The sequence below is a fragment of the Flavobacterium sp. GW823-FHT06G12 genome (genome assembly GCF_058794775.1).
The window spans coordinates 1-57,671 of the sequence record NZ_JBXAHE010000001.1 but is presented as its reverse complement, the minus strand read 5'-3'; the positions used below and the strand labels follow the sequence as shown (position 1 = coordinate 57,671).

Below are 57,671 nucleotides of genomic sequence, written 5' to 3'. Positions count from 1 at the left end.
TTTGTTGATGGAATGCTCTGTTTTGCTTATTTCGATGCAGAAACATTAGAATTACTTTACATACATAAAAAAGCAGGTTATATAGAAGCTGATGGGGCTTATTAACCAAACATTATCGCACCTCTTAATCATAAACCCGTTTTTCAGTTTTAGAAATACGGGTTATTTTTTTATAATGTCAATCCATAAAGCAACTTCCAAAAAACACTCTTCCATCTACTGAAACTACTGTCTAACAGAGCCATAATATTTTCAAAACACTTTATTTAGGTGTATTTTTACAGTCTAAATAAAACCACATTTTAATCTCAAAATGAGATATAGAAAAGAGTTTTTTTCAATTCTAAAAAACTCAAAAACACAAAAAATCTTACCGCCAATTTAATACCGTGATTGTTTTTCAGACAATCGGGAAAGGCTTTTATTCTTAAATCATTAACAAACATAAACATGGATCAAACAACAAAAAAACACATTGATTTGCTTCATCCTTCAGTACGAGAAGAAGTTACCAAAATTATCGAAGAATGTGATTTGGCTTTAACTGGAAGGGCAAAAGTACGCATTACTCAAGGACTTAGAACTTTTCAGGAACAGGAAGATCTCTATGCTTTTGGTCGAACCAAACCAGGAAAAAAAGTAACCAATGCAAAAGGCGGACAATCGATTCACAATTACGGTTTTGCAGTAGATATCTGTTTAATCATAGATGGAAAAACTGCTTCATGGGACACGGCAAAAGATTGGGATGATGACCAAGTTTCAGACTGGCAGGAATGCGTTGATATATTCAAAAAACATGGCTGGAACTGGGGCGGAGATTGGAAAACTTTTAAAGATCTTCCGCACTTTGACAAAAAAGGATATGACGATTGGAAATTGCTCAGCAGACTAAAACGTGACCGAAAAAATTATGTAATTCTATACAAATAATCATATGAAACATTTAAAACTAATTGCTTTTTTAATTGCTCTCTCTTTCATTACAACTTCTTGTGATTCAACCAGAACTGCTTTATTCGATCCTTATTCGTATCAAAAAACAACGGAAATTAAAGTGGAAGCAATTAAAATTTTGGATAAAGCCTTTACGCCTTATCAAAATCACAAACAAGAAATTGAAGCCCTTTTTCTAGAAATAGAAAAGCTGCAAGAATATGAAAAGAACAAACCTAATAACGAAATTACCTTTGCGATGTGGCAAGTTCTTAGTAATAAGGAAAAAAATCTATTAGCAGGATTCTTTAAACGTTGGGAAAATAAAGAAGTTTTATCTCCTCTCTTTATTGATGAATCTAAAAAACAAATTTTAAGCGCTCTCGATCTGCTTATTCAGTACGAAATTAACAAAGACAAAGAATCAAAAGAACAGCTTTTAGAACTAATCAATCTTAACTCTTAGAAAATGAACACCAATAATTTAATACAAGAAATAAAAGAAAAAGTGAGGCTTCTTATAGCTGAAAGCTATAAAGATTTTAAACCTGGACTGGAAAAGGATTTAAAAACTTTTTTAGAAACATCTGCCGAAAAACTGGAACGCTGGACTATTCTTTATGCCAATGAAGGAATTAATGAAGAAGAACTAGAATGGCTCTTAAAAAGTCAGGTAGATTTAATTTCACTTCAAGCATTACAAACTGCCGGAATATCAAAAATTAAATTAAATGCTTTTAAAAACAATATCCTAAAATTGATTTTTGAAATCATTATCAGCTTAGTTGTAAAACGCTCTTAACCCACTGAAATACAACAAAAACATCTTACTGAAACTACAGAATCTGAAGCTCAAAAATCTTGATTAAGGCAGAAGCATGATGTATTTTTACAGTATCAAATCCGATGAAGATGGCGCGCAAATTCAAAGGAAAATCCACACACATTTTTAATAAACAATCCCTTAAACAGTAACAAAATATGAAAGATTTTATCATAGATGAAGATCTACTAATTCAAGGCGGAGACTTCGCTATTAAAGATTCAGATCAGCAAAACATAGAACATTTACTGCTAAGCCAAAAAGGAAGTTATAAAGAATTTCCAATTCTTGGTGTAGGAATTAAAAAATACATCAACAGTCCGGATGCAACTTCTAGACTACGACTAGAAAACGAAATAGATAAACAATTATCGTATGACAAATTTCATGTAAAAACATTAGATGTCAACGATTTACAAAACATTAAAATCGATGGAAACTATTAAACCACAAGAAAATCAAAACATTTTTGACATTTCTCTACAAGAATATGGAAGCATAGAGAAAGTATTTGACATTTTAGAAGACAATGACCAATTTGATCTTACAGAAGATCTTTCTGTTTACAAAGATTTAAAAACAGGTAGAGATGCTTTTAAAAAAGACATTGTTGAATATTATAATTCAAGAAATCTAAATCCCGCAACTGCTATTACAGACGAAGAACAATATCTGCTGGATAACTTCTCAGGAATTGATTACATGATTATTGAAGATGATTTTATCATTTACTAAAATCTATAAATTTTAATTCTTAGAATTACATTGTTTCAAATCCTCTCTTTTAGGAATCTCTAAAACGAAAACTACAACCCTGTAGTTGAAAACCAAAAAATTATAAACAATTATCTATAAGCATATTTACATGTCTTACAGGCTAAACTATATCTAAAAATAAAATATGGCACGTACAATTGCTGAAATTCAGAACGAAATTCTGATTGAAAAAAAGAAGCAAAGTTCCCTCAACGGCTTAAATAGCGACTCAAAAACAAGTATCTGGGGACTTTGGACAAATATCGTAGCGACGGCTATTTGGGTACATGAAAAAATAGTAGAAAAAAATGCCTTAATATCAAGACCTCATACTTTAAACTGGTACCGAGAACAGGCTTTAAATTTTCATTACGGTTCTCCATTAGACCCAAACTCCAATGAAATGTCCTTGATTTGGAAAGATGGTTCGTATCAATTTGATACTACAGGTCTTTCTGAAGCTCAAATTGAAGAATCTAAAATTATAAAATACTGTGCTGTAAGCGAAGTTGATCTTGAGACAATCCTGAATCCTAAAAAAGATAATGTAGAAGAAATCTTTTCAGACTATTTTCATAATAAAGTTGGCGTAGTCTTTATCAAAGTAGCAACTCAAAAAGGAGATGCTATTTCTAGAATTGATGTTCCTAATGAACTTTTTGCTTTCAAGGAATATATTGCTAAAATTAAGGATGCAGGAAATCAGGTCTATATTACTTCAGACGATGGTGATATCTTAAAACTAAACCTAAATGTTTATGTAGATCCTTTGAGTATCTATATTAATCCAAAAGATGTAGAATATTACAAACTAAAAAGTTTACAAAAACCAACTAAAGAAGAACTAGCTAAATTGGCAGAATATGAATTGGCTTTAGAAAGCAGTCCGCTAGATTCTGCTAACGGTTCTTTAATTTTAGACACAAACATATTTCCTGTTTTAGATTCGATAAAAGATCATCTTAAAAATATCGAATTCAACGGCGCATTTGTCAAAACGTACTTAATTGATTCTATTCAAAAAGCTGAAGGCATTAAAATCCCAATCTTGAGTAAGGTTGAGACTTCTATTGCGAAAAATCCTAATGACACTGAAAATCCGGATTTAGTTGATGTTACTCCAATCGAATATTTCATCCCGAAAGCTGGATATTTTGATTTGGATGCTCTTCAGGTTGAAGTGAACTACATTCCTTATACGTTTTACAGAGATAAACAATAGTCAAATACTTTTACAATGAACAAATACACCGTTTTAAAGTGGGAAAAACTTCTTTTGTGGCTCATCCCTCCTATTCTTAGAAAAAAAACACATGTTTACTGGCTTGATGTTTTGCTTACTCCGCTTCATTCCTTATATGAAGATATTCTCTATAAAATGCAGCATACTGGACAGGTTATTTATTTGGAAAAAGTACTGAATGAAACTTTTAATATCACAAAAAATTACAATCCAAATTTTAGCATCGAAGAAAAACGACAAGAAGGATTAATTTATATAGATGAATCTGTCAGACCTTCCTTGCAATATCTGTACCTCCATAAGGAGTATTACAATCCAGATAAAATTTCACCAGATGGAAAGAAAGTTCAAGGAGATATAAGAATTCCGTTATTTCAGATTTTTAGAAATTACGAGTATGAAAACAAAGACCACAAACCAATTTATTTAGCGCATCGGGAAGATTACACCAAAATTTCTTACGCTAATTTTAGAGTTTTTATTCCTGCTGCTTTAATCAAAAATAAAACCATAGCAGCTGAAACAAATGAAGATTCTCCTATTCAAACTGAAGCAATCAATATCATTTCTGCAGAATATCACAATCTTCTTAACTTCTACAAATTGGCTGGAAAAAGCTATGAAAGTTATGGCTACACACATAAAACCAATTCGTTAAACAAACAATAACACATCTTATAAATAGTAAAAATGAAACAAGTAAATTTTAGTCATCCTGGAGGTTTTCCTCTTGAGCAGGAAACTTTAGAGAGACTTCAAACAGCATATAGATCTGAATTATATGAAGCTATAAAAAGACATTTAAGTATTTTACCAGATACAAATTATCTTATAGCACATGCTCAAAGCGGTAAACAAGGTTGGGCTGTTGTTCATCAAGATGGGGAGGGAATCTTATATCCTATTACTTTTCCTATTACTGGTGGCGTAACTAATTATTTAAAAACAATTAGAACAACCACAAATTTAATATATGGTGACGGAAACTCGCAAAAAGCCTATACTGATTATCAAGCGGAATATGTAAGTGCTAAAGGAACTCCAACAACAAATGATACAGAAACTGTAAACTATTATGATTTAGGTACTTTTAAAACTGTAAAAAGTATTCAGGCAATTGAAGAAATAATTGCAGGAATAGATGGCAGAATTAAAACTATTGAAGCTACTATTCCGGTAATAGACAATAGAGTTAAAACTATTGAAACTGCTATTCCAGTAATAGACAATAGAGTTAAAACTATTGAAACGACTTTACCTACAATAGATACCAGAATTAATACAATTAAAAATGATCTTGAGTCCTATCTTCCTTTAGATGGTTCCAAAGCCATGAAAGGAGATTTGAATCTTGGTACGCATCAATTATATTTAAATAATACAAATGCAAGTCCTAATGGTTCATTATTAGTATTAGATAATTCAAATAAAGTTGTTAAAAGCAACACGATGATTGAAAAGTTAATTGAGCGTGTCGAAATTTTAGAACAACAAAAACCTACAGCTGTGCCAATTGGAATGATTGCGATATGGGGTAAACCAGCTCCATTTCCTGAAGGCTGGGAAGAATATGTACCTTCAAGAGGGAGAATGCCTATTGGTTTAGATACAAATGACTCTTCATTTAACTCTTTACAGAATTATGGTGGTAGTAAAACTAAAAAACTTGAGATTAGTGAAATTCCACCGCATACGCATACTTATGATAAAGCTATTGAGGGCAGAGGATATCAAACTAAAGCTGATAAATATCCTTATGGGGATAGCACTTCTGAAGTTTCTGGGTCGACTGGAGAAGGATTACCTTTTTCTATAATGAACCCATACAAAGTTGTCCACTTCATAGAATATACAGGACGTTCCCTTACTACGACCGCATTGACAACACCTCCAAATTTAATAGCCCAAAAAATAGGTGCCACATTTGTCGATTTGTCATGGATCCCCACATACACTAATGCAGGTATTACTAATTATCTCATTTACAAAGACAGTATTTTATTTGCAAGAACAAATAATGTATCTTTTTTTACTGTTAATGGGTTATCTAGAAGCTCCTCATATAATTTTTGCATAAGAGCACAAGATGCCTCAGGAGATATGTCAGGTGAAAGCAATACTTTACGAATAAAAACTAACTTACTTTAAGGCATCCAATTAATAATGATCTTTTTGGGGTTAAAAACCCCAAAAAGATCTCCTATCTAAACCCCAAATAAATTTCTAAAAACAAAATACTCATGCAAAAAATTTCAGAATATGCAGACCAACTAAAACTACTGCTTTATATAATTTTTATGTACTTAGAAATAGATACAGGAATTGTCAAAGTTTTATTCTATTTAATGATAATGGATACTTTTTTAGGTGTTACTAAAACTATTGTCCTAAATAATCATTTTACTTTTAAAAAATTAGCTGTTGGATTCGTGTCTAAATTGGCTGTTTTACTAATTCCAACCGCCTTAGCGCTTATGAGTAAAGGACTTAATTATAACTTTAATTGGTTTGTTACTGTCGTAATGGATTTACTTATCGTTAGTGATGGAATCTCCATAATAAGTAATATCATTGCGATAAAGACTAAAAAAGAAGTCGAAAATTTTGACGCCATGACATTGATTCTTAAATCAATTCGTAATCGTTTAATAATGCTTTTTAAAAAACTTCTAATCACAATTGATCCAAAATTTCATGTGGAAAAATAAACCCCCAAAATCAAATTGATTTTGGAGGTTTTCTAAATATCTTTTTAAAAACATTTACTTCTTAAACTTCCCAATTCCACTCTGCAACCATCCATAATACTCCTCAATATTCGGATTATAAGCTGACGGCTCTGTCAAGTTCACACTATTATGATCTACAATTACATAAAACGGCTGCGCATTTGCTTTGTAAGTTTTAATCTGTAAATCACTCCATTTATTTCCAATGGTTTTGATTTTCTTTCCTGTTGTTTCAGAAATGTATTGTTCGGTTTCTGGAAGCTCTTTTTTATCATCAACATACAATGAAATCAGAACAACATCATTATTTAAAACCCCTAAAACTTTTGGATCTGACCAAACCAATTCTTCCATTTTTCGGCAGTTTACACAAGCATAACCTGTGAAATCTAATAAAACTGGTTTCCCGACTTTTTTAGCATATTCCATTCCTTTATTATAATCATGAAATGTAATAATATTTTGCGGGCCGTGCTCTGCTCCTTCTGGCAACGAACCTGTAGTTTTTAACTCGGAATTGCCCAAAACTCCCAATCCGTTTGGAGATTCGCTGTATTGCATTGGTGGAGGAAATCCGCTAATTAATTTTAATGGAGCGCCCCAAAGTCCTGGAATCAGATAAATCGTAAAACTTAAAACAATCAATCCAAAACCTAATCTTCCAACTGAAATATGATTTAGCGGTGAATCATGTGGCAACGTAATTTTTCCAAATAGATAAAAAGCCAGCATTCCGAAAACAGCAATCCAAATGGCAAGGAAAACTTCTCTTTCCAACCAATGTAATTGCAAAACCAAATCGGCATTTGATAAAAATTTAAAAGCCAAAGCCAGTTCCAGAAATCCTAAAACCACTTTTACCGTATTCAGCCACCCGCCCGATTTTGGCAAAGCGTTTAACCAACCTGGAAAAGCAGCAAATAATGAAAACGGAAGCGCAATGGCAATCGAGAATCCTAACATTCCAACAATTGGTGCAATTCCGCCTTTGGATGCCGCTTCAACTAATAAAGTTCCAACAATTGGTCCTGTGCACGAAAATGATACAATCGCTAAAGCTAAAGCCATAAAGAAAATCCCAATCAGTCCTCCTCTATCGGCTTGCGAATCTACTTTGTTGGCTAATGAACTTGGCAGTACAATTTCGAAAGCTCCCAAAAAAGAACAAGCAAAAACAACCAATAAAATAAAGAAAATCAGATTGAACCAAACATTGGTTGAAAGTGCATTCAATGAATCGGCACCAAAAACTGCTGTTACGATTGAACCCAATAAAACATAAATAATTACAATTGAAATTCCGTAAATCAGGGCATTTTTAATTCCTGCCGCTTTGCTTTTACTTTGTTTTGTAAAAAAACTTACCGTCATCGGAATCATTGGAAAAACACAAGGCGTCAACAATGCGGCAAATCCAGATAAAAATGCTAAAATAAAAATCGTCAGCAATCCTCTAGATTCGGTTTTCTTTGATGAGCTGGTAATTTCTTGTTTTGATTTTTTTTCTTCTGTCTGAGAAACAGATTTTTCTTCTTTAGTTACAGAATCATTTTTTACGACTGCAGTTTCTTCGGCTGACGCCAATTTCTTTTCTTTCGGAATTTTAAAAGTTAATTCTTCTGTAGAAGGTGGCAAGCAATTACTATCATCGCAAACCATAAAATCGACTTCGGCAGCAACATCTGAAATATCGTCTGAAATGAATTTGATTTTTTGCGTGAAAAGTGCTTTATCTTCAAAATATTTAATTTTCATATCGAAGATTTTATCAACTGTTTCGTGTCCTTTATCTTCGGTTGTTTTTCCGATTAATTCGAATTTTTTAGGCTGATTTTTAAAAGTAAAAGCCGTTGGCGAAGGCCCGCCTTCTTCGATATATTGTCCGTATAAATGCCAGCCAGATTGTATTTTCGCCTGAGCTTTTAAAATATATTCTTTATCTGAAATTTTTTCTACAGTTGTCGTCCATTTTACTGGATTATACATTTGTCCGAACATGGAAAACGAGATCAATAACAGAAATGCAATTATGGTATTTTTCATTTGTTTTTGGTTTAATTTTTTGAAAAAAAAGAGCTGTCGGCAAAACAGCTCTTTTGGTCTTTCACCGAAAATGGCTTACTAATTCAGATTCTAAAATGAAATAATGAAAGACGACTATTAAAAATTGTTGATTTTAGATTGCAGATTTTAGATTTTAGATTTTAGATTTTAGATTTAGCGGCAAACTTTGTCAAAGTTTAAAACTTTGACAAAGTTGAATTATCGAAACTGAATACTAAAAACTACTTTAACGGATTCCCATCTTTAGCTAGAGAACCCGATTTGATAATGATCATTTTATCCAACTGAATGTATTTCTTAATGGCATCGTTTACTTGCTGTAAAGTTGCTTTTTCGATATCTTTTGGATATTGATCGATATAATTTGGCTCTAAACCTCTTTCGATAAAACTTAAAATCGTTCTTGCCATTCCGCTTGTGGTTGCCATTCCTACTTTAAAGCTTCCTATCAAATTGGTTTTCTTGTTTTGTAACTCGTCTGCTGTGATTCCGTTTTTTATCCATTTATCAACTTGAACCATTGTTGCATCTAGACCTTTTTGAAATAAATTCGGGTTGAAAGAAGCGTTGACAAACCAGTAGCCTCCAGTTTCTATATTTCCACCCAAACCAGAAGAAATGTTATAAGTTAAACCGTCATTATCGCGAACTGTCTGCATTAAACGGCCTGCAAAACCTGCACCTAAAGTATAATTTCCGATATAAAACGGAATATAATCGGCATCGGCTCTTTTTAAACCTGTAAATTGTCCTATGAATAATTCTGCACTTGGTTTTTCTGGAATGGTTACTACTTCTGTTTTTGATGCTGCTTTTGTAGCTTCTTCAAATTTTAATTTTTCTGTAACTCCTCCATTCCAATTTTTGAATGATTTTTGTAATGAAGCTTTTAAGTTTGCACCATCGGTGTCTCCCACAATTACAAGTCTCATAGAAGCTGTGCCGAAATATTTTTTGTGGAAAGCTTTTACTTCGTCCAAAGTCGCGTTTTTGATATTCGCAATATTGTCCTCTACACTTAAACTGTAATTTGGATTTCCTTTTGGATAAATTGCTTGCGATAAAGCAATACTTCCTCTTTCGCCTGGATCATTCAGATCTTGCTGTGTATTTCCAATAAACTGCTGTTTCAAATTCTCGAATTCTTTTGCATCAAACAACGGATTTCTCAGTTCTTCTGCCAATAAAGTAATTACTTGATCTAAGTCTTTTTTCAAACATTTAAATCCGATATTGATTTTGAAAGTCGAAGCATTTACATTTAATGAAACTCCTAGTTTTTGCAGTTTTTCTGAAAACTTAAATTTGTCATTCAGCGTTGTTCCTTTTGATAACATTGAAGCTGTTAGCGCTGGAATAACATCATTTTTAGTTTCGCTGGCATAATTTCCTAACGAAATACTTGCGGCAACCGTAACAAAATCTTTTGCTGAAGTTTTTACTGAAACCACATCAATTCCAGATACTTTTTCTCTTTTAAAAGCTGAAGCCGATTTTTCGATTAAACTTGATTCAGAAATTAATTCTTCTGCTGTATTTTTTACTAAAGCTGGAGCAGATGAAGACTCTTCATGAATATGTCCTTCATCTGAATGTCTGTAATAAAACGGACCATTTTCTGGCATATAATTGTTGGCTTTCGCCGAATCATTATTTTGAGCACCAGCTTGTTTCGGAATAAAATATCCTGTTGTACTTTGATCTTCAACCAAATATTTATTTGCCACACGCACAACATCAGCTGGAGTTACTTTTTTCAATCGGTCAACTCCTGTAATGTAAGCTGTCCAGTCGCCAGAAGCGATTGCTTCGTTTAATGCTGATGCAATTACGCCAGAACCATCGCGCGCTAAAATAGTCTGCGCGCTAATTTTTGCTACAACTCTATTTACTTCATCCTGAGTAACGCCTTCCTTTTGAATTTTAGCCACGACTTCACTAATTTTAGTATCGATATCTTCATGTTTTGAAGTTGTCGGAAAACCAACACCAATCGTAAAAAGTCCAACTTCTTTAAAATTAGTTGCAGTTGCATAAGTATAAATTCCTAAACGAGTGTCAACAAAAGTTTTGTTTAAAATTGCTGATGGCCCAACACCAATAATCTGAGCCAAAATATTCAACGCAGGAAGGTCTTCATGCAAAGCTCCAGGAATTTTATAAGCTTTGTTTACAACGCCTAATTCTCCAGGTTTTCTAACGATAATTTTACGTGCGCCATATTGTTGAGGTTCTTCTGTATAAGGCTGTGGCATAGCGTTTGGCGCTTTTGTAATTTTGCCGAAATACTTTTCGATCAATTCAAAAACATTCTCTTTTTTGAAATCTCCAATAATGGTTAAAGTCGCATTATCTGGCCAATAATAGGTATTATAGAAATTTTTCAATACTTCAATCGGAGCTTTTTCAATATCCGATTTCCAACCAATTGTCGAATGATGGTATGGGTGTGCAATATACGCCGAAGCCCAAATTTCTTTATCCAATAAACTGTTCGGATCATTTTCGCCACGCTCAAATTCGTTACGAACCACCGTCATTTCTGCTTCTTTATCTTCTTTTAATAATAAAGAATTACGCATTCTGTCGGCTTCGATTTGAATTGCCAGTTCTATTTTATCACTTGGCAATGTTTCAAAATAATTGGTTCGGTCGTACCAAGTTGTAGCATTTAACTGTGCTCCTGTATTTTGAAGCACATCTGTAATTGTATTTCCGTTCTTCTTATTGAAAGTCGGAGTTCCTTTAAACATTAAATGTTCTAAAAGGTGCGTTGATCCTGTATTTCCTAAAACTTCGTGTTTAGATCCAACACGATATACAATTTGTACCGTTGCAACTGGCGAAGCATTGTCTTGCAAAAGCAAAACATTCATTCCGTTTGGCTGATATAAATATTCTTCAATTCCGCCTAACTCTTTTATTTTCTTAAAGTTAACCGATTTACTTTGCGCTGAAACAAGCGCGCAGAAAGCTAATGAGCAATAGCCCAGAAAGATGTGTTTTTTCATTTTTTGTTGATTGAGATATTTAGCTTGAAGTAACTTTGTCAAAGTTTTAAACTTTGACAAAGTTGATATTGCATTTTTAAAAAGCTTAAGATTTACTGAAAATTTCTTTTAGTTTAGATTGCAATTCAGCTTCTCTAAGATTCTTGGCAACGATTTTTCCGTCGGGTCCAATTAAGTAGTTGGTTGGAACCATTTTTACTCCGTATAAAACGGCTGCTTCATTTTGCCATCCTTTTAAATCAGAAACATGTGTCCAGGTTAAACCGTCTTTTTCGATTGCTTTTTCCCAAAGTTTCTTTTTATCATCTAGAGAAACTCCCAAAACATCAAATCCTTTATCGTGATAGGTTTTGTAAGCCACAACTACATTAGGATTTTCTTTTCGGCATGGACCACACCAGCTTGCCCAAAAATCTACTAGAACATATTTACCTTTGTAATCTGATAATTTTACTACTTTTCCGTTAATATCAGTTTGAGAAAATTCAGGAGCTGCAACGCCAACTGCTGTTTTTTCGTTAAGATCAATTGAAGCTTTTAACTTTTTTCCGTAAAATGATTTTTGAATTTCTGGAGATAACACTGCATAATATTCTTTTACTTTTTCTGGAGTTCCGTAAGATACAATTCGATCTTCAATTACTAATGCTCCACCTAAATTGTCTTTATTTTTTCTGATGAATTTATCTGTTAAATCATCCGCGAAAGCGCCAAGATCTTTCCATTTTTTATCCATCATGGTTTGCTGTTCTGGAGTCAATTTTACTTTTCCGCCTTGTGTCAGCGAATCAGATAATTTGTAAATCGGACCAGCAACTGCTTGTATTTTTTTGAATTCGTTATCGTAATACGATTTATAAAGTCCGTTTTGAGTGGCTCCAGATACTTTGGCTTTAAAAACAGAATCTTTTTTGGCTTCAATCGTAATATCTTCATTGTCTAAAAGAAAATAAGCTCCGTATTCCTGTCCTTTAATTTTAAGCGTATGAAATAAAGGTTCTCCCGTTTTTCCTGTAAAAGAAAATGCACCTTCTTTTACCTCAGCCGAATCAATGATTTTTTTCTCTCCTTTTTCGTCGGCATATTCCAGATAAACCGTTCCTTTATCTAATCCGGCAATTTTCCCGTTTATTGTATATCCTTCTTTCTTTGTGCAAGAAGTAAATGCCGTAAGCGCCAATGCCAAAAACGACGATTTTAAGATTGTACTTTTCATGTTGATATTTTTTGTTTGTTATTTTTTTAATTTTTATTCAGGGCAATTCAACTTTGTCAAAGTTTAAAAACTGAGACTTAATTAAGATTTCATAAGTTCTTTCAACTTAGCTTCTAATTCTGCACCTCTCAAATTTTCTCCGATAATTACACCTTTACCGTCTACTAAATAGGTTGCTGGAATTGCTTTTACGTTAAATGATTTACTCACTTTATCGTCGTCTAGAAGATTGTGCCATTGCATATTTTCCTGTCCAAGGGCTTTTTGCCAAGCTTTTTCGTCTTTATCAATTGAAACGCTTAAAATTTCAAATCCTTTGTTTGAATATTCAGCATAAGCTGTTTTTAAATTCGGAATTTCTTTTCGGCATGGACCGCACCAAGATGCCCAAAAATCTACCAAAATATACTTTTTACCTGTTACGATATCTTTTGCATTAAATGTTTTTCCATCTTTATCTTTTAATCCGAAATTGGCAATGCTTGTTCCTACTAAAGATTTCGGATTCAAATCTTTGTCTAGAATCTGACCGTAGTAGCTTTTCTTTGCCACATCAGAAAATTGCTCGTAAATTGGCTTTTGTTCTGGAGTAAAATAACTGTATGAAGTCATCATAAAAAATGGTCCCCACCAATTTGCTTTATGTTTCGCAATAAGAGCCAATGTTGTTTTTTCGACATTTGTAAAAAAAGCTTTTTCATCTGCTTCAAATTTTTTCCAAACTGGAAGATTCTGAAGTGAATCTACCGCTTTTGTATTTTTATCGCGTCTTGCCACACCGATTAATTTGCTCAATTCATCTGAATCTTTGGTGTGATACGCTTTATAGTCTTTATCAAGCTGATCTTTATAAGCAATTTCTTTTGCATAAAAATCATGTGATTTAGAGCCCGTAATAACTACATCTTTAAAAGTTATCCACTCTCCTTCTTTATCTGAAACCGTACCAGCTGCCGATATTTTTATTTTTGCATTTTCGACCATTACAGAAATATTTCCTTTGTTTTTACCAAAGACAACATAGAAAAAACGTGGCTCATTTAATTTTCCTGAAAAAGTAAATTTACCGTCTTTAAGCGTTGTTTCAGCAACTGGCAGTTCAGAAGTATGTGTTCCCCCTGGTATTAATTTTACAGCTGTTCCATCGATTAACCCTGTAACATTTCCTTCAATAGAATAAGACGTTGCTGCAGGAGAAGCTGTTTTTTTCTTTTGTGCCTGACCATTGTTTGAAATCATAAACAAACAGATGCACAATCCTAATATTTTATATTTAATTGTATTCATTTTTGATTGATATTTTAAGAAAAGCTTCCTTTTCGGAGTTCCTAATCAGGAAGCTTTACAGTTATTATTTGTCTACGTTTTGCGTTATTGTTCCGTTTCCTGGATTGTTTATTGCTCCTTGTGGGAACGGAGATGTCCATAAATGAGAATCTGAAGACAGTGTATATGTTTTACCACCAGCCACTTTTGTGAAACTAACTTTGTAAACTCCTTCTGCATTTAAACGGCGTGCGTCTGCATATGGAATAAGCGTCATGATTAGTTCGTTGTTTTTCGTTCTGTAAATGGCATTCAGAGCTGTTGTTTTATCAGTAGTTGAAATATCTTGATAAGAAGCTGGAAGAATACGTGTTTTACGAACCGTATTTAAAACAATTAATGCATCTGCAATTTGTCCTGCACGTGCTAGACATTCTGCTTTTATTAAATATACTTCTACTGTTGTGATTCCTCCAAAATTGAAAGCTCCGGTTAAAGTTCTTCTGTATGAAGTCTCAGCACCTACTGTTCTGATTTTCCATCGAGAAATAAATCTTGCATCGCCCGTTTCAAAACGCTGTGCACGTTCTACCGGAATGTCAAATTCTGCTCCTAAATTTGAAGAACTTCCGTGACGAAATGTGTAATTTTCTACATAATTGAATCCCATTGGAGACGGAGTTGTAGTGTACGAATTCGGAACATCGATCACTGCTTTATTGGCATTGTAATATCCAATCCAATCGTATAATTTATTGTTTTCTGCTAATGCTAAATCGGCATTTTTTAAAGCTTCTGTATAATTATTCATCTGCAGATTTACTCTTGCATTGAAAGCATAACCAGCACCTAAATTTGGGTGCAGCGCCGTCTGAGAAACTTTTGGCAGATAAGGCAGCGCATCTTTAATATCATTTAAAATAAAATCATATAATTCCTGAATGGTTACCTGTTTGCTTGGCGCATTAATGTTGGCACTCGTAATTAACGGAACTGATAATTTTGTCGATGCTGTTGAAGCCACATACGTATCTGCGTAAAAATTTACCAGATTAAAATAATTCATGGCACGCAACAATTTTGCTTGAGCCCAAACAACTCTTTGCTCCTGTTCTGTTGCTTTTGTTGCTGTTAAAGCATTTTCGATTATTAAATTAAAAGTCGAAATTCCTTGATAGCCTCCATAGTAAGTTCCTTCATCTGATGGTTTCAATTCGATACGATTTGCATTTTCATCCCACATATAATTTGCATTATACAATCTATTGCTCGATAAAGTTGCTGCGTTTACAAACTGGTCGTTTAATACGTGTAAAGCAGGTAAAACATCTACTCTTTGGTTGGTGTATTCGTCTCTTAAAAAAGCTTCAAAATCTGCCAAAGTGGTTGGTGTTTTTGATCCTTTTGGAATATCGTCCAAATAATTTTCGCAAGATGCCAAAGTCAATCCTAAAGCCAATAGGCACACTGCCTTTTTATATATATTTTTCATCGTCTAGTCTTTAAAAATTAAAAGTTAACATTTACACCAAAAACAAAACTTGGAGATTGGAAACCATTCAATAAGAATTTGGCATCTCTGCTTTTTGCTGCAGTAAACACATTTTCGGCATTTAGATTAAAACGCACTCCGTCTAATTTTACTCTCTTCATCAATTCTTTTGGCATTTGATAAGCCAATGAAACGTTGCTTAATCTAATGTTTGAAGCGTCTAGAATGTTAATGTCTGCGTATGAATAAATAGTTTGTGAATCTGAACTAAAATCGGGTTCATACTCATAAACAACTCTTGGAACATTTGTAAATGCTTCGTCTCCTGGCTGCTGCCAACGATCTCTAATATGATTGTTTACAACCGTAATATCTGTTACATAACCACCCATTGCGCCATTGTAGTTGTTGTTGAGCATTGGCAAGAATGTATTTTTAATTTTATGGCCTAACTCATATACAAAAAGTGCCGAAAGCGAGAAGTTTTTGTAATTGGCAGAAGTATGAAACGAACCGCTGTGAATTGGTACTGTTGAGCCAAAATCTTTAATAGCATCGACCTGACCCGGATTGTATTTTACAGCTGTTCCGTTTGCGTCATAAACCTGTGGCAATCCTGTGCTGCTTAGTCCTGCCCATTGGTAACCATAAATTGAGTTAAAACTTGTTCCTACTCTCGGAAAAGCTTGTGCTTGATCTAACTGTAAATAATAAACCGGTGCTTTTACGTTTATAAAATCTACTTTATTTTTATTATTAGCATACAAAATAGCAGCATCCCATGAGAATGAAGGTGTTTTTACGATTGTTCCTCTCAAAGTTACCTCGATTCCTTTATTTGTCATTCCTCCGTTGTTGATGGTATAAGTAGAATAGCCCCATCCTTCTGTTGGAATTCCTTGGCTGCTTGCTAATAAATCTTCTCCTTTTTTGTTATAAAGGTCTAAGCTTCCGTTTAATCTGCTTTTGAACAATGAAAAATCCAAACCAATGTTGGTTGTTGTTGTTTTTTCCCAAGATAATTCTGGATTTGGTCTCGATCTTACTGTTCCTTGAGTTCCTCCAACATTTGAATTAGAATTATAATACGCTGTTAAATAAGGTGCTGTATCTTTAGCAACATTTCCTAAAATACCATAAGAAGCACGTACTTTAAGCGCATCTACCCACGAAACTTTAAAGAAAGATTCTTTATCAATATTCCATCCCGCACCTGCAGACCAAGTTGGTTTATTTTGATATTTACTATCTGTTCCCCAAAGATTAGAACGATCCATACGTATACTTCCAGAAACGGTGTATCTTCCATCATACGTATATCCGCCTGTTGAGTAAACAGATACAAAACGGTTTAGCATTTCTTTTTCTAATGAAAAATCGTCTTGAATCATGTAGCCTCCAAAAACTCCTCCGTATACTTTAAGCAAATCTGCCTGATTTATTGGAGCAAAACCTAAAGTCTGCGAGTCATAACCATAACGTGTATTATTGCTAAATTCTAATTTTGTATGACGAATTTCCATACCAGCAATGGCAGAAAAATCATGTTTTTCATTAAAAGTCTGATTGAAATTTAACTGCTGACGGAAATTGTAAGCGTTTGTAAACTGATTGGTTTCTTTTATAATATCGCCATAAGGCAAATTGTAAACTGCTTTATTGTTTACAATAGTAACTAATTCGTTTACTCTCTTTCTTACGTAATAAGAATCCTTTTCATTAAGCTGTTCTGCACGATCTGAACCATATTCGTATTGGAACATCGCATTGTACGTAAAGGCTTTGCTGAATTTAACGTTAAACTTTGCGTACGTTCTGTTTAGGAAGTTTTTATTTTCAACCAGATTTCTTCCAAATTCATCCATTGGCGTAATATCCATATTATACAATCCGTAATTCTGCATAGACTGAAGCGTAAAATTATTGTAGCGAGATGCAGCAGTCGAAACAAAATTAGTTCCATCGTTATTTACCAGTTGATTGTACGGCTGAAATTTAAACCCAGGCAATGATGCAAGATAACTTTGTGTATCGCCAGTTCCGTAGTTTAAATAAGTTCCTAAATCTAAAGACAGCCAGCTGTTAATTTGAGTAGAGTTTTTCAAATTGATTCCCACTGACTGGTTTTCAGAATATCGATCTTCAAGCTGATTGTCTTTGTAAGTAATCGATGCATTAAAAGTATTGTTTTCTGTAGCTTTACCTAAACTAAGATTGTGCTGCATAAAATACTGATCTCGTTTTGCATATTTTGCAATATCATCATAATACTTATATCCTTGTGCACCAAGTGTATTCAAACGGTTATTCATTTCTGTCATAGAAATTTTGCCTGCGTAACCATTTAATAAAGTATTCATTCCTAAACTTGTAAATGCAGCATTATTTAATAATGATTGCGCATAAGTTCCAGCATTTGCACTTTGTAAATTTGGGTTTCCTGCCGCCCAACCTTTTTCTAAACCAATAATATCAGCAGAATCGGTAAGGTTTCCAGTATAATTTCTATAAGGTGTAACGGTTAAATTGCTTGAAAACGAGATATTTGTTTTTCCAGCTTTTGCTTTTTTCGTTGTAATAACGACAACTCCATTTGCTGCACGAGAACCATAAATAGAAGCCGCCGCTGCATCTTTTAAAACTGTAATTGTTTCAATATCTTCTAAATTCAGATTCGGCACATTTTCTTCTATAGTGGCATAAGGCGTTAGTTTTGTGCTTTCTACAGGAAATCCGTCAATAACATACAAAGGATAAACGACACCTCTCATAGTTGTTGTACCACGAATTTTACCATCCTGATATCCAACAATACGTCCTTCCAAGATTTTATCCATACTGCTCAAACGCTGCTCCTGAAACTCTTTTGCTTTTAAATTGGAGAAAGAACCTGTTATTTTTTCAGCAGAAATATTCTGATATCCAGTCGTTAAAACCAAACCTTCTAATTCCTGCACGTCTTCTTTTAAAACAACATTGATAACGCTTCTTCCTTCAACTTTTATTTCTTGTCTTACATATCCTAAATAAGAATAAGCCAAAGTAGTTTCGCTGCTTACTGCAATAATTTGATATTCTCCATTAAAATCGGTATTTACACCTCTTCCCGAACCATTATCTGCAACTGCTGCACCTACCAAAGGCATTCCTTTTGCATCTGTTACTCTACCCTTTACGATAAAATCTGCAACAGGTTTTTTCTCCTCGGTTTTTTCGGGAGCGATTTTTCTAGGCGTCAAGACAATATGGTTTCCAGACACTTTAAAATCGGTACTTGTATTATTAAAAATTTTATTTAATATAACTTCGATTGAAGCTTCGTATGCATTTACGTCGATTACTCTGTTTAAATCTACAGATCTTACATTGTAAACAAATCTGTAATCTGTAGTATATTCAAGTCTTTCAATTACTTTGGCAACGGTCATGTTGCTGGCATTAAAAGAAATCTTGCTTTTTTGAGAATAAGTGGTTCCGGCGTGCATTACTGTTAAGGCAGTTAGCAGAAATAATGTGGTCAATTTCATTTTCAAATCAAATTTCAAAAAAGGCTTATCAAACCTGATTCTGTTCAAGAGTTTTTTCATACTTTTAAAATGTTTTTTAATGTTGGTTGGTTAATTAACTGACCGCATATACTCTACCGGGAAATGTTGGCGCATTTTCCGGTTTTTTTATAACGATCCTTTTCATTTTGGATTTTTGTTACATAGGCCTCTTTATTTTAGATTCTTGATTTTAGATTTCTCAATCTTGCTTCTTATATTTTTTGTCTTTCTTCTTTGATCTTTTTTCTTTTTCTCCCACTCTATTTAATCGTTATTTTGTCTTGGTCAATGTTGTAATCAATCGCATAACTGTCGCTGAAATATTTCAAGACCACCTCAATTGGCTCATTATCAAAACGGGCATTGAAAATTTCTCTTCCGAGTGTTTTATTTTTATTGATGAAAGTCACGTTATATTGACGTTCTAACTTTTTGATAATATCATCAAAAGATGCATTTTTAAAAACCAGACTCCCTTTTACCCAATCAGTATAATAGTCTGTATTAACCTGTTCGATATTTATTACCTTCTGTCCTTTTTGAGTTGATCCTTTAAAACCTGGCGTTAAATAAACCTGATTTTGACTTGTTTTTTGATCTTTATAAAGTGAAACTTTGCCTTCGACCAATACAACATTTGTGCTGCTATTATTGCTATATGAGTCTACATTGAACTTAGTTCCTAAAACCTCAACATTGACTTCTTGTGCACTTACCGTAAACGGATGGCTTTTGTCTTTGCTAACTTCAAAATACGCTTCGCCGGTTAAATACACTTGTCTGTTTTTATTTTTGACAAATTGAACTGGATATTTAAATGAAGTTCCTGAATTTAAATGCACCAAAGTTCCGTCTGATAATTGTACATCGAATTTTTTTCCGTACGGGATTTTCAGAGTGTTGTAAACCAACTCTCCATTAGCGAAAGCTTTATTATAAACCAGTTTGTTTTTCTCTTGTTTTCCAATAATATTTCCATCTTTATCCGTAACATTTTTCTCTTCTGAAGTATCAATGTTTTCAGATACTCCGTTACCAAATTGTAAAACAATTTCGTCAACTCTCGGTACAATAACATTTTGTTTAACTTGTTCTGAGCTAGAATTTTTATAAAAATAAAATCCTCCCAAAGCCACAATTAAAACTGCTGCATATTTATAATATGATGAAAATCTTCGTTTATAAAAAACATTATTTTCCTTATTGATTCGTTCCGAAAGCTGTTTTCTAACTTCAGTCGAATCAAAAGTGTTCAAAGCAGTATCAATTGCATAATTGGTTTGCACAAAATCCTTAAATACAATTTGATTCTCTTCTTCTTTTAACCACTCTGTGAGCTGCTCAATCTCTTCTTGAGAAGCTTGATTTGTGATAAATTTAACAATTAGTCTCTCTGACTTTTTTACTGTCATTTTAGTCGTTTTTAATATTATTACGAAGCCAAAAAACAAAACCCTAACAATTTGATAAAGTTTTTTTCATTTTACTGATTTTTTTATTTTTCACAAGTCTTTTCTCTCAATAAAACTCGATTAATTTGATAGATTTTATAAGGTAAAAGATTTATATTTGCATTTTTATTCCTTTTTTATTTGTAATAATTTTCGAATAGAAAGGCAAAAAAGAGGGCGTTTTGAGCAAATTCAATTCACTTTTTGACCTCAAAAACTATTAATTTATATATTTGTTTTTATGAAGATGGATGATTACAGCGATAATACTATTCTAATTGAGTCTCTACAAAATGGAGATGAAAGCGCTTACACGTATCTTATCGACACTTATCATCATAAACTTTGTGTATATGCTAACAGCTTGGTTAAGAATGTTTACAGCGCAGAAGATATTGTGCAAAATGTTTTTATTAAAGTTTGGGAACAGCGTACAAGATTAAAAGTAGACCATTCTTTAAAAAGCTTTCTTTATAAACTGGTTTATAATGAGTTTATCGATTTATACCGAAAAAACCAGTCTTTATTTTCTTTAGAAAAATCGTATTATGATGCCTTAAACGGAATTGTTCAGGAAGAAGATTTGGAATCTTTTCAAAGGGTTTTGAATGCTGTGAATAAAGAAATTCAAAACTTACCGCCAAAATGTAAAGAAGTTTTTATTTTAAGCAAAAAAGAAGGTTTGACCAATATAGAAATTGCAGAACATTTGGATGTTTCCATCAAAACGGTTGAAGCGCAGATTACCAAAGCATTCTCAATTCTGCGTACTTCTTTGGAAGAAAAAGTAAAAAGTGTTTTGTTTCTTCTATTTTCTGCTAAAAAAAAATTCAGACTAAATAATTTAATCTGAATTTTCCTTTTATTGTTTTAAAGCTGAAATTGATTGTAAAGCTTTAGGATACGTATTTCATTTTTTCTTCGATAAATTCTAGAATTGGCTCTTTCATATCGTGATAAAAAAGCACTTTCCAGTTTTCATCTTTTGCTTGCTGTTCCCATTTTTTACGAGATTCTCTAGCGCGTTTTCCGTCAAAATCAGTTTTATAGGCAACATGCATTGACCAATATATTTTTTGCGGTAAATCGTCGGCTCCATAAAAAACAATTTCGTCATCGGCTTTGATCCAAAAAACTTGATGAAATTGGGTATGCCCAGCCGAAACTTCATAGAAAATTTCGTCGGTAATTTGTCCGCTGTCAGCATTTAATAATTCCACATTTGGAAGTTTTTCGAGCTGATTCAATATTTCAGGAACATAAGACGGATTATTGATTTGTTCTAAAGCAAAATCTATTTCGCGTTTTTGAATATAAATCGTTGCATTTGGAAAATTCTGAATCAGATTTCCATTTTCAAAATAACCAATTCCTTCAATATGATCTTTATGCAAATGCGAAACCAAAACTTTTGTTATCTGTTGAGGTTCGATATTGTTTTTTCGTAAAATTTCATAAATAAAAGGAATGCCATTATTTACAAATCCTAATCCGAAATCTAATAAAATAACATCATTATCGGTGATAACAACAAAAGGCTGAATGGCCATTTTTAAACCTGGATCGTTTGATTCGTCTGACAAAAGTTTAAATTCTTTTTTAGAATTGGCAACATAATTTCCTTCTTGTAATGCTATAATTTCCATTTTGTTTCTGCTTTAATTTTGCAACATGACAAAGTTCTTAAGAATTTCTATATTTGTAAAACCTTATTTTTCGATAAAATCAATCGATAAAACCGATTTAGAAATGGAACTTCGCCAGCTTAAATATTTTCTGAAAGCAAAAGAATTACTGAATTTTACTGAAGCTGCTTCGGCACTTTTCATCAGTCAAAGTACATTATCGCAACAAATAAAACAGTTGGAAGATGAATTACAGGTTCCGCTTTTTAACCGAATCGGAAAGCGAATAACTTTGACAGAAGCTGGAGATTTGTTTGCCGTTTACGCACAACAATCGGTCAATAAAGCTTCTGACGGATTGGAATTATTAAAAGATTTAAATAATCTGGAAACGGGGAAAGTAGCAATTGGCGTAACGTATGCGCTGCGTCATGTGGTTACAAAAGCACTGATTTTATTTAGTTCTGAATATCCAAAAATACAATTCGAAATAATCTTTGGAACTTCGCAAGAACTCATTCAAAAACTAAATCATTTTCAGCTTGATGTTATTCTGACTTTTGAAGAAATTGCTTCTGAAGCACATTTTAAATATCTGGAATTGTTTACCTCGCCAATGGCTTTGGTTACAGCATCAGAGACGCCTTTGACCCATAAAAAAAGTATTTCTCTAGATGAGGTAAGTTCCTTGCCGCTTGCACTTCCGTCGAGTGGTTTCAGCACGACGCAATTTATCAATAAAGCTTTTGAAAAAAGTAGTTTACACCCAAAAGTTACGATTGAAATAAATGATATTCCAACTTTGCTCGAACTGATTAAAACGGGAAAATGGCATACTATTTTGACCAAAACCACTATTGAAGACGAGAAAGATTTGTACGCAATTCCTATACAAGGCAAAAATATGACACGAACTGCGATGCTTATTTCTTTGAAAGAAGTATATGAGAAAAAAGCGGTTACGGCGTTTTTGAAAATGCTCGTAGAAAATTTGAAGTAATTTTTAAACATCAATATTTTACCGCAAGTCCCAGCGGGACGAAATATTTATAGAAATAATTATGTCGCTCCTATGGAGCTTTTGCCAACTGTGGATCAATTAATCTATAAATATTTCATTCCTCCGGAATTTGTCCTGAGAAAAAATTGTTTACGGCAAACTTTGTCAAAGTTTAAAACTTTGACAAAGTTCTCGTATCTATAGTTTATTTCAACTCTGCTTCAAAAGGCGAAGCTGGCAAGTCTTCTTTATTGTATAAATTAGCTTCAGAAGGATTATCTGCCCAAGCATAACGAACTTTTACAGGATTTGCAACCGAATCATTCCAAACTACGATTTTATCACCTTCAATAATTGCTTTTGCCCAAACAAACTTTCCGTCTGTTCCTGAAATGGCAAATTCCTTTAAATCGTTTCCTTTTTTAATCATAAAGCCTGTTCCAATATCTGAGAAGCTTAAAATCAGTTTATTCCCATTTTGCTTCATAGATTGAAAAATCGGACCTGAGGCAGTTAAGTTTTTTTCTCCGTAAACCAATTTTCTAGCTTGCAATGACAATCTTTTTCCAACATCATATTTGTCTAAAGGATGAATATCGTTCCATTCGCCTAAATCTATTGTTATGGCCAATCCTGTAGTTGGAACTTTTAGCGTATTTAATTGCTGTTGTCTTAAAGCAGCCCAACTGCTTTCTGTTGGTTCTGTTTTTGGCTCCATAAAATTTGGAAGCTGCACCAATAAAAATGGCAATTTTTCCTGTTTCCATTGCGTACGCCAATTTGCAATTAAGGTTTCCATTAAAGCTCCATATTCCAAAGACTTTTTGGTATTAGCTTCTCCTTGATACCATAAAACGCCTTTTATTGGGTAATTTTTCAAAGGTGCAATCATCGCATTGTAAAGCCCGACTGGTTTCCAGCGAACGAAAGTCTGTCCAGGAAGTGGTTCCATTTTTGAGCCTAATTTGTATTTCCAAGTTCCTTTTAGATCAATAGTTTTATCTCCAACAATCAGCTCATATGGTTTATCGGTTACAAAACCTCCTCTCCCTGAATTATTGATAACGCGAACTGTAATTTCATTTTTTCCTTCTTTTAAAATAGCAGCATTAAAAGAATAAATTCTTGGCGGATATTGGTACGAAGTTGTTCCAACGAAACGTCCGTTTACAAAAACGGAATCGGCATCTACAATTCGTCCTAAAATTAATTTTGCCTGATTTTCATTTACTTTTTCTAGTATAAACTCTTTCTTAAACCAAACTGAACCGTTTGTTTTTCCGAGTTCTCCGTCAGCCCAATAACCAGGAATTTGCATTTCGTTCCAATCTGAAGTATCTTCAGAATTTGCCCATTTATTTTTAACACCAATGTCGGTATTGTTTAATAATTTGTACCATTCTGAACTGACTTTACGATCGTTTTCATCTATTTGTTTTTCGAGTTTTCCGTCTTTGAATTTTAAATATTCTTGATAATATTCGGGAAACTTTTTAATGCCTTCTTCGCTAATCCATGATTCGGCAGGAGAACCGCCCAAAGCGCTATTGATTAATCCAATTGGAATTTTATACTTTTCGTATATTTCTGAAGCAAAGAAATATCCAACTCCTGTAAACTGTAAAACATTAATTGGATTTGCTTCAACCCAAGAACCAGATGAAAAATCGTTTCTTTCTTTTTCGAAATAATATTCATCGGGAACTAAAAACTGACGAATATTAGTATTGGCAGATTTTGCAATTTCTTCTTTGTATTTGTCTTTCAAACGATCCATTGGAAGTTCCATATTTGATTGTCCAGAGCACAGCCAAACATCTCCAAAAAGAATGTTTTTTAAAACAATTGTATTGGATGCTTTTAAAGTCATTTCATACGGTCCGCCTGCTTTTTGAGAAGGAATCTGAATGGTCCATTTTCCGTCTTGAGCTGTTGTGGCTTTGTATGTTTTACGATTAAATTCGAGTTCGACTTTTTCGTTTGGCGACGCCCAGCCCCAAATATTGACTTTTGTATCGCGCTGCAATATCATTCCGTCACTTATCAATCGCGGAAGTTTTATTTGCGCATTAATTGCAAAACTTAAAAGGACTGCTAGTAATGTTATTTTGCTTTTCATTTGATATCTTTTTTTTTTGCCACAGATTAAAAAGATTAACACAGATTAATTAAAAAAAAATCCTTTTAATCCTTTTAATCTGTGGCTAATATAATTAGTGGAAATTCGTGAAATTCGCGGCGAAAAAAACCTATTCGTAGCTATATAATTTTATTTTTTGAATTTCGTAATCTCCAACTGAGATTCTTAAATGTCTTCCTTGATGCGTTTGATCTCCGTTGAAATGTCTTATGGTTCTCCAAACTTCATTTTCGAATTTCCCAAAATCTGTTTTTAGAATTCCAGCATTTACATTTTCTTTTAAAGGCTTAAAAGTTACCACAACTCCTGAACCTGAAATATAAAATTCATCTTTAGAGATTTCTATAATAATAGCGCTTGACATTGGCCATGTTTCAGCTTTTGCTCCATCAGACCAATTTAAGGTATAATCATGTTTAAAAGTGAATTCGTAATCGCCCATTTTTATGATTTGTGTATTATTTTCTTTGTCTAATAAAACACCATCAATTTTTCCTTGTCCTTTGTATTTTTCAATTGTCGGAGTTAATTGTTCCACCAAATCGTAGATTTTACCTAGAGGTTCTTTTTTTGCATCGGCTACAGACTCTATTGAAAATGGAGAAAATCCCATTGCTTCATAATGTCCGATAGCATATAATCCTTTAAATGGAGCTGTTTCATCAAAACGATGCTCTGGAATAAAAAGTGGATCTCCTTGACGTGTAAACAAATCGTTCCATTGTTTGAATGACGGATTGTAGAAATCTGGCGCTAAAAAATCTATTGAATTTCCAGCGGCTTTCCAAACGTCCATAATATGAGGCAATGGTCCTGCACTTGGATATTGTCCTGGCTTTTTTTCTGGTGCATTTAGAGCAGCATTAACAAACATCGGAATTGGATAAGCATCTTTTCCTGCTTTGGCAACGATATTGGTAAATTTAGAAAAATACCAAGCCATGAAAATTTCGTCTGTATGCAGTCCTTTTCCAAAAACTTCTTCCCAGTTTCCTTTGGTTTTGAATCCGTTTTTCTTCCAGATTTCTAAAAATTCTGGAACTAGTTTTTGCTTGTTTTTTTCTAAATATTTGATCAATTCATCTGGAACTGGTTTCTGAAATGCAGCATTCGCTAAAGCATGATAATCACGAGCTGTTGGAAGCATTCCGATTTCGTTTTCAACCTGAATCATGATTACGGTTTGGTCTTTTTGATCAAAATCTTTAATATGCGCCATCAGTTTTTTAAAAGCATTCAAATCGGCTTGAAGATTATTTTCGCTAAAAGGCGTCAAAATTTCATGGCTTTTATTTTTATCGTCTTTAACTCTTGGATATTTTTTTTGGTTAAGTTTTATCCATTCTGGAGCGTGGCTTGACATACTGTTTTTCCATGATCCGAACCAAAGGAAAACGAGTTTTAATTTTTCTTTTCTTGCACGGCGAATTAAGTCATCTACTAACTGAAAATCAAATTTACCTTCTTGCGGTTCTATCAATTCCCAATAAATAGGTGTTAAAACCGTGTTGAGGTTCATATCTGTCAATTTAGACCAAATGGGTTCCATGCTTTCCATACTTGTTGCAGAGGAATTTCCTAATTCTCCGCCTCGTATTAAGAATGGTTTTTGGTTTACAATTAATTGTGTTTTGTTTTCTGTTTTTTGAAGATGTGGTATGTTTTGACTAAAACCAAATTGTATTGTCAAGAATGCAATGAGAAACAATTTGCCTTTTGTAAAAACTCTTACTCGATTTGTTTTACGATTGAAAGCCATTTTGATTTGTTTTTTTGCTCGGATAAATCTTGAGCGATAAAAGTTAAGAAAATAAATAATCCATAGTGCAGACCTTTTCAGACTTGCACTATGGATATATTACTAATTAAATATTTAAGGTTTTTGTAATTCTCCTGAGAAACCTAAACTCACATCTTTTCCGGCAAGACCGTCTGCTGTGCCTTTATATGCATGTTTACGAACATAATTTGCATCCCAAAGGTTTGGAGACTCGTTTGGAAGCCAGTATTCATGTTCTTTTGAATTATCAGATACTCCCCAAATTGTGATTCCGTATTGCTGACCTGCAGGAATGTATTTTTTGTACATATCAATAACATACTGGTACATTTCTGACTGAGAGGCTTGCTGTGCAACTGTTGGCGTAGCAGTTCCTAATCTGATATCTAATTCAGAAATTTTAATTAATTTTCCTGTAGCTGCCAATTTTTGGAACATTTGAGCAATTTTGTCTTTATCTGTATTTAAATCAATATGCATTTGTGTTCCAATTCCGTCAATTCTAGCGCCTTTTCCTTCAATGTATTTTACGTATTCGATTAATCCGTCACATTTGTCTAATCTAGATTCTAGGTTGTAATCGTTAATGAAAAGTTTATCTGTTTCATTTCCGTATTGACGTGCTAGTTTGAAAGCTGTTACAGCGTAATCTTTTCCTAGATATTTAATCCATGAGAAATAATCTGCAGCTGTATCGCCTTCTGTTCCGTTTCTTAGCGTTCCATCTTCTTTCATTGGTTCGTTTACAACATCCCAAGCAAAAACGCTTGTTTTGTAATGTGTCATCATTTTAGAAATCCAATCGGTCATGGCATCTCCAATAATTTTAGTTTTCTCAGCATCTGTTTTTTCAATTGTCACTGGAGCTGTTGCACCGCCACCAGCAGATGATCCGTCTGTTACTGTAACATTATCAATATAATAGGTACCAGCAAGTAATCCTAAATCAAAATTGAAACCTGTTTCTGTTCCAGCTGCTGTTATTTTCCACTCAATTAATTTCCAAGTTGTAGAAGTTGCCTGATTTCCTTGGTATTGAGCTGACCCTCCTGTTGTTGAACAACGTACAGAACCTGGTGCTTCTGAACGAATCATATACGAAATTGTGTAATTTTTTCCTGCTGTTAATGTTGAAGTAAAATCTGCATGAATTTGCGTTTTCCATTCTCCACCAGAATTATCGGTTGCGTTGATTACTTTCATTGCGCCGTTTCCTTCGTAAGCTTCTGATGCCGATGCCGCACTCAAGGCATCTGTAGCTCCATTGTATTTTGCCCATCCGGTTATTCCTGAATTAAAATTACCGTTGGTCACCAAATTGGTTACAGCTGTAGCCGCATCAAGATCAACAACTGCAAGTGTATTGGCATCAATCAAGTAAGTTACATTTGGAAGATATCCTAAATCTAAATTAAACTGAAAACTTGTGCTTCCTGATTTAAAATCGCCTGGCGCTAATTTAATTTTAACTTGCTGCCAAGAGGAAGTCGTTTCAAAAGCTTCTGTCCACGTTCCTCCAGTGCTAAACCAATCTTTATATGGATATTGATTGGCTAATGATCCATTGAACGAAATGCGTCCTTTTCCAGCAACATCTGATTTTATATAAAATGAAATTTCATAATTATGCCCATCAACTATTGGCACGTTTGGCGAAGTTAATTGCAAATTGTAAGCTGCAGAAGAACTTGCGCTAGATTCTAATTGAATTGCAGACGAAGTGCTTGTTAGTCCCGCATTGGCAACTGTTGTAATGCCTTTTCCTGGGTTATTTCTAGCCCATCCTGTGAAAGTTCCGCTTTTAATAGGTGTTAAATCCAAGACATTTGTACCGCTTGAACCTGGAATTACTGTTGGGGCAATAATACCGTTTAGATAACTAGCATTTTGATTGGAATGCCAAACTAAAGTGTGTCCGAAAACTGTTAATCCAGCACTTTTTGTTGCTGCAATAAAAGCATCTACGGTGGTAAAGTTAATTTCTCCTTTAGAGTTTACCATTGCACCGTGCTTCATTTCGTAACCTGGCGTTACTTCGTCAAAATTTTCGTTTACGATTTTTCTATAAGCAGCATCGCTCATGTATAAACTTATTCCGATTCCGTTTCCTAAAGTAAAATCAGAGTAGTTTTTTAATGGTTCGTAACGGCTAATTTTTTCTACTAAAGCCAGCGGAAGTTCAGCTCCTGTTACTTCTCCGTGCTCTGGGTCTTTTCCCCACTCCATCAAATTATCATCGCATGATGACAAAATCATTAGTGATGAAGCAATTATTGGTATGATATATTTATATTTCATTTTGTGGTTGTTGGGTTAGTTAAAATCATTGTAAACTGGCGTATCTAATGGTACAATTCTCCAGTTGTCAGTGTACACTTTTACAGAAGTTGCTTTTGAAGGGAATTCTACTTCGCTTGCATTTCCTGTTACGTTAGATAGTTTTACATCAGAATTTTCGAAGTAAATTCCAAAGTTTTGGTACGTTGCCGCTTCACGATATGCTAAAACTGTTTCGAATGTAAATGCTTCTTTAGACCATGCATAGAATTTGTTTAACGGAATTGTAACTGTGATCCATCCTGTTGTATTTACGCCAATTGCTTTACCATCTTTAATCCAAGGAACATAATTGTAACAAGCTCCTGCCCATTCTCCGCCATTAAAGTTATTGATCATACAAATTTTTAAGAAGCCTGATTCTCTCCAAACATCTGGCACATAGATATCAAACTGAAATGCTACTTTGTCTAATGCTGTACTTGCTGGAATGTATGGGGTTAATTGTGCTCTCCAATTGTCTACTCCATTTCCTGCTGTCCAAACTTCAGAACAACGGTTTTTAGCGGCATCAAAAGAAGCGATACGAGCTGGACGATGAGGTGCGTATTTTCCTTGAGATGTGTTTCCTGTTCCTAAAACTGCCGATTCTAAATCTGTTGGCTGAATCATACTTGTTGAAGTTCCCCAATATCCATGAGAACCTTGTCCGTCAAAATCTAATAATATTCCTTTTTTGAAGTTAAAATATCTTGGAGAATAAACACCTCCATTTGATGTTTCTGCGTAAATTGAACCTCCTAAATCTGAAATTCCGTTTGGAACAACTACTGTAAAAGATTCTCCTTCTTCGTCTGAAGTGATTCCTGTTGTTACTTCAACATTTCCTGGAAAAACTACTTTGCTTACTTCTGTTAAGCCTGTTCCTGAAACAATAATTGTTTCTCCTGGATTTGGCATTGTATTGGACATACTTACAATAGAAGGTTTTCCTGCGCGAATTTGAAAAGGAAATGTGACTTCGTTATTGTCGTTTACAAAACGAATTGTATTTCTTACTGATGGATCTGCATCTGTAATTGGAGTATCTGCTGAAATGCTCACTAACATTGAGGTATTAGAAACAAAAACAACATTGAAATAAGTAGAATATCCGTTAATATATACTTTCTTCAAACCTGCAAATCCAGAACCTTCAATGCGCAATAGCTGTCCTAAACGAGCAAAACTAACTTCTCTATCAGGTACAGATGAATTTACATCTTCTAAAAATACTTTTGTAATTGTAATTGTGCTTCCTTCTGAATCGTTATTATCGCAAGAAGTAAACAGCATACTGAAAACCATCATGCTAAGGAGTGCGATGGGCGCCCAATACTTTTTATTTAAAATATATTTCATATTTATATCTTTTAGTTTTTTATTTCTGAAACTAGAATAAGTCTTTTATTTTCTCTTCTGTAAACTGATACGGAACAGGATTTTCTCTCAATAATGGATTCTGAACTAATTCAGATTCTGGATAAGGAAGAGTGAAAATGGTCGCGTCGATTACACCAATTGCTCTCGGACTTGTCGCTTTTGAAGCATCAACCGTAACTGTATTTGTGGCTGTATCGTACAAAATTGGAGTTATTGTTCCTCTGTTTTGTCCTGTAACGTAGTTAATTACTTCTTGCTGTTTGTAGTAAGCTCTACGAACTAAGTCGTACCAATATTGTCCTTCCATACATAATTCAACTCTTCTTTCATGAATAATATCTGCATAAGTCAAAGTTGTTTTTGGGTCTAAGCCTGCACGTGCACGAAGTCTATTTACGACTGAAATGGCTGTTGCATCTGCTGTTGAAGCATTGTTTCCTAAAGCTGCTTCTGCGTAATTCAAATAAACTTCTGCAAGACGCAACATATAAGTGTTTAAAGCAGAATTCATACGGGTAATTTTAGAATTATCTTTTGTAGAACCTACGACACCTTTTTTAACCGTTAGGAAATCTGCAGTGTGATCTACAGTATAACCGCCATTTGCTTTATTAATTTCAGCATAATGATCGCCATCTCCCATAAAAGTTGCTCTACGGCGAAGATCTTTTGACTCATATTCTTGTAAAACATTATAAGAAGCTCTTGTCCAGTATCCCCAAGCGGCATCGTCTCCTGTAATATCAGAACCTAAAGCAAAATAAGCTTGCTGCGTATTGTTTACTCCGTAATCTCCGTTTGGAACCCATTGCAGTGCAAACATTGATTCTGAATTATTGTTATTATCAATCATGAATAAATCTTCATAATTTGCCATTAAGCTATATGGTCCAGAACTCATTACTTTTTCTGCAGCTTTTTTAGCCAAATCAAGATATTCTTGGTTGCGGGTTCCGCTGTTTGGGTTGTCGCTTACTCCCGAAAATGACAAGTAAACGCGAGACAGCATTCCGAATGCGCTATATCTTGTTAAACGTCCAGACTGACCAGCAGTTTCAGGAAGATATTTTGCTGCAAATTCTAAATCACGTATAGCAAATTCATAAACATCTTTCATTGGATTTTTATTCACAATTGGATTTTTTACCAATTCGCTTGGATTTGTAGAAATGATTACATCTCCCCATAATGAAGCCAAATACCAATAAGCCGTTCCTCTCATAAAACGAGCTTCGGCAATGTATCTATCCTTAACTGCATCACTCAACGGACTTCCAGAAATCCCGATGATCACGTTATTAGACTGTTGCACTACATTATACAATGATGCCCAAGCCGAAACCAAAGGTCCTGTTAATCCTGTTTCTGTTAAATCTGTAAACGGATAAACGTAATCTGAGAAAGGCGCATACATGTTTGCAGCACGTCCGTCTCCTAATCCGTAATAAAATTTATCATTAAAATCGAACCATACTTTGTTGTACAATGGTCCTGTTGCTGCCTGAAAATCAGACTCGCTTTTATAAAAATTCTCTTTTGTTATTACATCATTCGGTTCAACATCTAAAATGTCGCTGCAACTCGTCCAAACAAATGGCAATGCAATAATTAAAGCCGTATAAAATATTTTCTTTGTTTTCATTGTGCGTTTTTTAGAAATTAACAGTTAATCCAAGTGTAGTGATTGTTGGTGAAGGATAACGTCCGTTATCTACACCATTTAAAAGCTGATTTTGGTTTATTGCTCCAACTTCTGGATCGTATCCTTTATACTTCGTAAAGGTTAAAACATTCTGCATGTTTGAGGTCACTTTTACATTTGATATTCCGTACTTAGAGTATAAGTCTTTAGGAAGATTATACGATATTGAAATGTTTTTAAGTCTTACATAAGATCCATCTTCCACAAATCTGTTACTTAAACGATAATTAGATGCCGAAGAAGCCGAAGAAGCTGCAATTCTAGTCATGTAAGGATCTCCACCTACAATCTGAACGTTACGATAATCATTTGGTCCGTTCGGATCGATTAGTTCTAATTGTGCATATCCTAAAGCAGTTTTTAATAAGTTGGTATTCTCACGAGGGTTTTCTAACCATCTTCTTTGGTAATTTAGAACTTCATTTCCGTAAGAACCGGTAAATAAAATGCTTACATCAAATCCTAAGAAAGAAAAACTATTATTAAGTCCGAATGTAAAATCTGGATTAGGATTACCAATATAACCAGCATCTTTTTCGTTGATTACACCATCTTTATTCGCATCTTCAAACATATAATCTCCAATCCAAACACCATTTTCACCAATTGCCATTCCTTCAGGCAATGCTGTTGGTTTTACTACTCCGTTGGCATCTTTATAATAGAAATCTGTTGCTTTTTCAAAACGTCCGATTACTTTATAGCCATAAAATTGTCCTAATGGCTGTCCGACAGCAGTACGAGTAACAACCGTTACGTCTGAACCCTGTTGTAAGGTCTGATCGTAAACACCCGATTCTGAATTCAGTTTCAATACTTTAGATCTATTCACTGAAATATTGAAATTTGATTTCCAAAGAAAATCTTTTCTCTGCATGTTAATCGTGTTAATCGTGAACTCAAAACCTTTGTTTTCAAGAGATCCAATATTAGCAAAAGGTGGCGTTGTAGCTCCTTGACCTGTTGTTCCTACATAAGCAGGAAGTGATAATCTTAATAATAAATCGTCTGTTTTCTTGTAATAAGCATCTGCTGTGATTTCAATTCTATTGTCTAGAAGTCCGATGTCTAAACCAATATTAGTCTGGTTTGATTTTTCCCATTTAAGGTCTGGATTTGCTGTATTGGTTGCAATTTGCCCGCTTCCCCAATTTGTCGCAGAAGTACCGTAAACAGAAGTATAAGCGTTATTTGGTACGCTTGAGTTACCTGTTACTCCCCATCCTGCACGTAATTTTAGGTTGCTAATTGTCTGGTTTTCTTTCAAAAATGATTCATTTGAAACTTTCCAAGCTAATGCAGCAGATGGAAACCAATCCCATTTGTTGCCTTCAGCAAATTGTGAAGATCCGTCTCTTCTAATTGTTCCTGTTAGAATATATCTATCATCAAATGTATAAGTTGCTCTTGCAAAATAAGAACTAAGCGATTTTGTAGAACTTGCATTTGAGTTTCTTGCTGTTGTTGGGTCACCTGCATTTAAATCTGTTGCTCCGTTTGTTAAATAGCCTGAACGGTAACCGTATAGATTTTCCCAGTTTTGCTCTTGAAGCTCTTGAGCCAACATCGCATTAACATTACTTTTTCCGAATACTTTATTATAAGTCAATGTATTTGTCCAAATCCAGTTTTCGCTAGTAGATTTTGTTCTTGATCCTTCTCTTACTTCGTTTGATAATGCTCCAAAAGTATAAGATGGATTAAAAGTATATCTATTTCCAAAACCATAATCTATAGAATATTGTGTTTTAAGTTTTAAATCTTTTGTAAAACCAATTTCTGCATACACATTCCCTCTAATTCCGTAATCTTTTCCGTGATTATCTTTAAGCATTGCAATTCCGAGTGGGTTGGTTTGAACGAATTCAGTTGTATCTGGTCCATCAAAAGTTCCATCAGCATTACGAGACGCTACGTTTGGAGTTTGTTTTAGTGCCGTTAAAATCACAGAATCATCATTAACTGTTGTTACCTGATTGGTTTTGTAAGTATTTAAATTTACTCCTACTTTCATCCATTTTTTTACTTGAGAATCGACTACAGCTCGAATCGTCATACGATCAAATGAAGATCCGATTATTGTTCCTTCCTGATCAAAATAAGACATTCCTAATGCATAAGTGGTAGTATCAGATCCGCCTGAAGCAGATAAATTATAACTCTGGATCAAACCTGTTTGAAATAATTCGTCTTGCCAATTTGTTCCTTCTCCTAATAAATCAGGACGAATAAAATAAGGGTCTCTTTGTACGATTCCTAAATCTGCTCTTGTGTTTTTAAGCGTTCCATATTCTTGCAAATTTAGCACTTGCAATTCTTTAGGCATTTGCTGCCATCCTACATAACTGTCAAAATTTAAAGTCAAATCTCCTTTTCTACCTGTTTTGGTTGTAACCATAATTACTCCATTTGCAGCTCGAGATCCATAAATAGCAGTTGCAGAAGCATCTTTCAAAATATCGATCGAAGCGATATCTTGCGGGTTAATTCCTGAAAGCGGATTTGTATTTAATGAACCTGAATTACCATCTATAATGACACCATCAATTACATAAATTGGCTCATTTGAACCTGTAATAGAACTTATACCACGAATACGCACCGAAGAACTTCCGCCTGGTGTACCACTATTCTGCTGAATCTGCACCCCAGCAGCTCGTCCTTGTAATACCTGATCTATAGTTGTAGAAACAGATTGCGTTACTGCTGCACTAGATATAGAAGAAATAGCTCCTGTCAAATCTGCTCTTTTTGCAGTTCCGTATCCAATAACAACAACTTCTTTCAAGTCATTTAAATTTTCTTCAAGTACAGCATCAATTTTAGTTTTATTGTTCACCGCTACTTCGTGCGGTTTATATCCGATAAAGCTAAAAACTAAAATACTATTAGTAGGAATAGATTGGAGCGTATAAGTTCCGTCAAAATTCGATACTGTACTTGTTTTAGTTCCCTTTACAATAATATTGACACCCGGTATTGGTCCGGCACCATCAGTTACAGTACCTGTAACAGTAATTTGTGCATTTACCGAAGCAGAAAATACCATCATCAGGATTAAGAACCCCAAATTCTTAAAGTATTTAGATCTGCTTTTAGTAATTAAAAAGTTAGTCATAAATAATTGGTTTAATGAGTTAATAGTTGGTTTAGTTAGTTTCTATTTGGCGACTTTAGTATTGCTTTCAATTTTTAACATTTCAAGCGAATAACAACTTATAGTCAAAACAAATATATGCAAAAAACAACAATACACAATCGGTTGCGTTAATTTTTATTCTCAATTTAAAAAAAATATCATTAAAAAAAAGAATTATACGCAGTAAAATTTAAAAAATATTAAACAATCATCAAAAACAGTATTTAATATCACGAAAACGTTAGAGATAATAAATCGTTTAATTCAAAATCTTAAAAAAAACATAAAATGTTAAATTCTTATTTTTTTTAAGCAAGTACTAAAACGATGTAGTAACCGTCGTAAAATTCGTCATAAAATAAATCTTTGTCAATCCCTTATAAAACGGGACTTAAGAAATATTAAATACTGAAAACCAATACACTAGACCCTATAATGTATATTTCTTACAAAACTTAAGAAAGAAACAATCGGTTGCTTTTATTTTATAAAAAAACTCCCTTCTAAATAACTAGAAGGGAGTTTAAAAACTACAAAAAATGAAAAATAAAATATTATAAGTTCATCTTTTTGGCGTCTTCAACAAATTGTTTCAGACCAATATCTGTTAACGGATGTTTCAACAATCCTTTAATCGCAGAAAGGGGTCCTGTCATTACATCGGAACCAATTTTGGCACAATTGATAATATGCATCGTATGTCTCACCGAAGCCGATAATATTTGAGTTTGATAATTATAGTTATCATAGATTTCTCTAATTTCCGAAATCAGATGCATTCCGTCTGTTGAAACATCATCTAAACGTCCTAAAAATGGAGAAACGTAAGTCGCTCCTGCTTTTGCCGCCAATAATGCTTGTCCAGCAGAAAATACCAAAGTTACATTGGTACGAATTCCTTTTGAAGAAAAATATTTACAGGCTTTTACACCATCACCAATCATAGGCAATTTCACTACGATCTGAGGATGTAAAGCGGCCAATTCCTCGCCTTCTCTTACCATTCCTTCAAAGTCGGTTGAGATTACCTCAGCAGAAACATCGCCCTCAACGATATTACAAATGTCAAGATAATGTTTCAGGATATTTTCTTTTCCTGTAATTCCTTCTTTTGCCATTAAAGACGGATTGGTGGTTACGCCGTCTAAAACGCCTAAAGCCTGCGCTTCTTCAATATCTTGAAGATTGGCAGTGTCAATAAAAAATTTCATAAGTTTTTTGGTTTAAGTTAAAAGTGGTTTTGCGTAAAAAAACTTTGTCAAAGTTTTAAACTTTGACAAAGTTCTCAGCATCTTGTAGTGAGTGAAAAATGTGCATTTCGATTGATTCTGCTCTTCAAAAAACCTTCAATAAAAAAAACTCACTTATTATTTTATCAAACTGACTTTTTATTCATTTCAATTTTCAAAAAACAGTAACTAAACCTTCAATCTATTTTTCTTAAATCTCAATGTAAAAAAGCCATAATCTTAATACACATTTTCGAAGTTTTTATCTAAAAAAAACATTTTTAGACATTTTAACGTTTTACAACTATCATGTTTAAAAATTTAAACTTTTTCTAGATTTTTTTTCTCACTAAGTATTTTGTAGAAACCTAACAGTCCCGATGCATCGGGGCTGTTAGGTTGAATATTTAAAATCTAAATCAATTAAATATATTGATTGATGATATTTTCAAACAATTCTTGTTTACCGCTTTGAAGATTTAATTCTCCATTTTCGTGAGCGATAGTATAAAGATCTTTTAAACCTAATTTACCGTCAGCAAAATCTTTACCTTTTCCAGAATCAAAAGAGCTGTATCTTTCTTTTCTTAATTTTTCGTATGGAGAAGAAGAAATGATTTTATCAGCAGTCAGTAAAGCTCTTGCAAAAGTATCAGCTCCACCAATGTGCGCCAAGAAGACATCTTCTAAGTCTGTAGAGTTTCTTCTAATTTTAGCATCAAAATTAACTCCACCACCTTGTAATCCGCCAGCTTTTAAGAAAACCAACATTGCTTCAGTAGTTTCTTGGATGTTATTTGGAAATTGATCTGTATCCCATCCGTTTTGGTAATCACCTCTGTTAGCATCGATACTTCCTAACATTCCAGCTTTTGCAGCCACTTCTAATTCGTGTTGGAAAGTATGTTGTGCTAAAGTAGCGTGGTTTACCTCGATATTGATTTTGAAATCTTTATCTAAACCATAATTTTTTAAGAATCCAATTGCAGTTGCTGAGTCAAAATCGTATTGGTGTTTAGATGGCTCCATTGGTTTTGGTTCGATGAAGAAAGTTCCTTTGAAACCTTGAGCTCTTGCGTAATCCCTAGACATTGCTAAGAATTGTGCCATGTGGTCTAATTCTCTTCCCATATCTGTGTTTAGCAAAGACATATATCCTTCTCTACCTCCCCAGAATACATAGTTTTCTCCTCCTAAAGCGATTGTAGCGTCTAAAGCCAATTTTACTTGTCCACCAGCTCTTGCTACTACATTAAAATCAGGATTTGTAGCCGCACCGTTCATGAATCTTGGGTTTGAGAAACAGTTTGAAGTTCCCCAAAGCAATTTAATTCCAGAGTCTGCTTTTTTCTGTTTTAAGTAATCTGTAATGAATGCCAAACGTTTTTCTGATTCTGCGAAAGTTGGCCCTTCGTTAATCAAATCGTAATCGTGGAAACAGAAATAATCGAATCCCATTTTGCTAATGAATTCAAAAGCAGCATCTGCCTTATCTTTAGCTGCCTGATACGGATCTGATGAAGCATCCCAAGCAAATTGCTGCGTTCCTGGTCCGAATGGATCGCTACCCTGTCCGCAGAATGTATGCCAATAAGCGATAGCAAATTTAAAGTGCTCGCGCATTGTTTTTCCAGCCACAACTTGGTCTGGATTGTAATATTTAAATGCCAAAGGATTGTCAGACTCTTTTCCTTCAAACTTAATTTGGCCAATACCTTTGTAGTATTCTTTATCTCCTAAAACTATCATTTGATTCTTTTATTTATTTGTTAATATTAATTCTAATTCTTGTTTCCATTTTTTATAAGCTGCTTCGTATTCCTCTTTATTTTTTAGAGGCAAAAAAGTCATTACGTGATCGTTTGTCGTAATTCCTGAACCAAATTTTTCAAAGTCACCATCTGTCAAGCCTACTGCTCTTGCCGCTCCTACTGCTCCGGTTGTATTGTAAATTTCTATTTCATATCCAATTAATGTGGCAACTGTATTAGAGAAAATTTCGGAACGGAATAAATTATCATTTCCGGCTCTAATTACATTAATCGTTGCATTGTCATCTTTCAAGCATTCCATTCCGTACACAAAAGAAAACGCAATGGCTTCCAAAGATGCTCTGAATAAATGTGCGCTGGTATGAATATTAAAATTCAAGTTTAAAATATGAGATCCAATGTTTTTATTATTGAACATTCTTTCGGCTCCATTTCCAAACGGAATAACAACCAATCCTTGTGAGCCAACATTTATCTGAGACGCCTTTTCATTCATTTCTTCATACGACTCATTTCCGATATTGTTTCGCATCCATCGGTATTGAATTCCTGCTCCATTAATATTCAGTAATTTTCCAACTCTCGGATTTGATTCTGTATAATTTACATGAACAAAGTTGTTTACACGAGTACTTTTTCCTGAATTTGTTTCTGTAACAGCATAGAAAACGCCTGATGTACCACCAGTCGCTGCAACTTCTCCCGGACGAAGCACATTCAATGACAAAGCATTATTTGGCTGATCTCCTGCTCTGTAGACGATCGGAATTCCTGCAGGAAGACCAGATTCTTGTGAAGCTTTTTCAGTAACAACACCTTGATTCGTAAAATTCTCTACAATTTTTGGAGTTAATATTGTATCGATTCCGTAATATTCTAAAAGCCAGTCGGCTACTTTATTTTCTTTATAATCCCAAAGCATTCCTTCAGACAAACCATTTTTGGTAGTCGTTACTTCGCCCGTTAATTTCAAAGCGATGTAATCTCCCGGAAGCATATATTTAGAGATCTTATTGTAAACTTCAGGTTCGTTTTCTTTCACCCATTTTAGCTTTGAAGCAGTAAAATTTCCTGGCGAATTCAATAAATGCGACATGCATTTTTCTTCTCCAATTTCGGCGAAAGCCTTATTTCCAATTTCAACCGCACGGCTGTCACACCAGATAATTGAATTTCGAAGCGCATTTCCGTCATTGTCCACAATCACCAATCCGTGCATTTGGTACGAAATACCAATTCCCTGAATTTTAGAGGCATCAATATTTGCTTCTTTAATCGCTCTTTTAGTCGCTGTACAAATGTGCTGCCACCAAATTTCAGGATCTTGTTCTGCCCAGTCTGGGTGAATCGAAAGGATTTCCATTTCGTTCTGCGGTTCATTCAGAACGATTACTTTTTTGCCCGTTTCTGCTTCTACCAAGGCCGCCTTGACAGAAGAACTTCCAATATCATATCCGATATAATACATACTATAATGATTCTCTTATTATTAATTTTGTCGGCACATAACACTTCGTTTCTTCGTCATGCGTAATAAATGCCGCTGCTTTGGTTCCTAGTTCTTTAAAATCAGTTGAAACAACCGAAATTCCTTTGTATATAAACTTTTTCATTGGGGTTTCGTTATAAGATAAAAATCCAACGTCTTTCCCTGGTTCATAATCTTTCTCTTTGCACTGTTCTAAAAAGTGTCCCAAAATTCGGTCGCTTACACTGATATATGCAATTCCTTTCTCGATATTGAACTTTTTTGGATCTGTAATCACTTCATATTCAAAACCAAAATCGGCACAGAATTTTTTAAAATATTCTACCGTTTCCCACGGATGATTTGTAAAATCTGGATATACAAATTGTATTTTTTTATACTTTTTAAACAGATCTGCTGCTTCTTTTAAAGACTCATAAAACGCTTTCCCGAAATCCTGAAAAACATAATTATTCGCTTTATCTGCTCTAATATTCCAGTCAATCAAAAGCAGTTTATCTTTTGAGATTGCCGACAATGCTGGCGGAATATCCTTGTGGTCAAAATTCATTACCACATATTTGTAATATTTCCCGATTCCGTTATTAATGATCGTTTTAAAAACATCAATATTATAATGGTGAAACTGCACATCGATAATCACATTATCAGGCAAATTATTCACAACCGAATGATACAAAACCTCCTTATATGCCTTAAACGTATCCAAAACCAAAAGCACTTTTCTTGTTTCACCCGCTACATAATAGCCTTTGTTAGGCACAGAATCGATTACTTTTTGATCTTTTAAAATTGAATACGCCTTAAAAACCGTATCTCTTGAAAGCTGATATGTTTTGCAAATCACATTTACAGACGGGAGCAAATCTCCCTTTTGCAAAATATTTTCCGCAATAGCATTTGTAATTCCGTCAACCAACTGCTGGTACTTCGGAATATCACTTTCGTGATTTATTATAAATTCAAATTTTTCTTCTTCTTTTAGCATACCGTTCTGTTCCGTTCTGTTATGCTAAAGTAGCTAAAAATCTTTTATAAAAAATTATTTTTTACATGAATTATGTTATTTTTTTTTAGCTTCGGAAGAGCGTAATATTTATAGAAAATTAAAGTGCACATAGATTAAAAACTCCGGCGGAGCGACACATTTATCGCAAAATAATATATCACCCCGCTGGGGCTTTTTACAATTGGGCGTTCTAAAAATTCTATAAATATTTCGTCCCTCTGGGGCTTCGCGAGTAACTCCAAATAAGACTCCCATCTTTGTCGAGTTTCTTTTAGAGATTTCTCCTCCGTCGAAATGACCAACTAGATGAAATATCTATAGTATTTTTTTCTATCATAGCTCTGGAAGAGCGTAATATTTATAGAAAATTACAATCCTCACCTATTAAAAGCTCCAGTGGGGCGACATATAACACATCATTATAAAACTCAAAAACAACACAACCGATTGTATTTTTTTTCAAATTTTTTTACACAGAAAAACTAATCTATTAATCTTCTTATTCCGTAAGGATCTATTGTGATAATCGAACCATCTTCTAAATAATCGATTTTGGTTACTTTCATGCTTCGCAAATGTGTTACTCCTTTTGACAAACTAGAATCGTGGTAAAACAAATACCATTCACCTTCTACTTCGCAAATCGAATGATGCGATGTCCAACCCACAACTGGATTCAAAATTCTTCCTTGATATGTAAAAGGCCCATACGGATTATCGCCAATTCCATAACATATAAAATGTGTATCTCCCGTCGAATAAGAGAAATAATATTTTCCGTTATATTTATGAACCCAAGAAGCTTCAAAAAAACGACGGTCGTTATCGCCTGCTTTTATAACTTCTCCATTTTCATCCAGAATTAAAATCTCTTTTGGTTCTTCGTCAAATTCCAACATATCTTCTCGAAGTCTAGCTACAATAGGGCCTAACTCTTTTTCATTTGCTAAAGGTTCTTCATTATTCTGATCGTATTTGTTATTTCGGTATTTCTGAAGCTGTCCGCCCCAAATTCCTCCAAAATAGATATAATGTTTGCCATCCTCGTCTTCAAAAACCGCTGGATCAATACTGTAACTTCCTTTTATAGCCTCTTTTTCAGGAATAAAAGGTCCAACAGGCGAATCTGAAATAGCCACTCCAATCTGGAAAATTCCGTTAGCGCGTTTGGCAGGAAAATACAAATAATACTTTCCGTTTTTGTGGGCTGCATCTGGCGCCCACATTTGTTTTTCCGCCCAAGCAACATCGTCTACGTGTAGCGCTACGCCATTATCAACCGCTTCTGATGAAATATCTTCCATCGAAAAAACGTGATAATCCTCCATCCCAAAATGATCTCCATTGTCATTAAATGGAATTCCAGCATCGATGTCGTGTGAAGGATAAATATAAATTTTACCATTAAATACATGTGCCGAAGGATCGGCTGTATAAATGTGTGATACTAAAGGCTTTGAAATCGCCAGTTCATTAATTTCCTCAAAATTAATGTGTTCAATGCTATCTTCAGGCATAGTGATATTTTGTTTAAATAATTAAGTTCTTCGTTCTTTAAGTTCTGTTTCGATTTGCACTTCCATTTCTTTATTGATTTTATAGAAAAACAGCAATCCAGCTCCAATTAAAAAAGGGATTGCAGGGAAAATACTCACTAGTAATTTGATTCCGTTTATAGCTGTTTCTGATTGTTGAGAAGCATTTGGAACGTAATGGAAATAGCCTAAAAACAGGGTTGTTAAAGCGCCACCAACACTTAATCCTGTTTTCAATCCAACCATCATTGCAGAGAAAATAATGGCCGTTGCACGACGGTTATTCAGCCATTCTGAATAATCGGCAACATCGGCAATCATAGCCCAAAGAATTGGTATTGTGATTCCGTAGAAAAATCCGTGTAAGATTTGAGAAAAAAACATCAATCCAATTGAAGCTGGCGGAAAGAAATAGAAAGCAATAATGAATAAAGTCGAAATGAATAAAAACACTCCAAAAACATTTCGTTTTCCATATTTGTCTGCCAAGTTCTTAGATAATGTAATACCGACAATCATAAAGATAATTCCTCCCGCATTGAATAAACCGAAGCCCGCAGAAACTGGATCATTACCAAAATGATTTAGCCCAATCGTAGTTAGAAAATCTAATATTGGCTGAATAAAAACGGCTAACTGTTCTTTGTTTACATAGTTTTCAAAATAATATACATAAGAACCGCCTTTCATCGCCAGGGTCACAAAAACCAAAGTCGTCAGGGTAAGCATAATTACCCAAGGTCTGTTTTTGATTAAATCGCTTAAATCTTCTTTAACGCTTGATTTTTGTTCTGGTTTCGGAATGATTCTTTCTTTTGTCGTTAAAAAAGTAATTAAAAGCATGATCGTTCCAATAATTGCCAGAGCAGTCATTACTTTCTCGATTCCAATTGCTTTATCGCCATTTCCAGCACTTTTAATAATTCCAAGCATAAAAACCTGAACAAAAAACTGAGCAAACATAACCGCCACAAAACGGTAGGAAGACATACTGTTTCTTTCTTTCATATCGCCTGTAATCACACCACTTAAAGCAGAATACGGCAAATTGTTTCCTGCATAAAAAAGCAACAATAAAGTATATGTTACAACGGCATAAATTACTTTTCCTTTATAAGAGAAATCGGGAGTTGAAAATGCTAATAAGGCCACTACTCCAAGCGGAATCGCTGTTATTAAAATCCATGGTCTGAATTTTCCCCACTTGGTACTCGTTCTATCTGCTACAACTCCAATAATTGGGTTAAAAATAAAAGCGGCGATTAATCCAACGATCAGCATAATAATGGAAGAATCAGTTGGCGACAAGCCGTAAATATCGGTGTAGAAATACGCCAGATAGGTCATCAAAGTTTGAAAAACGAGATTGGCAGCAAGATCTCCTAAACTGTATCCAATTTTTTCTTTGATGGATAGTTTTTGTGAAATTTTAGTCATTGGTGGGTTTGTGGTCATTTTGTTGGTTAGTTAGTTTTTACTCCTGCAAGGTTTTCATAACCTTGTAGGTTTCCTATTGATTAAAACTGCTCTTCAATTTTATGCCTACAAGGTTATGAAAACCTTGCAGGAATGCAAATTATAATTAAAACAATCGGTTGTGTAAAATTAGACAAAAAAACATATTATGCAAATTTACTTCACTTTATTTAAGTTATTTTTCAAACCACAACCGATTGTCGGGTAATTCATCAATCCTTACGCCATTTTATTATTTATTCTTTGGTCTCTTTAAGATTTAAAATACTATCGTAAGCTTTTTTATGTCTTAAAGTTGCATCAAATGGTAACGGATAATTTGTTCTTCCTTTTATCGGCCAATCATTTAACCAAGATTGTCCATCATGAACGCCCCAAAAAGTAACTCTACTGATTTTATCTTTGTGTTTCAAAAATAATTTAAAAATCGAAGCGTAACGTTCTGCAAGCTTGTTTTGAATAGAATCTGGCAATGCTTTAGGATACGGATTCATTTTCGCGCTTCCTTCAAAATTTTGACTAATTTCTGCCCCTTTTAAATCCCACGGATTTGGCAATACTGTAATATCTAATTCTGTAAACGCTACTTTAACTCCTAAAGCCGAATACTCTAAAATACTTTTCTCAATTTCTTCTATTGACGGGCTTCCTAACCTCCAATGTCCTTGAATTCCAATGCCATCTACTTTTCCTCCTTCTGCTTTTATTTTTTTGATTAAGGCAATCGCTCCTGCCCTTTTTGCTGGTTCTTCAATATTATAATCGTTATAATACAATTCTGCTTTAGGATCTGCTTTTGCCGCTAATTTGAATGCATCAACAAGATATTTCTCTCCGAGTGTTTTCAAAAAAACAGATTGTCTCAAAGTTCCGTCCTCATTTAAAGCTTCGTTTACAACATCCCAAGAATTGATTTTTCCTTTGTATTTGGAAACAATCGTATTGATATGATCTTGCATAAAAGCTTTCATTTCTGTGCTGTCTGCGATTTTCTCCATCCAAGGTGCCAATTGGCTGTGCCAAATCAAAGTATGTCCGTGAATAAACATTTTATTCTTTTCTCCATACGCGACAAATTTATCTGCTAAAGTAAAATCATATTTGTCTTTTTGCGGATGTACATACATAGATTTCATAATATTCTCAGCCGTAATTGCATTAAATTCTTTTCGAATAAGAGAATCTTCTTTAGCATTTTTGACTTCGATTTGATCCGCACTTAAAGCGGTTCCAATATAAAAATCGCTTTTATAAGCATCTTTTAATGAAGGCGTTTCTTTTTGCGAAGTGCAGCTCATAGCCAATAAAGTCGTGACGGCAAATAAATAAGGTTTAATAAATTTCATATCTTTTGGTTTAATAGTTAATAGCTTTTATTCGTTTAGTTTTGTCCATTCCTGAACAGAAGAATCATTCCTTTCTAAAACTCTCTGGCGGCCCCAAATACGACTCCAAAACTTTTCCTTCTTCCGTTTCAATTACAATTTTTTGAAGCACTAAAGCAGAATCAATCGCATAAATTTTCAAAACATGATTTCCTGCATTTTCTATTTGATGAGTTGAGGTTATAATTTTAATATTGTTTGCCACCGATTCTGCCCAATTTTTCTCCGAAGAATCTTCGTTGAGGTTCATAATTTGAGGTTTTTCTGAATCGAAAGCAATTCCGTATTTTAATCCGTCCCCTATTTTAAAATTGATTGTCGGCGAAAAATATGCTTTTACCTTTACTTTTCCTTTACTGAAAAAACAAACATCATATTCTAATCTTGGCGATTGTTCTGAAATTTCAAACGGTTGAATATTTGAAGGCTTTATAGTTATTCCAGAATCTGTTTTACCCAAATTTGGAATTAAAGTCCATTTTACTAAATCTGAATTTATAGCTTTAGAATAATTTTTACTTTCTATTGAAATGTAGCCGTTATTCTCTATAAAACCGTGAGCATTTTCTAAATTTTTAGTAATCGATGTTTCAACCTTTGGAGAATTCTCAGTCGAAATTTTTGCTTGAGCTTTGATTGAAATTTCAACTGTTTTTGTTTTCGGAATCACATTTTTTTCTGGCTGTTGCCAATTATCGTAACCAATATGCGTTTGTGCCATCATGTGATTCCATTTGCCATTTGCCAATTTCGTATGATAATAATTGGTAAGCTCACTATCTTTTTCAAATAACTCTTTTACTTTTTCAGCATACGCATTTGCAACGGCATTACCTTGTGCTACATACAGCTGATTTTTGGCTGTTGCAACATACATTTCATTTAAATTGGAACTAGCCAAAACTGGAAACAAAACCAATTGGTAAAAAGCATCTTTATATTCTGGTTGTAATTTTTCGTTAATAGAATTGGCTTTTTCTACCAACTTTTGATAATCAGCAACAACTCGATCAGCTTCGTTATAATTGGTTACGCTGTATGTTTTAGCATCTAATAATTCCGGTTTTCTTCGCGCGTTGTATTTGGTATATAATTTTAAAATAGTGGCAATTTCTTCTGTAAACTGATTTCCGAAATTTTCTTTTGCCCAATTCACATAATAATCTTCCAAATTCTCTGCATTAAACTTTTCAGGATTCCAAGCCATATCCAAGAAAAAGGCAATCGGAAATTCCATTGGTTTGATATCGCCTACATTTACAATCCAGATTTTATCAACTCCATATTGATATGCTAAATCCATTTGTTCCCAAGTACGCTCAATTTGGTTCGTATTGATCCATTTATAATTTCTTGGCCCTCCAACATAATCGTAATGATAGTAAATTCCGTAACCGCCTTTTCTTGGTTTTGAATCAAGCTCTGGAAGTTTTCGAATATTCCCCCAATTATCATCACACAATAATAGTGTTACATCATCTGGAACAGTCATTCCTTTGTCGTAATAATCTTGAACTTCTTTGTAAAGCGCCCACATTTGAGGCGTTTCTTCAATCGGTTTTTTAGTTACTTCTTGAATGATATTTCGTTGGGTTTTGACAATATTTTCTAATAAATCAATTGCAGTTCCTTCGGTCATAGGTTCATCGCCGTCGCCACGCATTCCGATTGTAACAATGGTTTCTTTATTTCCCATTCGTTTAATTCCGTCTTTCCAGAAATTAATCAAGGCTTCCGAATTGGTATTAAAATCCCATTTCCCATTTGATTTTCCCCATTCTGCGTGTGCTCTTGTTAATGGTTCATGATGCGAAGTTCCCATCACAATCCCGTAGTCATCGGCCAAAACAGCATTCTGCGAATCTTCAACATAAAACATTCTGCCCCACATTGCTGGCCACAAATAATTGCCTTTCATTCTCAGAATCAATTCAAAAACCGTATCATAGAATTTTGAATTGAATCCGCCATATTTCTCAAAAGCCCATCCTGTTAAAGCTGGAGCTTCATCATTTATAAAAATTCCACGATATTTTACTTTTGGTTCTCCCTGCGTGTGAACTCCAGGCAAAACATGTAATTCTGATTGTTTTTTCACTGGAACATCTGCCCAAAAATACCAAGGCGAAATTCCAATTTGATTCGATAAATCGTAAATTCCGTAAATCGTTCCTCTTTTATCTGAACCTGCGATTACAAGCGCTTTTTTAATTCCTTTAAACGGATTTTCAACAATCTGTGTTGTAAATTTTTCCCATTTTCCCTGAAGCGCACTTCTGTCGATTTTTCCTTTTTGGACTAATTGATCGATGATTTTACTTTTTCCTAATGTTCCAATTATGACAACAAAATCTTCTCCTTCAGAAATTTTTTTAATTCTTTTTGGATATAAATCTGAAACTTTAAAAAGATCATTTTCTAAATGTCCAACCACTTTTAAAACTCCTGCATAATCTTTATCATCAACTAAAATCGAAGCCGTTTTTCCTTTACTTACTAAAGGAAAGTTTCCTGCAGAAGCCTGATTGACTACATATTTATCTGGATTTATAGCGTACGAATTTGTACTTAATCCGATTAGGAGAAGTAATAGAATTAGACATGAAGCTTTAATTTTTAAACACATAGAATCATAGATTTTCTTTGTCTGCAAAAGGTATTTTATTTGTTTAAACAAACATAGTTTCTGTTGTTTTAAATCCGACAGGTTTAAATTCATTACAATTAGCACCAGTTTTGTCATTTCGACGTAAGGAGAAATCTTCGCAAGAAACTCTACAAAGATTGGGTTTACGTTTTGGAGCTACTAACGAAGATTTCTCCTTACGTCGAAATGACAAAACAGTACGTTTATAATCTTAAACCTAACCGGTTTAAAAAAATGTTAGGATACTTAACTTTATTTATAGACCCAATTTATAACCAATTCCCATTTCCAAACCTCTCAATTCAGCAAGACCTTTTAATCTTCCCGTTAAAGAATAACCTGGATAAGTTTCTGTCGCTTCATCAACTCGATGAAGAAAACCATGATCGGGACGCATTGGAAGACTTATTTTGGTTTTGTTCATCAACAACAATAATTTCTCCACAATTATTTCCATTTTAACATCGCCGTTTAAATGTTCTGATTCCCTGAAAATAGTTTCGCTTTCGCGGATAGTATTTCTAAGATGTAAAAAGTGAATTCTATTTCCAAAATCGTCTATTATTTTTTCAAGATTATTTTTTGGATCTGCACTTAATGAGCCTGTACAATAACACAATCCGTTTGCTGTTGAAGGAACGGCGTTGAAAATAGCTTTCAAATCGGATTCTGTCGAAACGATTCTTGGAAGTCCTAAAACCGAAAACGGTGGATCGTCTGGATGAATCGCTAATTTTTGTCCGTTTTGTTCTGCGATTGGCGTTACTTCAGATAGAAAGTAAATCAGGTTTTCTCTTAGTTTTTCGTTATTAATAGCAGCATAATTATCTAAAAGCGATAAAATCTGTTCTGCCGTAAAATTAATTTTGCTTCCTGGCAATCCCAGTAAAACATTTTTAAACAGTAAAGCTTTTTCATCTTCAGATAATTGATTACCAAATTTTAAAGCTTTTTCTTTTTCAGTATCAGAATAATCATTTTCAGAATTCGGTCTTTTCAAAAGAAACACATCAAAATAAGTAAATGCATCCTGATTGTATAGTAAAGCTTTGCTTCCATCTTCATTTATAAAATTATGATTGGTTCTTACCCAATCCAGAATTGGCATAAAATTGTAGGTTATAATTTTGATACCGCAATCTGCCAGATTCTTTAAACTGATTTTATAATTTTCAATGTATTGCAAATAATTTCCAGAAGCGCGTTTGATTTCTTCATGAACCGGAAGACTTTCAACCACAGTCCATTCCAAACCATAATTGCGAATGATTTCCTGTCTTTCTTTTATTGCTTCAATCGTCCAAATATCTCCAACCGGAATTTGATGCAATGCGGTTACAATTCCCGTTGCTCCAGCTTGTTGAATATCGATCAACTTGACGCTATCACTTGGACCGAACCATCTCATGGTTTGTTGCATTTTTATCATACTTCTCTTTTTTTATGCCACGAAGGCGCTAAGTCACAAAGTTTTATTTAAAAAAACTTAAAGGCAAAATACTTCGCGCCTTTGCGAGCTATTTCATCTAGACTTAAAATCCTATACTATTTCCGCCATCAACAGGCAAAACTGTACCAGTAGTATATTTTGATTCGCTTAAAGCGAAATAATATACCGCATCTGCAATGTCTGAAGGTTCTCCTAAAAAGCCCATTGGAGTTCTTCCTAATACTTTATTTTTTCTTTCTGGATCATTATCCAAAGCAGCAGCAGACATTTTGGTTTTAATAAATCCAGGAGCAACACAATTTACACGTATTCCTGCCGGCGCTAATTCAGTTGCCATTGCACGTGTCATCGATTCAATTGCGCCTTTACTTGCCGAATAAGCAATTACTTTTGGGATTCCGTATTGAGATGCCATCGAACTAATGTTGATGATACTGCCGCTTCCGTTAGATTTCATATTTTTTATAACTTCGCGACTTACCGCAAAAACACTCAACAAATTGGTATGAATTATCGAAAGAAAATCTTCATCAGTTACCTCTGGAATTTCTTTTTTCATGTTGATTCCAGCATTATTTACCAAAATATCAATTGAATTTTCTTTTGTGATGCTTTCAATCATCACAGGAATTCCAGCTAGATTATTTAAGTCAAAAATTATTGGAATAGCATTTTCTCCAATTTCCTTACAAGCATCTTCTGTTTTTTCTTTTGATCTTCCAATTATGTAAGTTTTTATTCCGTTATCACATAATTTCTTTGCTGTCGCAAAACCTAAACCTGAATTTCCTCCAGTTACAATTGCTGTTTTCTTACTCATAATTTTCTATAAAATATATTTTTTGTATACAGATGAAACGGATTTGCTATCGCGAAATCGCTGATTTACGCGGATTTTTTTTCTCACTTTCATTAAAAAAATCCTCCTTTTTTCCGTGTCTTTGCGATAGCAAATCCGTTTTATCTGCGTTACAATTACTCAAATTTATTATCCATTTCCTGGCGCAAAAGGAAATTTTAATGATTCAAAATGCTCTAAAGTTTGTGTTGGTTTTTCTACTCCCGCTGGAAGTTCTTTCCCTGAAAACTGCTGAAAATATAGCAAACATGCATCGCGCCACCATTTTGCTTCTTTATACTGAATTTCTAATAGCATTTTTACTTCGTTAAAACGTTCGCTGTCAATATATTTTTCGGTTTTCTTCCAAACATTCTGCATCTCTTTTACCTGATTTACGCCTTCCTGATATTTCAATGCCATGCCATTCCAAAGTGTCTGACCGTTTTTCAGTTTATAATCCCATGAAACATGATGAAACCATAAAAGATCTTTTTCTGGGCAAGTTTCTAAATTATCAAAAAGTGTTTCAACTTTGGGTGCATATTGTGCAGTCGCATTAGTTCCCGTTTTTGATCGGTCAAAACCAATTCCGTTTTTGTCGGCTTTATGATAATACGTTGGATTCCATTCTGGTCTTGATAAATTAGAAACCCAAGGTCCTGGCCCGTAATGATGCCCCGTATCCATAATATGATGTAAACCCAGCGGTGTCATATAATTTACAACCGCTTCTCGCGATTCAATCATGATATCTTTTACAGGTTTAATGAAGTTTTCGTCATTCGAAAAAGTGCTTCTCAGCCATTCGTCCGCAATACTATCAGAATCTAAATACGGATTCCAAGCCAATCGCCCAAAACCATACCAATTTGCTTGTGCAAAAGGATGTCCTGTCCAGTTTAAATCGTTTCCGATATTGGCAACGCCAGCAATTCCAGTTAGTTTATTTTGATATAGAGTTCCGTCTACAACTTTCGCAACAGTCGAACCTTTTCCTTTTTGATAGGTATCAGATTCCAGAACTTCTTGAAATAATTTAGGCAGAAAAACCAAATGCGTACTGAAACCTAAATACTCCTGCGTGATTTGAAATTCCATCATTAAAGGCGTTTTCGGCATCGCGCCAAATAACGGATGAAAAGGTTCTCTTGGCTGAAAATCGATTGCTCCATTTTTGACCTGAACAATTACATTTTCTTTGAATTTTCCATCATAAGGCTGAAATTCAGCGTAAGCTTGTTTGGCACGATCATTAGCATCATGTTCAGAATATACAAATGCTCTCCACATAATTACACCGCCAAAAGGCGCAACAGCATCAGCAAGCATATTTGCTCCATCAACGTGATCTCTTCCATAGTTTTGTGGACCTGGCTGACCTTCAGAATTGGCTTTCACCAAAAATCCTCCAAAATCTGGAATTCGTTTATAGATTTCTGCTGCTTTACTTTTCCACCAATCAACTACTTGAGCATCTTTTGGGTCGGCTGTTTTTAAGTTTCCAATTTCGATCGGTGCCGAAAATCTTGCTGTTAAATAAACTTTTATTCCGTAAGGTCTAAAGACATTTGCCAAAGCTTCAACTTTTTCTAAATATTGTGGAGTCAGAATTAAAGCATTGGCATTTACATTAGTCAAAACCGTTCCGTTAATTCCGATTGAGGCATTCGCTCTAGCGTAATCAATATAGCGTTCATCGATAAAATCTGGAAGTTTCTGCCAATTCCAAAGCGAAAATCCAGCATAACCTCTTTCGACTGTTCGATCTAAATTATCCCAATGATTCAGGATTCTGATATTTGTTTTTGGAGAATCAGCAATATTTAAATTCTTAATCGATTTATTAGTCTGCAATATTCTCAGGAAATTGAAAACTCCATATAAAACGGCAACGTCATTTTTTCCTGTAATAATGATTTGTTTTTTGTTTTTAAAAGAAATGGATCTGATAATAAAACCTTCGTCATTTATTTTTTCAAAATCAGATTTCAGTTCATTTTTGATTTCAGCATTTAAACTTATTTGCGAACCAACAATTAGATTATTTTCTCCTTTTATATCTGATTTGATTTCTGGAATAACACTCAGCATATCTTCAAAAGCTGTTTTAAGTTCTTTCTCCGCAATTTTAATGGTTTCTGAATTTCCTAAAACAACAATTCCTTTAAGATTGTTTTTGTATTCTGAAGCCATTGCAGAATTACTCACGGCATTATACTGAAGCCATAATTTATAATCCTTTTGTGCCAAAGCCGGAAAGGAAATCAAAAGAAACAGGAAAACAAATCTTAATGAAGTCATCTGGTTTTAATTTATTCTTTACAATCACTATTTTAAAAGAATCAATGTTTTATTCTCAATTAAGAATATTTAATAAAATTTTAATTTAAAAAATAAACAATCTTAAATAAAACAACAATTGCAATCGGTTGCGTAAAAATATAAGATTGTTATTTAAGAAAAAAATTTTAACGCTGCTTTTTTCAAAAAAATAATTTTATTAACAAATAAAGGCAGGATAATTTAAAAAACTATCCTGCCTATAGTACCGTAAATTTTAGATTTTAAGAATTCAGAGATTAGAATTCTTTACTGACACTTTATCTTTTGTAATATGCTACAATACTGGCTTTTGCCAAAGTCTGATTCCAAAGATTAAACCCTACTACTGCCGGATTTGTATTCTCATCTGTTCCCAATTTATCAGTTTTTAAAGCATAAACGGTAATGATATATTGATGATATCCGTGACCAACTGGCGGACAAGGCCCTCCAAATCCTTTAATACCGTAATCGGTAACACTTTGAATTGCTCCTTTTGGAACAAGATTTTTAGTTCCTGCGTTGGTTACCAATTCGTTTACATTTGCTGGAATATCAACTACAACCCAGTGCCAGAATCCGCTTCCTGTCGGCGCATCTGGATCGTACATAGTTACGGCAAAACTTTTGGTTCCTTCTGGAGCATTTTTCCAAGACAACTGTGGAGATTGGTTTTCTCCTGAACATCCAAAGCCATTGAATTCCTGAACTTTTGTAGTTTCCCCTCCTAAATCTTTACTAGTTAAGGTAAATGTTTTTTGTGCAAAAATAGATGTCGAGAAAATCGCTGACATCGCTAAAATTAAACTAAGCTTTTTCATTTTATCTGATTTAAAATTTTAAGCAAAGTTAGATTTGGAATAACTGAATAATTTTAGGAAAAGGTTCAAAAACTGTTGCAAAAAGTTCAAACTGCTTTATGATGTTTTGGAGTTACGCCATATTTGATTTTATAAGCCTGACTGAAGCTTGAAAGATTTTCGTAACCGGCTTCAAAATAAACTTCAGAAGGGCTTTTTTCCTGACTCAACAAATAATGCGCATGTTCAAGCCTTTTGTTTTGAAACCATTTTATAGGAGATTCTGAATAGTATTTTTCGAATTCTCTTTTAAAAGTCGAAACACTCATATTACATAAAAAGGCTAATTCTTTTAAAGTCAGTTTGCTTAAATGACTGTTTTCGATAGTTCGAATGAATTTTTGCGCAGCATCATCACTGTTTGTAGTTAAAGAATAAAGAAAATTAGTTCCATATTTATCAATGAGATAGAACATAATTTCTTCAAATTTTACTTCTAATAATTTTGGCTGAATAGCTTTTGAAAGGTTAGCAATATCGACCAAACTTTCTACAAAACGTTTTAGAAAATCATCATAATCAAACGCATAAACTGATTTTAACTCACTAGATTCTGAATTTTCAGATTCCATTTTTCTAATGAAATTATGAAGCATTTCGTTAGAAAAAAACAAAAGAACACTTTTATAAAGAGAAGTTTCAGAAGTTCTTTTTTCTGTCATTAAACAATTTCCAGATCTCATTATAATAAACTTAGAAGGTGTTATTGACAAGGCTTCATTGTCAAAAATAACTTCTTTTGTTCCTTCAATCAAAAAACTAATTATGTTTTGATTGAGAATAATCTGCTGTTTCGAAACGTCTTTAGAACTATTGTAACTCACAACATGCACCTGTTGTGATTTTTCTAAATTCATTTCGTCTGGAAGTGTAATTGTTTTCATAAAAATATTGGCTTACCAAATAAATCGATAAGCCTTATTATTTTAAATATTCTTGATTTTATTTCTGAGTAGATTCTCTTGCGAGTACTTCTGTGTTTAAAAAAGTAATTTCTTTAGCGTCATCATTTTTAGCCGATTTCAAATTCTTGATAATGATTTCTGCTGCCGCCTTTCCCATTTTTTCAGCTGGGTGTGTTATAGTCGACAAATTAGGATCGATAATCTGCGAAATCGGATCATTATTAAAACCAATTACTTTAAATTCTTCTGGCACTTTTATACCGCGTTTTTTAGCCGTTTGTACGGCGCTTACAGCAATAATATCTCCAGGAGCAAATAATCCGTCTGGCATTGGTTTCAAATCAAATAAAGCATTGCTTGCTTTCACACCGTCTTCGTAAGTAACTGAATTTAAATTGACAATCAAGTTTTCGTCTATATCAACATTATGATCTTTCAAGGCTTCAATATAGCCTCTTTTTCTTTCATTATATAAATTTCCTAATTCTGATCCTGCCGTAATGTGTGCAATACGAATACAGCCCTGCTCAATAAGATGTTTTGTAGCTTTATAACCTGCTGAGTAATTATCAATTACAACTCTAAAAGTATTATAATCTTTAGGAACTCTATCGACAAAAACTAACGGAATATTATTGTTTGAAAATTGATGAAAATGTGACGTATCGCGCGTTTCCATTGCCAACGAACAAATTACACCACTCACACGATTACTGTAAAGAGATTTCGCCATATTGACTTCTTCTTCATAGGAGTCATGTGACTGCATAATGATTACAGTATAATCAGACTTTTGAGCCGTAATTTCGATTCCGCTGATTAATGAAGATAAAAAGGGCTGTGTAACTGTTGGAATTAAAACCCCAATGGTTTTAGTTTTATTACCTCGTAAACCTGCAGCCAAAGTATTAGGAACAAATCCCATTTCTTCTGCAGTTTTTTTCACTTTCTTTATCGTTTTATCACTAATTGTGTGATGGTCTTTTAAAGCTCGTGAAATGGTCGATGTTGCCAAATTAAGTCTTTCAGCAATATCATAAATCGTTACATGTTTATTTTCTTCCATAAAAACAACTAATAGAAGATGTAAATATAAACTATTTTCTCTCACGTTTATATTTTCAAAAATCACTTAAAAACTAAAACACATTACCTATGTTTCCTATCTTTTAAAATTTTACCATCTTTCGTAAACTCCAAATCAATATTATTGGTTAAATCGACATCCAAATCTTTATGCCCATAGTCTATATGAGTAATTTTTTCATTAGGATAATTTTTGGCAACATAAGCTTTAACTGCATCTGGAATAAAATCTGCTGGAATTGGATTATCTCCACCATCTACTTCTCGATAGGAACCATCTTTCCAGAACTCTACTTCTGTTCCGTCTTTTAGTTTTACTTCAAAACCTTTTTCCCCATGTTCAGCATCTTTTTTAGCAATTTCTATTGAAGTATGGCTAAAGTGCTTTTTCAGAAATTCCTGTGCTGATTTTGGAAGTTCTGTTATTTCAATTTTCTTTTGCGCACTGACGCATATTGTTATACATAACAATATAATAGTCAGAAATACTCTCTTTTTCATAATTTCACTTTTTAAGTATACTTTCACTAATTTACAATAAGAAAAAGCACTTACAAATTAATTTAAGAAACTTTTATCTCTATAACACATTGATAAAATAGCACTTACATCCAAAAAAGTTCTTAATTTACATCTTAAAATTTGTAATTTAGTATAAACCGTCAAACAAAAACATATGCGTTACATTTCTATTCTAGTTCTTACATTATTAATTGCATCATGCAAAAATGAAAATCAAGCTAAAATATTACCTGCTTATTTTACCTATAATCAAGATAAAGTTGAATCGGCTGGAGTAAAAATGATTCCAATAAAAACACCTATTGGAGAATTTAAAGTCTGGACAAAACGATTTGGAAACAATCCTAAAATAAAAGTTTTATTATTACATGGAGGACCAGCAATGACTCACGAATATATGGAATGTTTTGAAACATTTTTTCAAAGGGAAGGTTTTGAATTTTATGAATATGATCAATTGGGTTCTTACTACAGCGATCAGCCAAAAGACAGTACTTTATGGACTACAGAACGATTTGTTGAAGAAGTTGAACAAGTTAGAAAAGCTATTGACGCAGATAAAGAGAATTTTTATGTATTAGGAAATTCATGGGGAGGAATTCTAGCAATGGAATATGCTTTGAAATATCAGCAAAATATGAAAGGTTTATTAGTATCAAACATGATGGCGAGTGCTCCAGAATATGGAAAATACGCTGACGAAGTTTTAGCAAAACAAATGAAACCAGAAATTTTAGCAGAAATAAGGGCTTTGGAAGCCAAAAAAGACTTTAATAATCCAAGATATATGGAGCTATTGATTCCTAATTTTTATAAAGAGCATTTATGTCGACTTGAGGAATGGCCAGACGGTTTAAATCGAGCTAGCAAGCATGCAAATGGAGAAATTTACACTTTAATGCAAGGTCCAAGCGAATTTGGAATAAGCGGAAGATTAGCCAAATGGGACATTAAAAATCGATTACATGAAATTACGATTCCAACCTTAATGATTGGTGCAAAATATGACACAATGGATCCAAAAGCAATGGAAGAGCAAAGTAAATTAGTCAAAAAAGGACGTTATTTATACTGTCCAAATGGAAGTCACTTGGCCATGTGGGATGATCAAAAAGTTTTTATGGATGGTGTAATTCAGTTCATACATGATGTTGACGACAAAAAATTCAATTAAGACAAAAAAAAACATAACACACTGACTTACAAAGCATAAAAAACTTATTATGTTTCCCTTTGGGCCAGACTATCCACTCTATCTTCTATGGAAGAAGTTTTTGGATAATACAAATGTTCTTTTTCCAAAGAAAGATGCCATTTCCATCCTAACGCGATCCTATTGGAGGAGTATATTCATTCTCTAGAGGTAAATACGAACATTAGAAACACATTTTAAATCTGATAATTTAAAAAATGGCTATAAAACAAAAAACCCTATCCGGTTTGGATAGGGTTTTCAAAAGAAAGGCGACGACATACTCTCCCACATAACTGCAGTACCATCTGCGCAGGCGGGCTTAACTTCT

At 33.9% G+C, this 57,671-nt stretch carries 42 protein-coding genes (1 of these 42 running past the window's edge); 13 read left to right on the top strand and 29 right to left on the bottom strand.

Annotation, left to right across the window (positions count from 1 at the left end; translation table 11 throughout):
* The 10 genes from AC1Q5Z_RS00210 to AC1Q5Z_RS00165 form a co-directional block, all read left to right on the top strand.
* Positions 1 to 105: the 3' portion of a hypothetical protein gene (locus tag AC1Q5Z_RS00210; RefSeq protein WP_492443242.1), read on the top strand. It extends 90 nt beyond the left edge of the window; 105 of the gene's 195 nt are visible here — the last part of the coding sequence; the start codon falls outside the window, past its left edge; its stop codon occupies positions 103 to 105.
* A gap of 345 nt (positions 106 to 450) precedes the next feature.
* On the top strand, positions 451 to 933 hold the full coding sequence (locus AC1Q5Z_RS00205) for a M15 family metallopeptidase (protein WP_008461932.1): 483 nt from the start codon (positions 451 to 453) through the stop codon (positions 931 to 933).
* Between the two features lie 124 nt (positions 934 to 1,057).
* Positions 1,058 to 1,402 (top strand): hypothetical protein, encoded by a 345-nt coding sequence (locus AC1Q5Z_RS00200; RefSeq protein WP_492443240.1) that lies wholly within the window; start codon positions 1,058 to 1,060, stop codon positions 1,400 to 1,402.
* Positions 1,403 to 1,405: 3 nt separating this feature from the next.
* A complete protein-coding gene (locus AC1Q5Z_RS00195; protein ID WP_492443238.1) occupies positions 1,406 to 1,738 on the top strand; it encodes a hypothetical protein in 333 nt (110 codons plus the stop codon).
* Positions 1,739 to 1,917: 179 nt separating this feature from the next.
* A complete protein-coding gene (locus AC1Q5Z_RS00190; RefSeq protein ID WP_008461929.1) occupies positions 1,918 to 2,205 on the top strand; it encodes a hypothetical protein in 288 nt (95 codons plus the stop codon).
* Positions 2,192 to 2,494 (top strand): hypothetical protein, encoded by a 303-nt coding sequence (locus AC1Q5Z_RS00185; RefSeq protein WP_111376180.1) that lies wholly within the window; start codon positions 2,192 to 2,194, stop codon positions 2,492 to 2,494. The genes AC1Q5Z_RS00190 and AC1Q5Z_RS00185 overlap by 14 nt, the downstream gene beginning before the upstream one ends.
* Positions 2,495 to 2,660: 166 nt before the next feature.
* Positions 2,661 to 3,737, top strand: a complete 1,077-nt coding sequence (locus tag AC1Q5Z_RS00180) for a hypothetical protein (RefSeq protein WP_492443235.1) — start codon at positions 2,661 to 2,663, stop codon at positions 3,735 to 3,737.
* A 15-nt stretch (positions 3,738 to 3,752) separates the two neighbouring features.
* A complete protein-coding gene (locus tag AC1Q5Z_RS00175) occupies positions 3,753 to 4,427 on the top strand; it encodes a hypothetical protein (RefSeq protein WP_492443233.1) in 675 nt (224 codons plus the stop codon).
* A 21-nt stretch (positions 4,428 to 4,448) separates the two neighbouring features.
* Positions 4,449 to 5,906: a fibronectin type III domain-containing protein gene (locus AC1Q5Z_RS00170; RefSeq protein ID WP_343586106.1), complete on the top strand. Its 1,458-nt coding sequence runs from the start codon at positions 4,449 to 4,451 to the stop codon at positions 5,904 to 5,906.
* A 92-nt stretch (positions 5,907 to 5,998) separates the two neighbouring features.
* Positions 5,999 to 6,466: a phage holin family protein gene (locus AC1Q5Z_RS00165; protein WP_343586104.1), complete on the top strand. Its 468-nt coding sequence runs from the start codon at positions 5,999 to 6,001 to the stop codon at positions 6,464 to 6,466.
* 54 nt (positions 6,467 to 6,520) lie between these two features.
* Here the strand turns inward: AC1Q5Z_RS00165 and AC1Q5Z_RS00160 are convergent, their stop codons facing one another.
* The 7 genes from AC1Q5Z_RS00160 to AC1Q5Z_RS00130 form a co-directional block, all read right to left on the bottom strand.
* Positions 6,521 to 8,530 (bottom strand): protein-disulfide reductase DsbD family protein, encoded by a 2,010-nt coding sequence (locus tag AC1Q5Z_RS00160; RefSeq protein WP_492443230.1) that lies wholly within the window; start codon positions 8,528 to 8,530, stop codon positions 6,521 to 6,523.
* A gap of 242 nt (positions 8,531 to 8,772) precedes the next feature.
* A complete protein-coding gene (locus AC1Q5Z_RS00155; protein ID WP_492443228.1) occupies positions 8,773 to 11,562 on the bottom strand; it encodes a M16 family metallopeptidase in 2,790 nt (929 codons plus the stop codon).
* 85 nt (positions 11,563 to 11,647) lie between these two features.
* Positions 11,648 to 12,778 carry a redoxin domain-containing protein gene (locus tag AC1Q5Z_RS00150; protein WP_492443226.1) on the bottom strand — a complete coding sequence of 377 codons (1,131 nt, stop codon included), beginning with the start codon at positions 12,776 to 12,778 and terminating at the stop codon, positions 11,648 to 11,650.
* A gap of 81 nt (positions 12,779 to 12,859) precedes the next feature.
* A complete protein-coding gene (locus AC1Q5Z_RS00145) occupies positions 12,860 to 14,065 on the bottom strand; it encodes a redoxin domain-containing protein (protein ID WP_343586096.1) in 1,206 nt (401 codons plus the stop codon).
* 64 nt (positions 14,066 to 14,129) lie between these two features.
* Entirely contained in the window at positions 14,130 to 15,536 is a 1,407-nt protein-coding gene (locus AC1Q5Z_RS00140; RefSeq protein ID WP_343586093.1) for a RagB/SusD family nutrient uptake outer membrane protein, read from the bottom strand.
* 17 nt (positions 15,537 to 15,553) lie between these two features.
* On the bottom strand, positions 15,554 to 19,123 hold the full coding sequence (locus AC1Q5Z_RS00135) for a SusC/RagA family TonB-linked outer membrane protein (protein ID WP_343586090.1): 3,570 nt from the start codon (positions 19,121 to 19,123) through the stop codon (positions 15,554 to 15,556).
* A gap of 221 nt (positions 19,124 to 19,344) precedes the next feature.
* Entirely contained in the window at positions 19,345 to 20,496 is a 1,152-nt protein-coding gene (locus AC1Q5Z_RS00130) for a FecR family protein (protein WP_492443223.1), read from the bottom strand.
* Positions 20,497 to 20,776: 280 nt separating this feature from the next.
* Here AC1Q5Z_RS00130 and AC1Q5Z_RS00125 point away from each other — a divergent pair, with 280 nt between their 5' ends.
* The gene (locus AC1Q5Z_RS00125; RefSeq protein WP_492443221.1) at positions 20,777 to 21,388 is read left to right on the top strand and encodes an RNA polymerase sigma factor; all 612 of its coding nucleotides are present in this window, start codon (positions 20,777 to 20,779) and stop codon (positions 21,386 to 21,388) included.
* A gap of 43 nt (positions 21,389 to 21,431) precedes the next feature.
* Here AC1Q5Z_RS00125 and AC1Q5Z_RS00120 read toward each other — a convergent pair whose 3' ends face one another.
* A complete protein-coding gene (locus AC1Q5Z_RS00120; protein ID WP_278022550.1) occupies positions 21,432 to 22,181 on the bottom strand; it encodes an MBL fold metallo-hydrolase in 750 nt (249 codons plus the stop codon).
* Positions 22,182 to 22,206: 25 nt separating this feature from the next.
* Between AC1Q5Z_RS00120 and AC1Q5Z_RS00115 the strand changes: the two genes are divergently transcribed.
* Positions 22,207 to 23,160 (top strand): LysR substrate-binding domain-containing protein, encoded by a 954-nt coding sequence (locus AC1Q5Z_RS00115; RefSeq protein ID WP_492443218.1) that lies wholly within the window; start codon positions 22,207 to 22,209, stop codon positions 23,158 to 23,160.
* Between the two features lie 205 nt (positions 23,161 to 23,365).
* Here the strand turns inward: AC1Q5Z_RS00115 and AC1Q5Z_RS00110 are convergent, their stop codons facing one another.
* The 21 genes from AC1Q5Z_RS00110 to AC1Q5Z_RS00010 form a co-directional block, all read right to left on the bottom strand.
* Positions 23,366 to 25,279 carry a sialate O-acetylesterase gene (locus AC1Q5Z_RS00110; RefSeq protein ID WP_492443216.1) on the bottom strand — a complete coding sequence of 638 codons (1,914 nt, stop codon included), beginning with the start codon at positions 25,277 to 25,279 and terminating at the stop codon, positions 23,366 to 23,368.
* A 130-nt stretch (positions 25,280 to 25,409) separates the two neighbouring features.
* The gene (locus tag AC1Q5Z_RS00105; RefSeq protein ID WP_492443214.1) at positions 25,410 to 27,059 is read right to left on the bottom strand and encodes a GH35 family beta-galactosidase; all 1,650 of its coding nucleotides are present in this window, start codon (positions 27,057 to 27,059) and stop codon (positions 25,410 to 25,412) included.
* Positions 27,060 to 27,173: 114 nt separating this feature from the next.
* Positions 27,174 to 29,378, bottom strand: a complete 2,205-nt coding sequence (locus tag AC1Q5Z_RS00100) for an endo-1,4-beta-xylanase (protein ID WP_488754206.1) — start codon at positions 29,376 to 29,378, stop codon at positions 27,174 to 27,176.
* A gap of 15 nt (positions 29,379 to 29,393) precedes the next feature.
* Positions 29,394 to 30,758 (bottom strand): glycan-binding surface protein, encoded by a 1,365-nt coding sequence (locus AC1Q5Z_RS00095; protein ID WP_343586073.1) that lies wholly within the window; start codon positions 30,756 to 30,758, stop codon positions 29,394 to 29,396.
* 31 nt (positions 30,759 to 30,789) lie between these two features.
* Positions 30,790 to 32,421 carry a RagB/SusD family nutrient uptake outer membrane protein gene (locus AC1Q5Z_RS00090; RefSeq protein ID WP_198858445.1) on the bottom strand — a complete coding sequence of 544 codons (1,632 nt, stop codon included), beginning with the start codon at positions 32,419 to 32,421 and terminating at the stop codon, positions 30,790 to 30,792.
* 10 nt (positions 32,422 to 32,431) lie between these two features.
* Positions 32,432 to 35,599, bottom strand: a complete 3,168-nt coding sequence (locus tag AC1Q5Z_RS00085; protein WP_492443212.1) for a SusC/RagA family TonB-linked outer membrane protein — start codon at positions 35,597 to 35,599, stop codon at positions 32,432 to 32,434.
* A 575-nt stretch (positions 35,600 to 36,174) separates the two neighbouring features.
* Positions 36,175 to 36,831 carry a fructose-6-phosphate aldolase gene (gene fsa / locus AC1Q5Z_RS00080; RefSeq protein WP_343586068.1) on the bottom strand — a complete coding sequence of 219 codons (657 nt, stop codon included), beginning with the start codon at positions 36,829 to 36,831 and terminating at the stop codon, positions 36,175 to 36,177.
* A 441-nt stretch (positions 36,832 to 37,272) separates the two neighbouring features.
* The gene (xylA, locus tag AC1Q5Z_RS00075; RefSeq protein WP_345158132.1) at positions 37,273 to 38,598 is read right to left on the bottom strand and encodes a xylose isomerase; all 1,326 of its coding nucleotides are present in this window, start codon (positions 38,596 to 38,598) and stop codon (positions 37,273 to 37,275) included.
* Between the two features lie 9 nt (positions 38,599 to 38,607).
* A complete protein-coding gene (locus tag AC1Q5Z_RS00070; RefSeq protein WP_492443209.1) occupies positions 38,608 to 40,089 on the bottom strand; it encodes a xylulokinase in 1,482 nt (493 codons plus the stop codon).
* Between the two features lies 1 nt (position 40,090).
* A complete protein-coding gene (locus AC1Q5Z_RS00065) occupies positions 40,091 to 41,098 on the bottom strand; it encodes a GntR family transcriptional regulator (RefSeq protein ID WP_492443206.1) in 1,008 nt (335 codons plus the stop codon).
* A gap of 503 nt (positions 41,099 to 41,601) precedes the next feature.
* Entirely contained in the window at positions 41,602 to 42,636 is a 1,035-nt protein-coding gene (locus AC1Q5Z_RS00060) for a glycoside hydrolase family 43 protein (protein WP_198858451.1), read from the bottom strand.
* Positions 42,637 to 42,657: 21 nt separating this feature from the next.
* The gene (locus tag AC1Q5Z_RS00055; RefSeq protein ID WP_198858463.1) at positions 42,658 to 44,091 is read right to left on the bottom strand and encodes an MFS transporter; all 1,434 of its coding nucleotides are present in this window, start codon (positions 44,089 to 44,091) and stop codon (positions 42,658 to 42,660) included.
* Between the two features lie 275 nt (positions 44,092 to 44,366).
* On the bottom strand, positions 44,367 to 45,476 hold the full coding sequence (locus AC1Q5Z_RS00050; RefSeq protein ID WP_343586059.1) for an endo-1,4-beta-xylanase: 1,110 nt from the start codon (positions 45,474 to 45,476) through the stop codon (positions 44,367 to 44,369).
* A 64-nt stretch (positions 45,477 to 45,540) separates the two neighbouring features.
* A complete protein-coding gene (locus AC1Q5Z_RS00045; protein ID WP_492443203.1) occupies positions 45,541 to 48,141 on the bottom strand; it encodes a glycosyl hydrolase 115 family protein in 2,601 nt (866 codons plus the stop codon).
* A 277-nt stretch (positions 48,142 to 48,418) separates the two neighbouring features.
* A complete protein-coding gene (gene uxuA / locus AC1Q5Z_RS00040) occupies positions 48,419 to 49,582 on the bottom strand; it encodes a mannonate dehydratase (RefSeq protein WP_492444120.1) in 1,164 nt (387 codons plus the stop codon).
* 112 nt (positions 49,583 to 49,694) lie between these two features.
* Positions 49,695 to 50,432 carry an SDR family NAD(P)-dependent oxidoreductase gene (locus tag AC1Q5Z_RS00035; RefSeq protein WP_492443201.1) on the bottom strand — a complete coding sequence of 246 codons (738 nt, stop codon included), beginning with the start codon at positions 50,430 to 50,432 and terminating at the stop codon, positions 49,695 to 49,697.
* A 168-nt stretch (positions 50,433 to 50,600) separates the two neighbouring features.
* The gene (locus AC1Q5Z_RS00030; RefSeq protein ID WP_492443199.1) at positions 50,601 to 52,754 is read right to left on the bottom strand and encodes an alpha-glucuronidase family glycosyl hydrolase; all 2,154 of its coding nucleotides are present in this window, start codon (positions 52,752 to 52,754) and stop codon (positions 50,601 to 50,603) included.
* A 299-nt stretch (positions 52,755 to 53,053) separates the two neighbouring features.
* On the bottom strand, positions 53,054 to 53,596 hold the full coding sequence (locus AC1Q5Z_RS00025) for a YbhB/YbcL family Raf kinase inhibitor-like protein (RefSeq protein ID WP_488754212.1): 543 nt from the start codon (positions 53,594 to 53,596) through the stop codon (positions 53,054 to 53,056).
* 86 nt (positions 53,597 to 53,682) lie between these two features.
* Entirely contained in the window at positions 53,683 to 54,519 is an 837-nt protein-coding gene (locus tag AC1Q5Z_RS00020; RefSeq protein WP_492443197.1) for a helix-turn-helix domain-containing protein, read from the bottom strand.
* A 58-nt stretch (positions 54,520 to 54,577) separates the two neighbouring features.
* Complete coding sequence (locus AC1Q5Z_RS00015; RefSeq protein ID WP_198858458.1) at positions 54,578 to 55,606, bottom strand: LacI family DNA-binding transcriptional regulator; 1,029 nt, start codon at positions 55,604 to 55,606, stop codon at positions 54,578 to 54,580.
* A gap of 83 nt (positions 55,607 to 55,689) precedes the next feature.
* A complete protein-coding gene (locus AC1Q5Z_RS00010; protein ID WP_492443194.1) occupies positions 55,690 to 56,127 on the bottom strand; it encodes a PepSY-like domain-containing protein in 438 nt (145 codons plus the stop codon).
* Between the two features lie 175 nt (positions 56,128 to 56,302).
* Here AC1Q5Z_RS00010 and AC1Q5Z_RS00005 point away from each other — a divergent pair, with 175 nt between their 5' ends.
* Positions 56,303 to 57,322: a proline-specific peptidase family protein gene (locus AC1Q5Z_RS00005; protein WP_343586041.1), complete on the top strand. Its 1,020-nt coding sequence runs from the start codon at positions 56,303 to 56,305 to the stop codon at positions 57,320 to 57,322.
* Positions 57,323 to 57,671: the final 349 nt, after the last annotated feature.

What these genes read in the sequence shown, in the direction of transcription:
- AC1Q5Z_RS00005 (WP_343586041.1), top strand. Translation starts at nt 56,303, where the DNA reads ATGCGTTACATTTCTATTCTAGTTCTTACATTATTAATTGCATCATGC.
- AC1Q5Z_RS00035 (WP_492443201.1), bottom strand. Translation starts at nt 50,432, where the DNA reads ATGAGTAAGAAAACAGCAATTGTAACTGGAGGAAATTCAGGTTTAGGT.
- AC1Q5Z_RS00055 (WP_198858463.1), bottom strand. Translation starts at nt 44,091, where the DNA reads ATGACTAAAATTTCACAAAAACTATCCATCAAAGAAAAAATTGGATAC.
- AC1Q5Z_RS00180 (WP_492443235.1), top strand. Translation starts at nt 2,661, where the DNA reads ATGGCACGTACAATTGCTGAAATTCAGAACGAAATTCTGATTGAAAAA.
- AC1Q5Z_RS00125 (WP_492443221.1), top strand. Translation starts at nt 20,777, where the DNA reads ATGAAGATGGATGATTACAGCGATAATACTATTCTAATTGAGTCTCTA.
- AC1Q5Z_RS00205 (WP_008461932.1), top strand. Translation starts at nt 451, where the DNA reads ATGGATCAAACAACAAAAAAACACATTGATTTGCTTCATCCTTCAGTA.
- AC1Q5Z_RS00190 (WP_008461929.1), top strand. Translation starts at nt 1,918, where the DNA reads ATGAAAGATTTTATCATAGATGAAGATCTACTAATTCAAGGCGGAGAC.
- AC1Q5Z_RS00195 (WP_492443238.1), top strand. Translation starts at nt 1,406, where the DNA reads ATGAACACCAATAATTTAATACAAGAAATAAAAGAAAAAGTGAGGCTT.
- AC1Q5Z_RS00170 (WP_343586106.1), top strand. Translation starts at nt 4,449, where the DNA reads ATGAAACAAGTAAATTTTAGTCATCCTGGAGGTTTTCCTCTTGAGCAG.
- AC1Q5Z_RS00025 (WP_488754212.1), bottom strand. Translation starts at nt 53,596, where the DNA reads ATGAAAAAGCTTAGTTTAATTTTAGCGATGTCAGCGATTTTCTCGACA.
- AC1Q5Z_RS00100 (WP_488754206.1), bottom strand. Translation starts at nt 29,378, where the DNA reads ATGAAATATAAATATATCATACCAATAATTGCTTCATCACTAATGATT.
- AC1Q5Z_RS00140 (WP_343586093.1), bottom strand. Translation starts at nt 15,536, where the DNA reads ATGAAAAATATATATAAAAAGGCAGTGTGCCTATTGGCTTTAGGATTG.
- AC1Q5Z_RS00015 (WP_198858458.1), bottom strand. Translation starts at nt 55,606, where the DNA reads ATGGAAGAAAATAAACATGTAACGATTTATGATATTGCTGAAAGACTT.
- AC1Q5Z_RS00165 (WP_343586104.1), top strand. Translation starts at nt 5,999, where the DNA reads ATGCAAAAAATTTCAGAATATGCAGACCAACTAAAACTACTGCTTTAT.
- AC1Q5Z_RS00155 (WP_492443228.1), bottom strand. Translation starts at nt 11,562, where the DNA reads ATGAAAAAACACATCTTTCTGGGCTATTGCTCATTAGCTTTCTGCGCG.
- AC1Q5Z_RS00065 (WP_492443206.1), bottom strand. Translation starts at nt 41,098, where the DNA reads ATGCTAAAAGAAGAAGAAAAATTTGAATTTATAATAAATCACGAAAGT.
- AC1Q5Z_RS00020 (WP_492443197.1), bottom strand. Translation starts at nt 54,519, where the DNA reads ATGAAAACAATTACACTTCCAGACGAAATGAATTTAGAAAAATCACAA.
- AC1Q5Z_RS00130 (WP_492443223.1), bottom strand. Translation starts at nt 20,496, where the DNA reads ATGACAGTAAAAAAGTCAGAGAGACTAATTGTTAAATTTATCACAAAT.
- AC1Q5Z_RS00150 (WP_492443226.1), bottom strand. Translation starts at nt 12,778, where the DNA reads ATGAAAAGTACAATCTTAAAATCGTCGTTTTTGGCATTGGCGCTTACG.
- AC1Q5Z_RS00090 (WP_198858445.1), bottom strand. Translation starts at nt 32,421, where the DNA reads ATGAAAACAAAGAAAATATTTTATACGGCTTTAATTATTGCATTGCCA.
- AC1Q5Z_RS00145 (WP_343586096.1), bottom strand. Translation starts at nt 14,065, where the DNA reads ATGAATACAATTAAATATAAAATATTAGGATTGTGCATCTGTTTGTTT.
- AC1Q5Z_RS00160 (WP_492443230.1), bottom strand. Translation starts at nt 8,530, where the DNA reads ATGAAAAATACCATAATTGCATTTCTGTTATTGATCTCGTTTTCCATG.
- AC1Q5Z_RS00050 (WP_343586059.1), bottom strand. Translation starts at nt 45,476, where the DNA reads ATGAAATTTATTAAACCTTATTTATTTGCCGTCACGACTTTATTGGCT.
- AC1Q5Z_RS00060 (WP_198858451.1), bottom strand. Translation starts at nt 42,636, where the DNA reads ATGCCTGAAGATAGCATTGAACACATTAATTTTGAGGAAATTAATGAA.
- AC1Q5Z_RS00070 (WP_492443209.1), bottom strand. Translation starts at nt 40,089, where the DNA reads ATGTATTATATCGGATATGATATTGGAAGTTCTTCTGTCAAGGCGGCC.
- AC1Q5Z_RS00135 (WP_343586090.1), bottom strand. Translation starts at nt 19,123, where the DNA reads ATGAAAAAACTCTTGAACAGAATCAGGTTTGATAAGCCTTTTTTGAAA.
- AC1Q5Z_RS00110 (WP_492443216.1), bottom strand. Translation starts at nt 25,279, where the DNA reads ATGAAAAGCAAAATAACATTACTAGCAGTCCTTTTAAGTTTTGCAATT.
- AC1Q5Z_RS00175 (WP_492443233.1), top strand. Translation starts at nt 3,753, where the DNA reads ATGAACAAATACACCGTTTTAAAGTGGGAAAAACTTCTTTTGTGGCTC.
- AC1Q5Z_RS00085 (WP_492443212.1), bottom strand. Translation starts at nt 35,599, where the DNA reads ATGACTAACTTTTTAATTACTAAAAGCAGATCTAAATACTTTAAGAAT.
- AC1Q5Z_RS00045 (WP_492443203.1), bottom strand. Translation starts at nt 48,141, where the DNA reads ATGTGTTTAAAAATTAAAGCTTCATGTCTAATTCTATTACTTCTCCTA.
- AC1Q5Z_RS00030 (WP_492443199.1), bottom strand. Translation starts at nt 52,754, where the DNA reads ATGACTTCATTAAGATTTGTTTTCCTGTTTCTTTTGATTTCCTTTCCG.
- xylA (WP_345158132.1), bottom strand. Translation starts at nt 38,598, where the DNA reads ATGATAGTTTTAGGAGATAAAGAATACTACAAAGGTATTGGCCAAATT.
- AC1Q5Z_RS00105 (WP_492443214.1), bottom strand. Translation starts at nt 27,059, where the DNA reads ATGGCTTTCAATCGTAAAACAAATCGAGTAAGAGTTTTTACAAAAGGC.
- AC1Q5Z_RS00115 (WP_492443218.1), top strand. Translation starts at nt 22,207, where the DNA reads ATGACAAAGTTCTTAAGAATTTCTATATTTGTAAAACCTTATTTTTCG.
- AC1Q5Z_RS00120 (WP_278022550.1), bottom strand. Translation starts at nt 22,181, where the DNA reads ATGGAAATTATAGCATTACAAGAAGGAAATTATGTTGCCAATTCTAAA.
- AC1Q5Z_RS00095 (WP_343586073.1), bottom strand. Translation starts at nt 30,758, where the DNA reads ATGAAATATATTTTAAATAAAAAGTATTGGGCGCCCATCGCACTCCTT.
- uxuA (WP_492444120.1), bottom strand. Translation starts at nt 49,582, where the DNA reads ATGCAACAAACCATGAGATGGTTCGGTCCAAGTGATAGCGTCAAGTTG.
- AC1Q5Z_RS00185 (WP_111376180.1), top strand. Translation starts at nt 2,192, where the DNA reads ATGGAAACTATTAAACCACAAGAAAATCAAAACATTTTTGACATTTCT.
- AC1Q5Z_RS00010 (WP_492443194.1), bottom strand. Translation starts at nt 56,127, where the DNA reads ATGAAAAAGAGAGTATTTCTGACTATTATATTGTTATGTATAACAATA.
- fsa (WP_343586068.1), bottom strand. Translation starts at nt 36,831, where the DNA reads ATGAAATTTTTTATTGACACTGCCAATCTTCAAGATATTGAAGAAGCG.